This window comes from Blautia sp. Sow4_E7, assembly GCF_052116245.1.
Classification (GTDB): domain Bacteria; phylum Bacillota; class Clostridia; order Lachnospirales; family Lachnospiraceae; genus Blautia_A.
Map to the genome: position 1 here is coordinate 288,356 of NZ_JBQKLL010000001.1, position 51,521 is coordinate 339,876.

Here is a 51,521-nt window from a genome sequence, read left to right on the forward strand (position 1 = left end):
TCCCATTTTCTATTACAAGATCTCCATGAAATGGCTTTTCCTTTTTTCCATTTACGATCCAGCCATCTTTGATTATGTAGTCCATCCTGAATTACCTTTCCTCAACTTTCCTGATAAACTGACGAATACGATCATTCTTCGGATGCTCGAAAAACTCTTCCGGAGGCGCATCCTCCACGATCACGCCATCTTCCATAAACAAAATCCGGTCCGCTACTTCTCTGGCAAAATTCATCTCATGGGTGACGATCACCATGGAAACGCCCTCAGCCGCTACTTTACGGATAACGCTTAAGACCTCTCCAACCAGCTCCGGATCCAGTGCACTGGTAGGCTCATCGAAAAGGATCACCTCCGGGTTCATAGCCATTGCTCTTGCGATTGCAACTCTCTGCTGCTGTCCGCCGGAAAGATTCTTTGCCATGGCCTCTTCCCTGCCTTCCAGTCCAACCATTTTCAGCAGCTCTTTGGCCTTTGCAATAGCCTCCTGCCTGGGGACTTTCTTCACATGGACCGGTGCCTCGATCACATTCTGGAGCACACTCATATGGGTAAAAACATTGAACCTCTGGAAAACCATTCCAATATGCTGCCGCAGCTCATAAAGGGCCTGGCCGGAATTCACCGGTTTTCCCATATAATCAATCTCACCGCTGTCGTAGGTTTCCAGCTGGTTGATGCACCGGAGGATTGTGGATTTACCAGAACCGCTGGGGCCAAGGATCGCAATCTTTTCCCCTTTATGTATGTCAAAACTGATTCCCTTCAGTACCTGGAGATCACCAAAGCTTTTGCTGATATTTTTTACACTTAAAATAACATCTTCTGCCATTTATGCCATCCTCCTTTCCAAAATTCCTGCAATCTGTGTAAATACAGTTGTCAGGATCAGATATAATACCGCAACCGCTATGTACGGCTCAAAATAATGGAAAGAATTATAAGCAATCAGGGTTCCCTCTCTTGTCAGCTCTGTCAACGTGATGGCGGACAGGATCGAGGTATTTTTGATGGTGGCAATAAACTGGTTTACAAGAGGCAGAATACAGATCTTGGTTGCCTGTGGTGCCACGATCCGGAGCATTTCCAGATGCCAGGGCATTCCAAGTGCTTTGGCAGCTTCTCTCTGGCCCGGGTCAATAGCATGGATACCGGAACGGACGATTTCTGCAATGTATGCGCCTGTATTCAGGGACATGGAAAGCACACCAGCTGTCATAGCGCTAAGAGTAACGCCCAGGTTTGGCAAACCGAAGTAAATCAGAAATGCCTGCACCATCAGCGGAGTTCCTCTCCAGATCCAGATGTACAGCTGTGCGATCTTTGCAACCACCTTTATGCGGCTGTCCCTCATCAGGGCAAGCACAACGCCCAGAATCGTACCAAAAATAAGTGTAAGAACCGATATTTCCATCGTCACTGCACATCCATGGAGCAGTGATGACATTTTGTCAAATACAAGTGACCATTTCAATGTTACCATACTATTTCCCCTGTGACCAGTAATTATAGCCGGTTTATCCTTTCTTCCTTACTTTTCCGGTTACTGTTCACCTTGTTCACAGCAACTCGTTTCCTGCATAGAAGTATTTCCCTGTTTTATTCCGCGGTTTCCGTATCTTCTGCAGCAGCAACTTCTTCTCCCTCGCCGGAAGCGTCGATCCATTTTGTCCAGAGTGCATCATAAGTGCCGTCTGCATAATACTCGTCAATACACTCATTGATAAATGCAAGCAGATCGTCTTTTCCCTTCTGTACGGCGATGGCGTTCTCTGCATGGGTAAATGGATCACACACGATCTTGGTTCCTTCGTACTCCTGGGAAAGGATCTTCTGGTTCAGAAGGTCGTTTACAACAACGTCCACACGGCCTGCCAGAAGGTCTGATACACATCCTACTGTATCTTTGTACTGAACAATCTCATAAGAAACATCCGGATTCTCGTCCAGGAAGCTCTGTGCTACATTATAAGAAGTTGCGCCCTCTTTTACGGCAACCTTCAGGCCATCACAGTCAGCCAGGCTCTTAACCGTGTCTGCGTACTCGGAATCCTCTTTTACGGCAAGGATCATGCCACTGTCGCAATAGGATTTGGACATATCCACAACCTCGCATCTTTCATCTGTCTTATACATTGCTGCGATGGAAAAATCATATTCACCATTCTGGATAGAAGGAACAATGGACTGGAATTCCATATCTGTCACTTCCATGTCAACTCCAAGCTTGTCTGCAATGTACTGGGCCAGGTCAATATCAAAACCTACAATGTTGTTATCATCGTCCCTGTATTCAAAAGGTACGTAAGTTCCGGTTGCAACGGTGATCACACCTTTATCCTTGATTGCTTTAATATTTTCACCATTTTCCCAGTCAACTGCTGCAGTATCCTCCGTGTCTGTGCTCTCTGCGTAAACCGGGGTAAAGGCTGTCATGATCATAGAAGCTGCTGTAAGAAGTGCCATTGCTTTTGCTGTTTTTCTCATAATAATTTCTCCTCTCTGACTCTCGCCGATACAGATAGCCTGCTGTTGCGGTTCCCGAAGTGATTCACAACAGCCTGCGCAGTTATGCTATCCGGATTTCCAGCTTTACTAACGCAAAAAGGCCCGCCCTGTGGCAGCCCTTTCTGCATGGCAGAAATGCAATATCGCATTCCTCTCATATGAAGTTTCGGTACGTTATGGCGGCAGGTACAAAAATACTTCACCAATGTAGACTCTGGTCTGCCATTCCATAAACGCAAAAACGGAGCAAACTCTCTAAGTAGTTTGCTCCGTTGCAACTTATGGTGGAATTATAGCAAACAGATTGCTGTCTGTAAATCCATAAATTTAACAATTTTTTTGTATGTCTTTTACAATTTTTGTATATTTCTGTCAGCCTTCGATCACGTCGCTCATGTCATATATTCCAGCTGGTTTGCCAGCAAGGTATTTCGCTGCTTCTACAGCACCTTTGCCAAATACAGCCTTGGAATATGCGGTGTGCTTGAATTCAATCACTTCGTCCTGGCCTGCGAAGATCACCTCATGTTCGCCTACGATGGAACCGCCGCGGACTGCGGAAATACCGATTTCCCTGGCGTCACGTTTCTCTCTTCTCTGGCTGCGGTCATATACGTAATGATACTGGTTGTCCATTGCCTCGTTCAGACTGTCTGCAAGGGCAAGGGCAGTTCCGCTTGGAGCATCCACCTTCAGGTTATGGTGCTTCTCTACGATCTCCATGTCAAAACCAGCAGCTGCCAGAACCTTGGCTGCATCCTGAACCAGCTTCAGAAGGGTGTTGATTCCAAGGGACATGTTGGCGGATTTCAGAACTGCGATCTTCTTCGCACTCTCTTCTACTCTTGCAAGCTGCTCTTCGCTTAAACCTGTGGTGCAAAGAACTACCGGCATGTTTCTCTTCTCGCAGTAATCCATCAGCTTGTCAAAAGCCTTCGGGGAGGAAAAATCGATGACAGCGTCTGCTTCTACCTGGCAGTCATCAATGTTTGTGAATACCGGATAGCTGTTTTTCCCCTGGTCTGCGATGTCAATTCCTGCTACGATCTGGGCATTTGCATCTTTCTCAACGATATCGGAAATAACCTGTCCCATGTGACCGTTACATCCGTGCATGATAATTTTAACCATTTTCATTACTTCCTTTCTTATGTATACAAACTACAAAGAAATCCCGACAGTCAACTGTCAGACGGTATGCTGCCGCACACCAGAGCTGACAGGCGACCTCCGGGATTTCAACATTATTTATGCAAGCTTAATTCCATACTCAACAAGAGCCTTCTTCAGTCTCTCCTCGTTCTCCGGCTCCATCTCGCAAAGAGGCATACGGGTCGGTCCAACCTTCCATCCCATCAGATTCAGGGCTGTCTTAACCGGAATCGGGTTAACCTCGCAGAACAGGGCATTGATAAGGGAAATTGCCTCAAGCTGAAGCTTGGCAGCGCCTGCAAGATCACCTTCCATAAATTTCATAACCATGTCATGTGTGTTCTTCGGTGCAACATTGGATAAAACAGAAATTACACCAAGTCCGCCAAGGGAAAGGACCGGAAGTACCTGGTCATCATTTCCGGAATAAAGCTCAAGAGCACCATCTGCCATGGACATCATCTTCGCGATCTGGGAAAGATCCCCGCTTGCAGCCTTGATTCCCACGATGTTCTTCACATTTTTGGCAAGAGCCACTGCAGTCGCTGGCTGGATGTTGCAGCCTGTACGGCTTGGTACATTATACATAATGATCGGAGTCTCCGGTACGGAGTTGGCAATCTCTGTATAATGACGGATCAGCCCCTTCTGGCTTGCCTTGTTGTAATATGGGGTTACGATCAGGAGTGCGTCAGCGCCATAAGAAGCAGCCTCCTGGGACATCATGATCGCGGTCTCGGTACAGTTAGAGCCAGTACCTGCAATAACCGGAACTCTTCCTGCCACCTTGTCAATTGCAAATTTGATGGTCTGGAGATGCTCTCCATGTGTCAGTGTAGAAGACTCACCTGTAGTTCCGCAGATTACGATCGCATCTGTGCTGTTCGCAATCTGGTACTCCAGAAGCTCTTCCAGTTTCTCATAATTTACCTTTCCGTCTTCATGCATCGGGGTTACGATTGCAACGGCTGCACCTTTGAAAATTGCCATTTTAGTTCCTCCTATTCATCCTTCTGTATCATTCTGCTATCGCCGACAGGCGTTCTTTACATTTCTCTGCTACGGCTCGCTGGCAGCGTTCCATAGAGTGTATTGCTGCGGGCAAAGTGAACCGTAACATTTACTTAGCTGCCGGTAATGTCTGCTCTCTTCCAAGCGTTGTAATGGTAGTCACACTGTCTACGTAGTCCAGAAGACCGGGGTCTACCCTGTTTCCTGTAAGGATCACATGCATGGATTCATCCTTCTGCTTCAAAAGCTCCACAACCATATCCACAGTGGCGATATGCTTATCCAGAAGTCCCAGGATCTCATCCAGCACCAGGAAATCACATTCCTGGGTTGCAATTACCTTACGGGCAAAATTTAAACCATTGAGAATATTGCGCTTCTCCTCTGCCTGTTCTTCCTCGTTCAGCTGGTCGTAACAGGTCTCCATCTTTTCAAAACGGAAGATCTTAATATCCAGCTGATCCAGCTCCTCCAGAAAATCCAGCTCACGCCGTTCATTTCCCTTCAGAAACTGAATGATGATCACACTCTTTCCCTGAGAAGATGCCCGCAGAGCCTGACCAATTGCCAGTGTGGTCTTGCCTCTGCCATTGCCGCAATAAACTTCTGCCATTTCTTTTTCCATACTGATTCCTCTTGTTGTTAAAAATAATGTTACCGTCCTTTATTCTGCCAAAACTATCTACAGGACGATAACCGCAAATTGCGCCATTTTTAATATGCTTATATTACCGCAAAATGTAAAGAAATGCAAGCAGAAGAAACTGGGAGGAAAATGTTACTGTTCACACAGTTACTGTTCACTTCGTGACCAGTAACTTCACACATACTCCAGCTTGCTCACCGACACTTCATATGCGATCCGCTTCTGGGTTTCGTTTTCGCCGATCCGCTTCATATACTCCCGGCTCTGGATCCTGCCCCAGATCAGTACATGTCCGCCCACCTCAAAGGCAGAGGCATAGCGGGCATTTCTTCCCCAGCAGATACACGGTATGTAGTCCGATTTTCCATAAGGTCGGTTCACTGCAAGAAGCAGATCTGCAATTTCTCTTCCCAGCGGCGTTTTGCGGTAAACAGGCGGTTTGCAAATAAATCCGTCCAGAAAGATCTGGTTCACCGGTGCCAGGGAATCCTCTTCTTCCAGGAATTTCAGTTCCCGTGCAAAAGCGGAAAGCACCAGGCGGTTATGTTTTTCTTCATGACGGTTATAGGAACGGAACTGTCCGTGGATTTCCACATACTGTCCTACATAATCCTGGGTAACATCCACCAGTCTTTCCGACACCATCACAGGGATCCGGTCCTCAGAGTCACTGAGACGCTTTACCAGAAGCTCCATGGTGTAGAAGCCCTCTCCGTAAACCTGGTGGCTGAATGTGAAACCGGTTACGATTTTTCCTGTGATGGAAACCTGATTGTTTTCAATAATTTTATCTGCCATGATGTAGTTCTCCTTCCTTATTTTCACTTTTTCTGCAGACTTATGGGGTATCCTGGTCCATACCCGGATCCCTGCCGCCGCCCGCTTATGAACAGCAGCCATTACTTGTCTTACTTGTTGGTCTATAATATCTATGAGAAAATTACCCTGTTTAGAACCAGAAATTTAAAAAAAATTTTTTCAACACCTTGTAATCTGCGAAAATTGTGGTAAACTGGGAATTTGGTTACTGTTCATTTCATTCACAGCAACCACTTCGCGATGCACAGAAATCATGCAAGCATGATTTCGCGCTGCAATTCTCGGGTTTTCTGTGAACTTTGTTCACAAAAAACACCTCGCGGAACACATCCACGAACAGTATTTAGCTATAGACATTGTACAATACTCACATTATAATTAAGGAAAGAAAGCGGCAGAGAGTTGCTGTCGCGATAAAGAAAGGATTTCGATTTTTATGAAGACGAAACGCGAAGATGTACGTAACGTAGCCATCATTGCCCACGTTGACCATGGTAAAACCACTCTGGTAGACCAGCTTCTGAAACAGAGCGGTGTTTTCCGTGCCAATCAGGAGGTTCAGGAGCGTGTCATGGACTCCAACGATATCGAGAGAGAGCGTGGTATCACAATCCTCTCCAAGAACACAGCAGTTCATTACAAAGACACCAAAATCAACATTATCGATACCCCAGGACATGCTGACTTCGGCGGCGAGGTTGAGCGTGTACTGAAAATGGTAGACGGCGTTATCCTTCTGGTTGACGCTTTCGAAGGCGCTATGCCTCAGACCAAATTCGTTCTGAAAAAAGCTCTCGAGCTGGATCTGCACGTAATCGTCTGCATTAACAAGATAGACCGTCCAGAGGCAAGACCAGACGAGGTTGTGGACGAGGTTCTGGAGCTTCTTATGGATCTTGGTGCTTCCGACGAGCAGCTTGACTGCCCGTTCCTTTATGCTTCTGCAAAAACAGGACATGCTGTTCTGGATCTGAAGGATACACCAGAGAACATGGAGCCGCTGTTTGAGGCGATCCTGAAATACATCCCGGCTCCGGAAGGTGACCCGGATGCAGATACACAGGTACTGATCAGTACCATTGATTACAATGAGTATGTTGGACGTATTGGTGTTGGTAAGGTTGAAAGCGGTACTATTGCAGTAAACCAGGAGCTTACTCTTCTGAACCACCACGATCCGGACAAGAAACAGAAGGTTAAGATCAGCAAGCTTTATGAGTTTGACGGTTTGAACAAAGTTGAGGTAAAAGAAGCAACTATTGGATCAATTGTTGCAATTTCCGGTATTGCAGAGATCCATATTGGAGATACCCTTTGCGGTGGAGATAACCCGGAAGCAATTCCATTCCAAAAGATTTCTGAGCCGACGATTGCCATGAACTTCCTGGTAAATGACAGCCCGCTTGCTGGTCAGGAAGGTAAATATATCACTTCCCGTCATCTCCGTGACAGACTTTACAGAGAGCTGAACACAGATGTCAGCCTTCGTGTAGAGGATACTGAGACCACAGAGTGCTTTAAGGTTTCCGGACGTGGTGAGCTTCATCTTTCCGTTCTTATTGAGAATATGAGACGTGAGGGTTATGAGTTTGCAGTCAGCAAGCCAGAGGTTCTTTACAAAATTGACGAGCGTGGCAAGAAGTTAGAGCCAATGGAGATCGCTTATATTGATGTTCCGGAGGAATTTTCCGGTACTGTGATCCAGATGCTCAGCGAGCGTAAGGGTGAGCTTCAGGGCATGAGCACAGCCAGTGATGGTTCTGTTCGTCTTGAGTTCCATATTCCATCCCGTGGACTGATCGGTTTCCGTGGAAACTTCCTGACTTCCACTAAGGGTACTGGTATTATCAATACTATTTTTGATGGATATTCTCCATACAAGGGAGATTTCCAGTATCGTAAGCAGGGTTCCCTGATCGCTTTCGAGGGCGGCGAGGCTGTTACCTATGGTCTGTTTGCAGCTCAGGAGCGTGGTACTTTGTTTATTGGACCTGGTGCAAAGGTTTACAGTGGTATGGTTATCGGACAGAATGGTAAGGCAGAGGATATCGAGCTGAATGTCTGCAAGACAAAACATCTTACTAACACCCGTTCCTCTTCTGCTGATGAGGCACTGAAGCTGACTCCGCCTAGAGTCCTCAGCCTGGAGCAGGCCATCGAGTTTATCGATACCGATGAGCTTCTGGAGGTTACTCCTAGCAGCCTTCGTATCCGTAAGAAGATTCTGGATTCACGTGATCGTAAGAGAGCTTCTATTAAGAAGAATGCGTAAGACGTTATAGAAAAAAATGGAGCAGATAGATCTTTGGAAAATAAGATTTATCTGCTCTTTTTATTAAACATCTTTAAAGCTCTTTCTTCAGTTTATAAAAGTCTTTTACTGCCTTCCAGCCGATTTTTACAATTTTCTTCACGTTGATGGAATTAGTTCCACCCTGTCGGGGTTTGAAGGTGATGTCGATGAATTTTACTCTTTCTTTGTAGTGAACAAAATAAGTGGTGAACATAATGTTCGGGATGTTGAAATCTTCTGGGAGCTTGTTGATGTATTTGGCTACCAGGTCTCTCTTCATCAGGCGGTATGGCGCATTGGCGTCGGATACTTTTACTCCGAAGATCATTCGCAGGAGAAGGCATACTACGTTCTCTACGAACTTTCGAGACTTGCCGTCGCCGCGGACGGAGCGGGTGCCGATTATGGCGTCGTAGCGGCCGCGCTGGTTCCAGAAGGGTTCGAATTCGTCGGGGTTGGTCTGTCCGTCGGAGTCGGTCTGGAAAATGTAGTCTGCTTTCTGCTGGATGGCGTAGCGGTAGCCGTAAAGGACGGTGGGGCCATGTCCACCGTTTGGCTTATCAAGAGGCACAAGAAGTGGTCTTGTAGCTGCACATTTCTGAAGGAGTTCGTAGGTGTTATCCTTGCTGCCGTCGTTGATGATCACCAGACGGGATTTTCCCTCGTCATTGTGACGCTCCACTACAGGATACCACTGGTCAATGGTTCTCTCGATATTTTCAGCTTCGTTGTAGGCTGGAATTACGATATATAAACTGGACATAACTTCCTCCATTTACTGAAATTATTTCAGCCCAAATTCCTCCGCCAGCTTCTTAAACTGCGGCAGGGAATTCACAATGGTCTCATAAGAGACACAATAAGCCAGTCTCACATATCCCGGGCAGGCGAAGGAACTGCCTGGTACCATGAGGATGTTGTATTTCTTGCCAGCTTCGCAGAAGGCGTTCTCATCTGCTACTGGGGATTTCACGAATAAGTAGAAGGCTCCCTGTGGCTTGATGCATTCGAAACCAAGTTCTTTCAGCCCATTGTAAAGAGCCAGTCGGTTCTTGTCGTAAGCTGCCACATCTACTTCGGCGTCTACGCATTTGGCGATGACCTTCTGGATCAGGGATGGAGCGTTGACACAGCCGATGGTGCGGTTGGCAATGGCTGCGGCTGCGATCAGTTCTTCGCTTCCGTCTGCTTCGTCTGGAATTACCAGATATCCGATACGCTCTCCTGGAAGGGAAAGGGATTTGCTGTAGGAGTAGCCTACGATCGTGTTGGCATAGTATTTGGTCAGATACGGTACCTGGACGCCGTCGTAAGCCAGTTCTCTGTATGGCTCATCGGAAATCAGGTAGATCACTGTGCCGAACTCCTTCTGCTTGGCTTCCAGAATTGCGGCAAGTTTCTTGATTGTTTCTTCTGAATATACAACTCCTGTTGGGTTATGTGGTGTGTTCACAATGACAGCACGTGTCTTTGGAGTAATTTTCTGCTCAAATTCCTCCAGGTTCGGCTGGAAGGTGGTGGTATCTGGTGAGATTTCCACAAGCTTGCCGTCATAATTGCGTACATATGCACCGTACTCCAGGAAATACGGTGCAAAAACAATTACTTCCTCCCCTGGATTCAGAATTGTCTTAAATGCTACGTTCAGTCCGCTTGCGGCACCGACTGTCATGATCAGGTTTTTCGCTGCAAAAGAAGTGCCAAATCTGCGGTTCAGGGACTCTGCAATTGTCTGGCGCACATCTTCAAAGCCTGCATTGCTCATGTAGCCATGAAGTACGGTAGGCTCTTCCTCGTTTACCAGGTCGATGATTGCCTGGCGCACGCAGTCCGGTGCCGGGACGCTTGGATTGCCAAGGCTGAAATCAAATACATTCTCCGGTCCGTAAATGGCACGAAGGCGATTGCCTTCCTCGAACATCATACGGATTGCAGAATTGTTTTTTACGTAAGGTTTCATTTTTTCCGCTATCATTTTATGTCACTCCTCTTTGCTTAATTTCATATCTTTTTCAACAACTTCATCTGATACTTCTGTACACTGACAAGGCCAGTAAAAATCATTATGCGCTTTCTTAACGCTTCGTCTTTTTCTTCCCAAAGATGATCCATCCCACAAAGCCCAGTACCAGCAGACTCACAATCATCCACACCGCCAGCACAGCCGGTCCTTTCGGGCTGAACATATCATAATACCCTTTCAGATAAATCACAACTACAACCGCCGGAATCACGTATAACATATATTTCTGCACATTTGTAGGGAATTTCAGGCCCTCTCCGGTGTCAGCTTCTTTAATAAAGTTCTTCCATCCCCAGCCATACTTTGATACGCAGAACATTACAAATACTACGGATCCCAGTGGAAGAATGTTATTGGACACAATGAAGTCCTCCAGATCCATAATGTTGGTTCCTGCACCCAGCGGCTGAATGCCAGACAGCACATTGAATCCCAGAACTGCAGGCAGGGAAAGAAGGATCATCGCCACCATATTTACTGCAACAGCTTTTCCACGGCTCCAGCCTTTTCGGTCCATGGAATAAGACAAAATATTCTCAAACACCGCAATTACAGTAGACAGGGAAGCAAAGGACATAAACAGGAAAAACAGTGCGCCCCATAATCTTCCGCCTGCCATCTGGTTAAATACATTTGGCAAAGTAATAAATACAAGTCCCGGGCCAGCGCCTGGCTCTACACCAAATGCAAAGCATGCCGGAATAATGATCAGTCCCGCCATCAGTGCCACAAAGGTATCCAGCACTGTAATGTGAATGGATTCTCCCAGAAGGGATCTGTCTTTTCCAAGGTAGCTTCCAAAAATCGTCATGGAACCGGCACCAATACTCAGTGTAAAGAATGCCTGAGACAAAGCGCCGAAGATCACATTTCCGATTCCGATTTCTTTCATAGAGGTGAAATCCGGTACCAGATAAAACTTCACGCCCTCCATTGCACCGTCAAGTGTAAGGGAATGGATAGCCAAAACTACAATAAGTGACAGGAGGCACAGCATCATTACTTTTGTAATTTTCTCCAGGCCACGCTGCACGCCTAAGGAGCACACACCAAAGGATAAAACAACTACAATAACCATCCATAAGGTCATTGTACCAGCTGATCCCTGAAGTCCTGTAAAATAGTCTGCTATCTGTGTGGAGTCTTTCCCGGCCAGCTTGCCTGCTGCCATGGCGTAACAATAATAGAGCATCCATCCAGCTACCATGGTATAAAACATCATCAGCACATAGTTGGAAACCATGCTCATGTAGCTGAAATTGTGAAAGTTCGCCCTCTCTGGCTCCAGATCGTGAAATGCCCTTGCCGTACTTTTACGGCTTGCACGTCCTACTGCAAATTCACATACCAGAACCGGCAGTCCCAACAGTACCAAAAATACCAGATAAATCAGAATAAATGCCGCTCCGCCGTATTTTCCCGCCATATACGGAAACTTCCACACGTTTCCAAGTCCAATGGCGCATCCAGCAGAAACCAGGATAAATCCCAGCCGCGATCCAAATGTTTCTCTTTCTTTCAAATCGTCCCCCTTATTTGCTTTTTCATTTTATAGTGCCTGGCTGTTGTAATTTCAGTTACTGTTTGTGACCTGCACAGTAACCCTCTTCGTCATATTCACATTTTCTCCTCCAGGCTTCGTTTTTGTTGGAAAGTAATAAAAGGACCGGTTCACTCCAGCCCTTTTTTCACATTTTTCCCGATACCTTATTGTAACGCCCCCACACTTTTATGTCAACGCTTTTATGTGATGGGAGTTTGACGTTTTAAAGCGGTACGTTTCATTTTTTCTTGCAAAATGAAACCAGCAGACGGGAAATTTTCAACTTCAAAAAGGACAGTCTCCCCTTTCATACTTTTCAGGTATAACTGTCCTTTTCCATCATTTCTTAACTTTTCACACTAAGTCTCACCAGCGCCCTCTGCAGCTTGGCTTCCACGATCTTATATTCTTTATCGGAAAGGCCGCCCTGGGCCAGTTTTTCCTGGGCGCGGTCTTTGGCTCTGCCGGCGCGGTCGGCGTCAATGTCTTCCTGCCATTCCCAGGTGGTTGCAAGAAGGCTGCAATTGCCGTCCATCACGGTGAGCATACCGCCGATACATGCTGCACTGCGGCTGGTGCCATCCTCCAGTATCACATGGGCCTCGCCCATTCCAAGAGCGGTACAGAAATTGCAGTGTCCTGCCAGGATTGCCAGATCACCGGTAATGCTGCGGCACACAATGCGCTGCACCTCTCCCTCAAAAAGCAGGCCGTCGGGGGTACCGATTCTAAGGGGAAATGTCCTCATAGGCAGCCTCCTTTACTGATTCTGGTTATTTTTTGCTTTCTCAAATACGTCATCAATGGTTCCTGCAAACAGGAAGCAGCTCTCTGGAATGCTGTCGCACTCGCCATCCAGGATCATCTTGAATCCACGGAGAGTCTCTTTCAGCGGAACATATTGTCCCGGCATACCTGTAAACTGCTCTGCAACAGAGAAGCTCTGTGACAGGAATCGCTGCACCTTACGTGCACGGCTGACTGTCAGCTTGTCCTCCTCAGACAGCTCATCCATACCCATGATAGCGATAATATCCTGCAGTTCTTTATAACGCTGCAGAACTCTCTGTACTGCACGTGCGATCTCATAATGCTCCTGTCCAACTACCTCCGGGGAAAGGATACGGCTGGTGGAATCAAGGGGATCCACTGCCGGATAAATACCCTGGCTGGCGATTTCACGAGAAAGTACGGTGGTCGCATCCAGATGGGTAAATGTGGTAGCCGGAGCCGGGTCTGTAAGGTCATCGGCAGGTACATAAACAGCCTGTACAGATGTGATGGAACCCTTTCTGGTAGAAGTGATACGCTCCTGAAGGGCACCCATCTCAGTCGCCAGTGTAGGCTGATAACCTACCGCAGAAGGCATACGTCCAAGAAGCGCGGAAACCTCTGAACCAGCCTGTGTAAAACGGAAAATATTGTCAATGAAAAGAAGCACATCCTGATTCTTTACATCACGGAAATACTCTGCCATGGTCAGCCCGGAAAGACCAACCCGCATACGTGCTCCCGGCGGCTCGTTCATCTGGCCATAAACCAGAGCCGTCTTGTCGATAACGCCGCTCTCCTTCATCTCATTATAAAGGTCATTTCCCTCACGGGTACGCTCTCCAACACCTGTAAATACTGAAAGTCCACCATGTGCTGTAGCAACGTTGTGGATCAGCTCCATGATAAGAACTGTTTTACCAACACCAGCACCTCCGAACAGACCGATCTTACCACCCTTTGCATAAGGGCAGATCAGGTCTACGACCTTGATACCAGTCTCCAGAATCTCGGTAGCTGGCATCTGCTCCTCATAGGATGGTGCCGGACGGTGGATCGCCCAGTGCTCCTTGGTCTCTGGTGCCGGAAGATTGTCTACCGGATCACCCAGAAGGTTAAATACTCGTCCCAGGCACTCTTCCCCAACCGGAACCTTGATTGGTTCACCGGTATCTACAGCCTTGGTGCCCCTTACCAGACCATCGGTGGAATTCATGGCGATACAGCGTACCGTATTATCCCCGATCTGCTGGGCAACCTCTGCTGTGAGCTTGGTGCCTTCATGATCAATTTCGATGGCATTGAGAAGTGCCGGCAGCTCATCATGGCCAAACCGGATATCCAGTACCGGTCCGATTACCTGCACCACCTCGCCAATGTGTTTTTCGCTCATTTAGCAGTCTCCTTATAGATTGAAGGATTCTATCCTTCATAATCATCATTATTTCTGTGACTGACGCTCTGAAAAATCTGTACAGTGATACTTCGTTATATTTTTCACTATACCACACTTTTTCACCTGTCAGCCAGCGGAAGAATATTGTATACTTGCAACTTATCAAGCGATATTTTGCACCTATCTTATACTCCTTCCGCACCTCCAACAATCTCTGTGATCTCCTGCGTGATGCTTGCCTGACGTGCCCGGTTGTAATGCAGATTCAGCTTCTCGATCATTTCCTCAGCATTATTGGTCGCAGCCTCCATGGCGGTACGTCTTGCTGCCAGCTCGCTGGCCACACTCTCGCACACAGCACCATAGATCAGTCCTGCCAGATACTCCGGAACAATGGCTTCAAATACCTCAGATGCATCTGGCTCATACAGGATCAGATTCCGGATGCTCTTTGTATCCTGCTCCTTGGTCAGGTCATTTAAAGGCAGCACCGGGATTGCCGATGGCTGCTGGGAAAGCATGGAAACAAATCTGGTATAACACAGATCAATGTGTCCGAACTCCCCTTTCTTAAATTCCCCGCAGAGCAGATTCGCCATCTCAAAGCAGTCTGCCACGGAAACATCAGCAATCTCGCCGAAGCTCTCCGTAACACAGGCAAATCCATTTCGCTTCGAATACTCCACAGCCTTTTTCCCAATGGGAAGGACAACAAAATCCTGTCCAGATGAGGCTGCTTCCAGACATTTAAACAGGTTGGTGTTATATCCGCCAGCCAGACCACGGTCGCCAGCGATCAGCACGTAGCAGCGCTTTTCATTCTGGGATTCTCTTGCATAGACAGAGGAAAAATCTGTATTTCCCTGTGCAATATCCGCCAGAGTCTGATGCATGGTCTCAAAATACGGCCTGCAGACTTCAGCCCTTTCTTTTGCTTTACGCAGTTTGGAGGATGCTACAAGTTCCATTGCCTTGGTAATCTGCATGGTGCTCTGCACACTTTTGATACGCAGCTTTACCGCTTTCATGTTTGCAGCCATAAAAAGTCCTCCTTGTCACAATTTATTTCTCAGGTCTTGTATTCACAAAATTCTCAGTATACTGTTCCAGCGCGCTCTTAAGCTTGCCTTCTGTCTCCGCAGATAACGCGCCTGTGGAGCGGATCTCCTGCATAGCAGCAGCGCCCTGTGCATCGCTGTCCAGCCAGGTATAAAGACCAGCCTCATAGCTTCTTACATCCTCTGTGGCAACCTTGGAAAGGATTCCCTTGGTTACCGCATAAAGGATCGCTACCTGCTTCTCAACTGGAACCGGTGCATTCTGGTTCTGTTTCAGAACCTCCACAATACGGGCACCCTGCTCCAGTCTGGCCTTGGTATCTGCATCCAGATCAGATCCAAACTGGGCAAAGCTCTGCAGCTCACGATACTGGGAATAAATCAGCTTCAAAGTACCGGCAACCTTCTTCATTGCCTTGATCTGTGCATTTCCACCAACTCGGGATACGGAAATACCAGGGTTTACAGCCGGCATAACGCCGGAATGGAACAGCTCTGTCTCCAGGAAGATCTGTCCGTCTGTAATGGAAATAACGTTAGTCGGAATATATGCGGAAACGTCTCCTGCCTGTGTTTCGATGATCGGAAGGGCAGTCAGGGAACCACCGCCGTGTGCTTCGTCCAGTCTGGCCGCACGCTCCAGAAGTCTGGAATGGAGATAGAAAACATCTCCAGGATATGCCTCACGTCCCGGTGGACGACGGATCAGCAGGGAAAGCGCACGGTAAGCAACTGCATGCTTACTTAAATCATCGTAAATGATCAGCACATCTTTTCCCTTATACATAAAGTATTCACCCATTGCACATCCGGAATATGGTGCAATGTACTGCAGCGGGCTGGCTTCAGAAGCAGTAGCCGCTACAACAATGGTGTAATCCATAGCGCCGTTTCTGGTAAGTGTCTCAACCAGGGAAGATACTGTAGAACGCTTCTGTCCGATTGCTACGTAGATACAGATCACGTCCTTGCCCTTCTGGTTGATAATGGTGTCTGCTGCCAGAGTGGTCTTACCAGTCTGACGGTCACCGATGATCAGCTCACGCTGGCCCCTTCCAATAGGAACCATGGAATCAATTGCCTTAATACCGGTCTGCAGAGGCTGGTTAACGCCCTGTCTCTCGCAGATACCTGGTGCCGGGCTCTCAATTGCCCTGTATTCACTTGTCACTACAGGTCCAGCACCGTCAATAGGCTGTCCCAGGGCATTTACAACACGCCCGATCATAGCCTCTCCAACCGGAACGGATACCACCTTTCCGGTGCGCTTTACGGTCTGACCTTCGCCAATGCCGGAATCATCACCAAATAATACGATAGAGACACTGTTCTCTTCCAGGTTCTGTGCCATTCCGAAGCTTCCGTCCTCAAATTCAAGAAGCTCGCCTGCCATACAGTTGATAAGACCGCTGGCTCTGGCAATACCATCACCAACCATGAGAACGGTACCGGTCTCATTCTGTTTGATGGCGTTATCGTAATATTTGATCTGACTGCGGATGACTTTTGAAATTTCTTCAGGTTTAAGCTGCATTTTCTCTATCCATCCTTATACTATAAGCTCGTTTAATTTCCTGGAAAGGCCATCCAGACGACTCTTTACCGTACCGTCCAGCTGTCTGCCCTCCAATTCCACTTTAAGACCTGCAAGCACTGTAGGATCTGTCTTCTGGGTCAGGGTAACGGTCTTGCCGCTAATCTTCTCCAGCTTGTCCTTAAGCGCTGCCATCTGCTCCTCTGTCAGTGCAACCGCGCTGGTCACCACTGCAGTAGCAATATTATGGTCCACATTGTACCGCCGTGTAAATTCCTCGCAGCACCCGGAATACTCTCCCAGGATTCCGCACTCACACAGCAGCTTCAGAAAATTTACCAGATACCGTTCTGCTTCTGTTCCAAATGCAATATCAAGAAGCTTTGTCCTCTCTTCTTTGGGAATAGAGGGTTCTGACAACAATTTCACATAATCGGGATTTTCCCGGAAAAGCTGCCGGATGGTCTGCATCTGCTCCAACACAGTGTCGGTAAGCTGTTCTTCGGCAGCAAGGTCATACATGCTGCCGCCATATAATCTGGCAATCTGCGTCATGATGCCTCACCTACATTCGAAATAAACTCGTCGATCAGTTTCGCGTGATCCTCTTCCTTGATCTCACGCTCGATCACCTTGCCGGCAATCTCCATTGCCATGCCGCCGATCTCATTTTTCACTTCATTGACAGCTTTGCGTTTCTCCTGTGCAATGTCGCTCTCAGCCTTCTCTTTCATAGCGCGGGCTTCAGAGGCTGCACTCTTTAGGATCTCCTCACTCTGGAGGGAAGCTGTCTTCTGTGCCTCTGTAACAATATCGCTGGCCTTCGCCTTGGCCTGCTGCATATTCTGTTCATACTCTGTCTTCATGGCAAGCGCCTCTTCCTTGGCCTTTGTGGCATCCTGGATCTCGGCATCTGCCATTGCTCTTCTCTTCTGGAGCATTTCATTGACAGGCTTGAACAGAAATCTTTTTATCAGATACATCTGGAGAAAAAGGTTGCAGATCTGTGCGACAAACGTCCACGGCACAATTCCTACAAGTTCCTGTACCTGCATGTTCTAACCTCCTGTTGTACTTGTCCTTAATTATCCAAGGAATTTCATGAAGGTACCAGGTGCAACGAAGATCAGAAGCAGACCGGTTACGAAACCGTAAATACCGGTGGTCTCTGCGATAGCACAACCAAGAAGCATGGTAGATGTTACATCACCTTTGCACTCCGGCTGACGTCCGATTGCTTCCAGAGCTTTCGCAACTGCGTTACCTTCTCCAATACCAGGTCCAATACCTGCGATCAGTGCAAGACCAGCACCAATTGCACAACCAGCCAGTGCGATACCTTTTGCCAATACTGTAAAATCCATAATCAAATCCTCCTGTTATTTATGATTTCTCTTTTTTAAAAACGTGCTTACTCTTCTGCAGCATTCGCTATATACATGACAGTCAGCATACAGAAAATAAATGCCTGCATGATTCCGGAGAACCAGTCAAAATAAACTGACAGGATTGCCGGAATACCAACATCCAGGAACGGGATCTTCGATAATACATCACCTACAATACCTGGAATCAGTCCGAACAGCTTGGAGCTTGCCAGCGCCAGTGCTGCATAGATCAGACCGTTGATAACTACACCGGAAAGGATATTTCCAAAATGACGGCATGCCATACTGATCGGTGTCGCGATCTCGGAAAGAATGTTAAACGGTGTCATAATGGGGATTGGAGTTGTAAATCCCTTCATATATCCGCCGAGACCATTTGTCTTGATCTTCTGCGCCGTGATCATGGTAAATACCACAATTGCCCATGCAGCTTCTGTAGAAAGGTCTGCTGTAGGGCTTCGAAGTCCCACAAGGCTGATCAGGTTGGATACCACACTGGTAGCAAAAAGTGCTGCCACAAAAGGAATCATATACCTGAATTTCTCGCCCATATTGCCAATCACGAACTTATTGGCTGTCTCCACCAGAAGCTCGGCCACTGCCTGTCTCTTGGATATCTTTTCCACCTTCAGATCATGTGTCAGCCAGATACATAAGCCTGTGATCAAAAGCATGACCAGCCAGCTTACCACCAGCGTCTCCGTGATCTGGAATTTCCCCAGGATCGGTACTTCAAAGGGAAACGTATAGAATATCCTGCCACCGGTTATTTCTATGTCCATGTACTCTCACCTCCTGTCATTTTAAATTTTACATATGGTTATGCAGCTTTCTTTCCGCCAATGATTCCCACGGTCTTGATCACAATGTTTGGGAAAAGCAATGGAAGAAGTCCTGCTACAAACTGAAAACAGGGAACTGCAATTGCCAGAATGCCCCAGAGGATCTGAAATGTCATTCGCTGGGTATAACTGGTCTTCATCTTCGCCGCAGCCTGTTTGTCATCCTCCATGGATACCACCTTCTGAACAGTCAGTCCCATAAGGAAAAAATTCAGTACTGCCACCACCCCGCCTATAAATCCGGCAAGGATCACTGTATAATCAAATGGAATCTGCTCCGGTGCTGCCAGATGCCCAATTCCAAATACAGCCCACATTAAAATCACGCATATAAATGTACCAATGGCAACCTTTTTCGTCTCTTTCTTCACGGCTGGCTGCACATCTGCAAACATTCTGCCCATAGAAAACTCCCTTCTGTTACTCTAATGATGTCGGTTAAATGAAACTTTATTCTTCTTTTTCTCTTTTTTCTGATGGCCGGTTACGGAGAGGTATAGCTTATAGGCTACTGTAAAGGAACCTCCCAGTCCGAAAATAAAGCCAGGAATAAAAATCCATGCTCCTATTCCCAGATTCGTACTCATCCACCAGCAGATCAGCAGGCATAAAAGCAGAGGAGTAATAAAAGATAAGCTAAATTGACTAAGCAAAGTCATATTCTTGATGATATCTCCCCATTTTTTCATAAAAGCCTCCTGTCTCAAGTCTCATTTTATAGACAGATTTTAACACAATCCTGGGTGGATAGCAACTTTTTTGTGCAAATTATTTAAAAATCAACTTCTATTTTATAGCATTTCGTCAATTTTTTCACACTTCAAAAAGTAATTACATGCTAACAAATTCCTGTTATTTTGTCGTTATACAATTGTTAAACATTGACTAAAATTCAGACACCCCCTGCCAATTTGTCTAAAATATGTCAAAAACTATGAAAAAAACTGCCTTGTATCAGCATTCCCATTCTCTGGTAAATCATGCTATACAAAGCAGTTTCTCTTTCGTAAATTAAGTATTGATTTCTTTCGTAACGAGTTACTGTTCACTCCATGACCAGCAACCGTAACGATTCTAGTTTCTGTACTGTTCCCTGATTTTCCCTTGTCAAAATCAGTTCGCATACAAATATGCACTATAAGCCGGATCGTCAATCACAGATCCATCGATCCATGCCGGATCGATCCGTACATTTCTGGTAATCTCCACACTCTTCTTCGGTGCTGTGGTCATAAGTGCTGTCCAGATTGTCTGATAGCCCATGGCATAAGGCTGCTGGGAAACCACACCTACCTCTTTATTATTGCGGATGGCATCCTGCTGCTTCGCCGTAGCATCAACTCCAACCATCACAACCGGATCCTTTGTCTCATCTTTCTCCATGTCTAAATACATGTCTGAAATATCTGCATTGGTACAGAATACGCCGTCTAACTGTGGATTCTTATCCAGAACCTCCTGCATGGCAGCGGTCATATCATCCACCTGATCCTGGTAGATCACATCCACAACCTCAATATCCGGATAATTGGCAATGTAATTGGTAAAGCCCGCTACACGCTCCTGAATGCTCTGTGTCTTCTCCTGGGCAGAAAATACAGCAACCTTTCCCATTTTTCCAATGGAGACTGCCAGTCTGTACGCTGCAATCTCGCCTACACGGGTATTATCGGTGCCTCGGAAGGCCCGGATCATCTTGCTGTCGCTGACGCCGGAGTCAAATGCCACAACCGGGATTCCATTCTCCTTGGCTGCCTCCAGCTGTGCCTGAAGGGAATCCATATCGCTTGCAGAAATGCAAAGGACATCCGGATTCTCTGCAATTACCGCATCCAGAGTATTTACCTGGCTCTCCACATCCTTCTCATCACTGGCTCCTTCGAAGGTCATGGTCACCTGGTCATCCTTCTGGAAACCATAAGCCTCATTTACATCTGCAATGGCCTGCTCCATGCCCTTCTTAACCAGGTTCCAGAATTCACCGCTTGTGCTCTTGCTGACAACTGCCACACGGGCTCCTGCCTGGATTTCTACTGTTGTATCAATCTCTGGAATCACAGGATCCGTCTCTTCCTGAACTTCCTCTGTGGATTCTGTAGTCTGCCCATCGGTTACCAGCGGGGCAATTACTTTCTGTACCTCTTCCTTCTTACACCCGGTCAAAGTGCATAATGCAGCCAGAAGAACAGCAGGTATCACTACTGCTTTTTTCATTTTATTCACTCCTCATCTGAATGTTGAATATTATCTACTTCACAGTCTTTTTTCTCAGTTTAATCTTGCTTTTACATTATACACATTTTCCGTTCCACGTCCATAGTTTTTAGATTTTTTTCACATTTGAAATTCTGCAAATTCCGTACCTTCTGGTTTAGTTTCAAATTTCATCTTCTTCCCGGTGAGTGGATGGGAAAAAGTAAGGCTTGCTGCACACAGTGCCAGGTTTCCAGCTCCTATCGTCACATTTCCGCCGGCTCCATATTTCCGGTCGCCTGCCAGGGGCATTCCGGCATGTGCCATCTGCACCCGTATCTGATGGTGGCGGCCTGTGTCCAGATGGATCCGAAGCAGCCATTTTTTCTTTCCCGAAATTTTATCCTTAGCTTCCCCAAGAACCTCGTAGGAAAGTCTGGCTTTCTTCGCACCCGGGGTTCCCGCATTTACAACTGCGGAGGTGTTAGTTCTGCCATCCTTTTTCAGGTAATCTTCCAGAACAACGGATTTACTTCCGTCTTCATTGTTACCGTTCTCCATTTCACATGCCCTTATATCCGGCTGCCCATATGTCACTGCCAGATAAATTTTCTCCATCTTTCCAGCTGTGATCTGCGCACTTAGCGCCTTCGCTGCCTTGGGTGTCTTTCCAAATACCAGAACACCCTCCACCGGCTGGTCCAGCCTGTGGATCACTGCCAGATACGGCATCTTTCTCCCATCCCCAGCCCTCATTGCAAGATAATTTTTCAGGCTGCTCTCCAGATCCATGGCACCGATCCTGGCATTCTGCACGGCTATTCCCGCCGGTTTGCGGCAAACGATAATCTCTTTATCTTCAAAAAGGATGTAATCCTCTATTTTTCCACTGAACATTCTTTTTATCCTTCCATTGATTCACTTATAGGCATTTCTTTGCCTAATTATAGCGGAACCCTCCCCGTTTTACAAGCATTTCCCTCTGTCAGCGCTATCTTCCGCGATGCAGATCATATGTCACTTTTCTTTCCAACACGCAGAAAAGGACGGTCATCATTTTACTTCGATTTCAAATGATGACCGTCCTAAAATTCTTCAGTATTCAATGGTCTTTTCCTCGTTTTTCAAATTGATTTACAATTTAATATTTACGTGGTCTTTATTCAGTTGTTCTATATTTAGTTGTTCTTTTATTTAAAATATCTTGACTTATTTCCTGCTCATAAACGATATGATGTTTATCATTCGGTTTATTTAGAAGTTTGATAGATTGAAATTATAATTTCACGGGTTATAATTTCGTTTGCAGAAATACCGGATACACTTCTTAAGCTCTGAATCATTATCATAAACAATTTCAAACTTAAATAGGTTAAATCCAAAACCACTTACTGGTTCATATGCTCTCTCATATGTATTATACGAAAAAAGTTTGAGCGGAAGTTCCAGATATATTTCTGACTGGAATATCAAATGTGATATTCTTCTAATGCAAAGCTTCGATTCATATTCTAAAGGTTCAATATGGATCTCAAAATATCGTTCTTATCTGTGATAAGGGTTATATTCTCTGGAGAAATGTTTCTTTACACAAGTTCCAGATCTTTGTATTAGTGGTGGACAGATATTCAATATAAGTGATCGCTTCTATTTACCTTTGATACGTTTCTAAGTATCAGCTGAATCAAGTGATACTAAATTCTCTATTTACACGGTTCTCGTATCAGGTCTTCTTGCAGGAAATGCAATCCCTGTCTCTCTTATATTGATTAGAAAGATTTTATGTTCCCATTGGAATCACGAAGCTCCTTTCTTTATGAAGTTGTTTTTTCTTTTTTCTCTTGTTTTCTTTTGATGAGCTTATATTACCATCTCGCCTTTGATTTGTCAATACTTTTTCGTGTATTTTTTCATTTATTTCTGTTTTATTTTATTATTCCATATTGTATTTCTGTGTATTTTATCAATTATTATAATTATTCAGAATATTTTGGAGAATAGAAAAAAAACAGGCCACTCTCTACAAAGAAAGAATGACCTGCCTCATAACAGTTCTATTTTCTATTGTAATTAATCAGACAGCCTTTCAGAATAATCTCTCTCTCATCATCTGTCAGCTCCCCAAGTGTAACTGTGAACGGTACCAGTCCGCTCTCTTTTACTACATAGCCTGTAATATTCTCTGTTTTTTCCTCAACAGCCTTGCGGATTTCCGGGAAAAACAGGTAGTCACCGTTTGCAAATGGAAGGTCTCCAGCCGGGATCAGGAATGGAAGCATTCCCCAGTTGATCAGGTTGGAGCGGTAACGCTTGGTAGCATATTCGTTGGCAATGTTTGCCCAGCCGCCCAGTACCTTCTGGCAGGAAGCTGCCTGCTCACGGGCGGAACCATCTCCTGGCTTCACAGCGAAAATGGTACTTCCTACTCCAAGGTTTCCTTTGCCAACCTCCGGATAATCCTTATGAACGATTTCCATAACCGGCTTCAGCTCCGGAACTGCCTCAACCGGACATTCGCCGTTTTCGATGGCATGCTCTGCCTTCTGGATCTCTTTCGCACGTCCTACATAAGCCGGATCCTTTCTGGAAAGGGTAAATTCAGCCAGTCCAAGAGGATTGGAACGGTAGGAAGAAGTCTCACCAGACGGGATCAGCTCATCTGTGGTGGTTACCGGATCGTGGATCTCGGATACAACCTTCAGTACCAGATTCTCTGCAAGTGCAGGCATCTTCGGCCAGTCCTTAATGTTCGGTCCAAACTGGATCTCCACAGACGGATCTGCCACACCCTTGCTGTCAAATACACGGTTGTCATAAATTGTCTTGTCAAAGAAGTATTTCTGGCCTCTGTACTCACCTGTAAAGTTCTCTGCTGAGGTAAGGAAGCCTTTGTTCGCAGCTGTAGCTGCGATAGAACGGGCATCCATAAGTGCAACGGAAGAAATCTGGCCGTTCTGGATCTTGGAGCCTTCACGGTTCGGGAAGTTTCTGGTAGTATGGCGGATACTGAAGGCATTGTTTGCCGGAGTATCACCAGCACCGAAGCATGGTCCGCAGAACGCAGTTTTCACAACTGCACCTGTCTCAAGAAGATCTGCCAGAACACCGTTCTTAGCCAGTTCCATATAAATCGGCGTACTTGCCGGATATACACTTAAGGTAAAAGCATCTGCACCAATGCTGCTGCCGCGGAGAATATCAGCAGCTGCACAGATATTTTCAAATCCGCCGCCAGCACAGCCTGCGATGATTCCCTGATCCACATAAAGCCTGCCATCTACCACCTTATTGCGAAGGGTATATGGAATTTTACCGTCCAGACTTACCTGTGCTCTTTTTTCAACATCGGCAAGAATATCATCCAGATTTGCATTTACTTCATCAATGGTATAGGTATTACTTGGATGGAACGGCATGGCGATCATTGGCTTGATCTCACCAAGGTCGATCTCCACACAGCCATCATAGTAAGCTACGTCGCCTGGCTTCAGTTCTTTGTAGCTTCCGGCTCTTCCATGGATCTCATAGAACTCCCGGATCTTCTCATCTGTCTGCCAGATAGAGGAAAGGCAGGTGGTCTCAGTGGTCATAACGTCAATACCGATACGGAAATCAGCACTTAAGTTTGCCACACCAGGTCCTACAAACTCCATTACTTTATTCTTCACATAGCCATTTGCAAATACTTTTCCAATAATTGCAAGAGCAACGTCCTGAGGTCCTACGCCTGGGCGAGGAGTGCCATTCAGATAAATGGCAACAACACCTGGCATATTAATGTCATAGGTCTGGGAAAGAAGCTGTTTCACAAGCTCCGGTCCTCCCTCACCCATAGCCATGGTTCCAAGTGCACCATAACGGGTATGGCTGTCTGAACCAAGGATCATCTTGCCGCATTCTGCCAGCATTTCACGGGCAAACTGATGGATAACGGCCTGATGAGGCGGAACATAGACACCACCATATTTCTTCGCACAGGTAAGGCCAAACATGTGGTCATCCTCATTGATGGTTCCGCCTACTGCGCAAAGGGAGTTATGGCAGTTCGTCAGAACATAAGGTACCGGAAAGCGCTCCAGCCCTGATGCGCGGGCAGTCTGAATAATTCCAACAAAGGTAATATCATGAGATGTCAATTTATCAAATTTAATCTGAAGCTTGTCCATATTACCGGAAGTATTATGAGCTTTCAAAATAGAATAGGCAATGGTATTTCCCGCTGCTTCTTCCTTTGAAACAGGGAGCTGCGCTTCCTCTGCCGGAATAATCGTCTTTCCGTTCTGCAGATACACGCCGGTATCATATAATTTCATAATAAAAATCCTCCTCATTTGGATGTAATTAGTTGGTGACAAATATTACCGTTAATTATAGTAGATTTCCGCGCAAGAATCAAGCTAAAACACTTTAGCGTGCTAAAAAGTATTTTTGCTGTATTTTATAAAAAAATAGTCTGAAATTTCGCCCCACTTTCCTGTTGCAACTTTTCCCAAACAGTGTTAAGGTAAAAGTCACGAATTTCCAAAATGATGGGGAGGTGTTCGAAAATGTTTCGTCTTTGGGGCCGGATCTGGAAAAATAACCACATGTTAAAAGATACCGTGATCTGTGATGACCGCCAGGAAACCCGAACCCATAAGGTTTTCCACTGTCTGGAGCAGATCTGCTACGAACTGGATCTTGGAAATCCCATCTGGCTTGATACCACAGTCCGGGATTTCAAGAAGCACAGCAAGGCACGGTTTTATCAGGATAATTTTATAGAAGAGATCGATTTCGATTATTTGGAAATACAGGTGATCGAGGAAGATTGAGTATAATATGGGTAGCTTTAAGTTATCAGCTTATTTTTATGGAGGCGATTTATATGAAAAAGAAAAAAACACTTATCCTGCTCTTCACGACTGCCGTACTTACACTGACACCCACATCTGCATTTGCAGCTGAAACGGCAGTCTCACAGCCCACACAAGTGGTTACCACCGCACCTGCAGCCCCTACTCCCGCACCTAAGAAACAGGGCTGGGAAACAATAAAAGGCGGCAAAAAAAGATATTACAAAGATGGCAAGCGTCTTACCGGTTTCCAGAAAATTGGGAAAAACTATTTTTATTTCAATGCCAATGGAACCATGCTAAAGAACAAAACCGTAAAACGTGGGACCAAAAACTTCACCTACTTTATCGATAAAAAAGGACACGTGATCGGTAAGAAAAAGGGTTCCACTTACTACAATGCCAATGGAAAGAAGATGTCCCAGACACAGATTGCAGACCTTCGTTCCAAGCAGATTGTTGCCGAGATCACCAATTCCCGCATGTCCAAATCCCAGAAGCTTCGTACCTGTTTTAACTGGGTAATGAAGAAATACTATTACACCTGGCGGCGCTTTGACCAGGGCGGCAAGAACTGGCCGGCAGTCAATGCCAACGACCATTTTCTCCGCGGAAGAGGCGACTGTATCGCAGATGCCTCTGCATTTGCTTACTTAGCCAAGGCAATCGGCTATAAGAAGGTTTATGTTTGTGCAGACGCCAAGCAAAGCAACAACAACGCCCATGCATGGGCAGAGATCAACGGCTACGTTTATGATCCTCTTTTTGCAGAAGCCAAAAGCTATAGCAGATATTACGGTCTTCCAAGAAGATCTTATGAGCTCTCAGCAGTTCTCAGATATAAATTGTCTTAGTTCTCATGATTGCGGCATCTGCCAGAGGGTTCATGCAGACATGTGCTTTGACTCGATTGCCGCATATGCCCAAAAGCTCCCGGGATCCTTTACAGGATTCCGAGAGCTTTTTTTGCAAGCTGATCCGCCATGTCGTTGTATTTATCATTGGAATGGCCTTTTACTTTTACGAAATGGATCTTTACTTTCTGGGATGCCTTCTGGTAAAACTCCTGGTAGGCTTTCGTTCCGGTTTTGTTGGCTTTCCAGGCACCGGTACACCATTTGGCAATTCCTTCATAGTCATGGTAAATGACAATTTCCGGAATATTGTGATCCATGGCATATTGCATGGCAGCTTCTGAGCCCTTGATCTCTCCAGCCACATTATGCATCAGAGCCAGATCCGGATCTGTCATTTTCTGGCAAAAGGTATGCTCTTCTCCATCCTGCAGGATCACCATTCCATAGGAAAACTCGCCAGTACCGGAGTGGTAACTGCCGTCTACATAGGCAACGACTTTTCCTTCTGCCAGCAAGCTTTCATGAGTCACATTTCCTGCAATGTAATTTCCTGGTACTGCTGCGTTTTGCAGTTCAGACTCGTTATTCGTCCTCCCCGGCGCTGCACCCGGTACTTCCTGCGGGGGCTCTTCCCCCACACCGGCAAAAGCTCTCGCCTCTTCCATAGTAGGAAAGCTTTTAAATTCTGCACCGGAAAATCCGGTAGTCTGTTTCTGGCATTCTGCCCAGGTTAAAAATACTCCTGTTTTTCTGCCTTTTCGTACTGCATAATATTTTTTTGCCATGTATCCTCCATAATCAATTCAAAATGAGCCAAAACACGCTCTGCCAGTTTTACATCAATCTTCTTTAATATACCCGGTTTACAGAATCACCATTCTGAAACCTCTGGATATTTTTCACAACCTCATCTACCACACGGAATCTGGTCTCTTTTGCAGCCCAGGCGATATGCGGTGTAATGATCAGTTTATTGCTGTCCTGGATCTTAAGCAGCGGATTCTCCGGATCCATGGGCTCTTTGCAAAGAACATCAAGGCCTGCACCGGCAATGGAGCCTTCGGTAAGAGCAGTATACAGATCCTGCTCATTTACAATGGCGCCTCGGGCAAGATTCAGGAAAATAGCGGATTTCTTCATCTTGCGGAATTTTTCCAGTGTCATCAGATTCTCTGTGTACGGATTCAGCGGCGCATGTACAGAAAGGATGTCAGAACGGGAAAGAAGCTCATCCAGGCTTACCTGCTCATATTCTGTATGATATTTCTTCCCGGAAGCGGAATAGCAGATAATATGGCAGCCAAATGCCTGCGCGATCTGCGCCACCCTGTTTCCGATCGCACCAAGGCCAATGATTCCCCATGTTTTCCCATCCAGCTCAAAGAAATTCTGGCCGAAGTGGGAGAAGCAGGTTCCTCTTGCATATTCTCCGGATTTTACATAATTGTCGTAATAATTCATTTTTTCCAGAATATAGAAAAGAAGGGCAAAGGTATGCTGTGCCACACCGTTTGTGGAATAACCGGCAACGTTGTAGGCTGCGATTCCCCTCTTTTTCAGATAATCTCCATCCAGGTTGTTAATGCCTGTGGCGGTCAGGCATACCAGCTTCAGATTCTGAGCCTTTCCTATGGTAGCCTCACAGATGGGAACCTTGTTGGCTACGATCACGTCTGCATCTTTTGTCCGCTCTTCCATCTCCTCTGTAGTTGTGGTGGGATAAATAACCACCTCTCCCAGTGCCTCAAATGGCGTAAATATCATATCCTGTCCCAGGCTGTCTGCCTCCAGAATCACAATTTTCATAATGCACTCCTCGCTTTCTCATAGTAAAAGGGCGCAGGAAAAATCCTGTGCCCTGATTTTACTACTTTTATGTGCGGATATCAAACCATAAATTCCCGGATGATCTCCCGCATGATCTTCTCTTCCTCCGGTGTGAGCATTTTGCTGAAATGGCTTCCGGAAGCGGCCGTCTGCCGGATGCTGCTGGTGATCTTGTCCACGATCTCCTCCTGCAAAACAGGGTCCGCCTTTTTCGCTGCCGGAATTTCTTCTGACCAGGCCCGGATCTGTTCCACATAATCCACCAGAGTGTTCATCACCAATTCTTCCTTATAGGAGAAATCCAGTCCCTGGCGCAAAAGCAGCAGAACAACGGGAACCGCCGCCCCCACATACAGGTAAGTCAGAGGCAGTCCCTCTTCCATCCTCAAAACAGTGGAAAAATAAATGGCACAGCCAAGAAGGGCGGTGGAAAAAAGTGCCGGATACCACACCAGCCGGTTCATCCTGTGAAGAAGCCTGTCCCGCGTTTTCCACAGGTTCAGCCACTTTTCCTTCAGGTTCACTTTCATGCCGCTGCCTGATCCTGTGTTTTTTCTGGTGCCAGTCATCTTGCTTCCGGTACTTTTCAGCATTCTTCTGTAGGTGAGGTGTGTTGCCAGCATTCCCATTGCTCCCAAGGCCCCAAGAGCCGCCATACTGTAGAGCAATATATGCAGGTTCATGATTTTCTCCAGCATAATGTCCTCCCATACTTTCATTTATGATGCCCGCCTATGGACGGAGCATCCTGTTGAAAACATTATACCTCTCACATCGTTTCTGTGAAACATAAATCGTTCGTCAAATTCTGGGGGGATTCCACTTATTCTGTGGTTTCTCTGCATATTCCTATTTATGGGTTGAAAGTTCGTCTAAATGGGACGCATTCGGACAATGGGTATTACATTCTTTACATTTCCTGCAATGCAGCGACTACTTTCTCGAACTGCATAAAATGTGATGCTTTTACCAGGATGGTGTCGCCGGTCTCTACGTAGGTGGACAGGTGGGACAGAAGGCTGTCGCGGTCTGGTTCTTCGATAACGGTAAGATCCGGATTCTTTCTGGCCATCTTGGCAATGTTTGCGGAAAGAGGACCTGTGCAGATACAAACATCAATTCCACACTGGGCTGCATGCTCTCCAACCTCAGCGTGAAGCTTGACTTCATTCTCCCCAAGCTCTCCCATATCTCCCAGAATCGCCACTCTTCTGCCAGCACCGTCTTTCAGCACATCCAGAGAAGCTTTCATGGACATTGGGTTGGCATTGTAGCAGTCATCCACGATCAGGAAACGGTCGGTCTCGATCATATGGAATCTTCCGCTGATAGCCTCTAACGTCTCAATTCCGCGACGGATCTGCTCCAGGGTCAGTCCATAAACGCGGCCAACTGCAGTAGCAGCCAGTGCATTGTACACCATATGACGTCCCGGCATTGGAATATCCACAGTAAAGGACTCCCCGCCAACATGGATGCGGCAGGTCATTCCTTTCAGTCCTCTGCTTACGATCTCATCTGCATAAATATCCTTGTCATCTTCCATGCCAAAGAATACCGGCTTGATTCCCTCATACTCTTTTACTGTGCAAAGCTTGTCATCATCACCATTTAATACAATGTGACCGTCTTTTTTCAGATATTTGAAAATCTCGGTCTTCGCTTTCAGCACACCGTCTCTGTCTCCCAGATTCTCCAGGTGGCAGGTACCGATATTGGTGATCACGCAGGTGTCTGGTCTTGCGATCTTTGCCAGACGTGTCATCTCGCCAAAATCGCTGATTCCCATTTCCAGAACTGCAATCTCATCCTCGTCACGAAGGCGGAAAACAGTGAGGGGAAGTCCCAGCTCATTGTTAAAGTTTCCCTGGGTTTTCAGGGTACGGTATTTCTCTTTCAGGACAGAAGCAATTACCTCTTTTGTGCTTGTTTTTCCAACACTTCCGGTAATTCCGACAACTGGAATCTGAAGCTGCTGCAGATAAAATTCTGCGATATCCTTCACTGCCTGAAGGGAAGATTCCACTTTGATGTATGGAAAGTCCGCATTCTCCAATGTACGCTCAGATAAGGTGGCAAGGGCACCGGCTTCCATCACCTGTGGAATAAATCTGTGGGCATCTACACGCTCCCCTACGATAGGTACAAATAAGGTTCCGGCTTCTGCCTTGCGGCTGTCAGTTGTAATAGAGGAAACTTCCTGATCCAGTTTGTCGGCTGGTCCGAAATAGATGCCGCCGCAGGCTTTGGTCAGGTTTTCCAGGGTAAGATTTTTCATATAATTTGATCCTTATGCTATTTTTTACTATTTATTTTCTACTTCTCTTAATGCAATATATTCCCATACCAGACACACACTCCAAATAAAGTCCTGTCTGATATGGGAAATAATAATTTTGCGATACCAATAGGGCACCTCATGCTTTTTCGTTATATCTTTATTCGTACTTCTTTAAAGAAATACGGATCAGTTCCTCACAAAGTGTCGGATAATCCATGCCAAGCACCTTAGCCTCCTGAGGGATCAGGCTGGTCGGAGTCATTCCCGGAAGGGTGTTTGCCTCCAGACAGTACATATCTCCGTTCTCTTTCATCATGAAATCCAGACGGCTGTAACCGGTAAGTCCAAGTGCCTTCGCTGCCTTTACTGCGTTTTCCTGCATTTTTGCAGTCAGCTCAGGGGAAATCTCAGCCGGGCAGGTCTCTACAGTAGAACCAGCCTGGTATTTATTCTTGTAGTCATAGAAGCCCTGGATTGGTGCGATCTCAATGATCGGGTAAGCCTTGTCATCTACCACTGCCACAGAGAACTCACGTCCCTTAATATATTCTTCAACTACAATATCAGCTCCGTACTGGCTTGCGTCTGCAAGCGCATCCTCGTACTCCTTCTGATCCTTTACAATATAAACACCAACGCTGGAGCCGCCGCAGCTGGTCTTTACAACAACTGGGAACTGAAGATCATGTTTGGCAATGTCTTTCTCCAGATTGTCTCTTGTCATGGTAAATCCGCCTGGTGTTGGAACATGGTTCATCAGGAACACTTCCTTTGTGATGCGCTTATCCATAGCCATGGCACTGCTGAGATAGCCAGTTCCTGTATAACGGATTCCCATCAGGTCAAAGGCCGCCTGTACCTTGCCATCCTCACCATTTGCACCGTGAAGGCCAAGGAATACAATGTCGCATTTTTCACAAAGTTCCAGAACATTTGGGCCAAAAAAGCTTCTTCTGGTTTTCTCCATCTCTTTGATCTGCGGATTAAAGCTGCTCATATATGCTGCTGCCTTTTCCACATCATACTCATCTGGGAAAGGATTTTCCCAGTCAACGTTCTCTACACCACAGAAAATATCTACAAGAATTGCCTCATGGCCCTTCTGACGAAGTGCTCCGCAGATTCCGGTACCAGATACGATGGAAATCTCTCTCTCTGTACTGGTTCCACCAGCCAAAACTACTATCTTCATGATTTTATATCTCCTTTGTTTTATTCATATACGAAACGGTTCAGTTCCTTCACAGTTACACCCTTCGCGATGCACAGAAATCATGCATTCGCATAATTTTGCACCGTGGTTCCCGGGTTTTCTGTGAATTTTGTTCACAAAAAACACCTCGCGGAATATTACCTGCTGAATAGTTACTCATAAACAACCACCGGCATGCCAACCTCAATATTCGCATAAATCTCGGAAGCCTTGTCATATGGGACATTCACACATCCATGGGAGCCCTCCCACAGATAAAGGTTTCCTCCAAACTCAGAACGCCAGGAAGCATCATGGATTCCCACATTTCCAGCAAAAGGCATCCAGTAGGTCACATTTGCCTCGTAGTCCTCTCCGGTAAGTACTGCCGGGGATTCCTTGGCATCCAGTGCGTAACAGCCTGTAGGAGTACCGCAGCCTTCAATATCAGGGTTTCCGCTTACGATCGGGGTATCCACGATCGGAGTTCCCTTCTGGTAAAAAACCAGGCGCTGGTTTGTCAGATCAATTTCTACATAGGTGGAGCCAATATCATTGGTTCCACGGCTGTAACCGGAATAAAGATAAACAGGCTCACGTACCTGGGTTACACCGCTTTCAATGGCGCTGATCAGGGCTTTTACTTCCTCATCCTGGTCGATCACCCAGCCGTAATCGCCGCCTTTTACTTCCACTTCCCGGTTATCGTAAGTCAGAAATGTACGTGTCTGTCCCATGGTATCATATTTCATGCCAAGATCCGCCACATATTGTCTCACCAGAGTTTCATCCAGGATCACATTTCCGTCCTCATCATAGCCGAACCAGTTCCTAATCACGCTCCGGTCCACAGTCTCCGTGCGGTCCGCAAAATCATAGGTTATGATCACCTTAGCCAGCTGGTTCATTTTATCACAGTTGGATTTCAGCTGCTCATCAGAGCTGTACACAGATGGTTTCCGGTAACAGCTTTCGTCCTCCAGATTTACAGAAGTTTTCCCACGGAGCATTGCTGCGGCAATCACTTCTTCTGTCTTGGTGCGGTCCAGGGCATTTCCAACCACCTCGGGAACGATTTCGAAGGAATCTCCGGTATCCTGAATCTGGGCGTCCACAGGCTGGACCACGTTCTCTGCCTGCATACAGTTCAGATTGTCCACAGCCTGCTGCAGCTGCTCCACATTATAGCTGAGAGATTCTGAAATATCGTAATTTTTATCCTGGTTAAAGGCCAGAAACCAGGTAAAACGGTCCTGATCCCTGATCAGCTGCTTCACAATGCCAGTAGACACATAGGAAAGCCCCACATCCTGGGCGGAAATGGCTTCCTGGCCGTTTTTCATGGTCTCCACAGCAAGAACATAAGCACTCACACGCTGGTTCAAAAGCTTCTCGGTATCTTCTGAAGTCATGTAGGAACAATTAAAGCCATTCACCATAGAGCCTGGAAGAAAATGACTGGAAAAGTAGTACACGCCATATCCATAAGCGCCTGCTGTAAAAAGCAGCAGCAAAACCACAAGTAAAATAACAATCGTTCTTCCTGCGCCTGCTTTTTCCTTATTTTTTGCCATAAATTCCTCCCTGATTATGCTGAATTCTTATTGCCTTTACACGACCACATCTTCTATTTACCTTATGCGGGAAATAAACTCCATAGCCGGTATTTATTTCTGCCTTCCAAATGCAGACGGGTAAAGACAATAAAAAGCAGATGCTTACTGTTCACAGATAACAGTAGATTACTCTGCCTCTTTTTATATGCCAGACCAGGTACTTTTCCTGATCTGGCATGGTTACATTCTATGCGCGAATTTCCGGTTTCAGAGCCTGTTAGAAAATTATGGCCCACCTTTTACGGAAAGGCTGCCGTTCACAGCAGCACGCTTTTAGCCGAGAAGTTTTTCTACACTGACAAGCTTCACACAAAGTACGAATACCTGTGCTGCTTTGCCAAGATCCTCAAGTGTAGGGAAGGATGGAGCAATACGGATGTTGGAGTCTTTCGGATCCTTGCCGTATGGATAAGTAGCACCTGCGCCAGTAAGGACAACGCCAGCCTCTTTTGCTCTGGCTACAATTGCCTTTGCGCAGCCATCCATGGAATCAAAAGAGATGAAGTATCCGCCGTGCGGCTTTGTCCACTCACCGATTCCAAGTCCGGAAAGCTCTTTGTCAAGGGTATCCAGCACCAGCTCAAATTTCGGGCGGAGGATATCTGCATGCTTTCTCATGTGGGCGTGAAGTCCGTCAAGATCCTTGAAGAATCTTACGTGACGGAGCTGGTTCAGCTTATCATGACCGATGGTCTGAACCTGCATATATCTGCGGAAATCATCCAGGTTTGCCTTGGAAGCTGCTACAGCTGCGATACCGGAGCCAGGGAAGCTTACCTTGGAAGTGGATGTGAATTTGTAAACAAGATCAGGGTTGCCAGCCTTCGCACACTCCCCAAGAATCTCAACCAGGAAATCCTGATTATCATCATAGAGATGATGGATGCTGTAGGCATTATCCCAGTAAATACGGAAGTCCGGTGCTGCCGGTTTCAGTCTTGCGAAACGCTCTACAGTTTCTTTCGAGTAGGTGTAGCCCTGTGGGTTGGAGTATTTCGGAACACACCAGATTCCCTTGATGGCTGCATCCTCACTTACCAGCTTCTCTACCATATCCATATCCGGTCCCTGTGGAGTCATCGGAACATTGATCATCTCGATTCCGAAAAATTCGGTGATCTTGAAGTGGCGGTCATAACCTGGTACAGGACAGAGGAATTTCACCTTGTCAAGCTTGCACCATGGAGTATTTCCCATTACACCCTGAGTCATGGAACGTGCAATACTGTCGAACATAACGTTCAGGCTTGAGTTTCCATATATGATAATGTGTTCCGGATCTACCTCAGACATTTCTCCAAGAAGACGCTTGGCTTCCGGAATACCATCGATCACACCGTAGTTACGGCAATCTACTCCGGTCTCGCATTTCAGATCTGAATCGCCCCTCAGAACGTCCATCATTTCCATAGAAAGCGCCAGCTGCGCATTGCTTGGCTTTCCTCTTGACATATCAAGGGCAAGTCCCTGTGCCTTGATCTCCTCGAATTCTTTATCCAGCTCTTTTTTCAGCGCCAGAAGCTCTTCATGATTCATTTCGGTATATTTTTTCATAAATTCCTCCTTTGGCAGTTGCCTGTTTGGTGTATCCTCCTCGTATATCTTTTCCATTTTAGTATGCTAAATTGTCGGTTGTCAAGTGTTTGGCTCTATTTTATGTAAAAACCCCTTTAAACCGCTTCCCATCTTCCAGAAGCACCGCATGGCAGTACCAGCCCGTTTGCCTTCACCGGAAGGCCGATCTCCTGGGAATCTACATGTCCCTTATACTTCTGCATTTCCGTTGCAAGCATATAAGTAAGCACAGCCGGGGCAAGTCCGGTAGTGTAGGAATTGATCAGGAAAAACAGGGGATCGTCACTGAGGATCTTTGTGCAAAGCTTCACAAGTGGATGAATGGCATCCTCAATCTTCCAGATCTCGCCTTTCGGGCCTCTTCCATAGGAAGGAGGATCCATGATAATTGCGTCATAGTGATTACCCCGGCGGATTTCACGCTCTACAAACTTCACACAGTCATCTACCAGCCAGCGGATTGGTGCATCAGCAAGACCACTTGCTGCCGCATTCTCCTTCGCCCAGGTCACCATTCCCTTAGAAGCATCCACATGTGTAACAGCTGCCCCCGCAGCTGCTGCCGCAAGAGTTGCACCGCCTGTATATGCAAACAGGTTCAGCACCTTGACCGGTCTGCCTGCCTTGCGGATCTTATCCCCAAACCAGTCCCAGTTTACAGCCTGCTCCGGAAAAAGTCCGGTATGCTTGAAACTAAACGGTTTCAGATGGAAAGTAAGATCCTTATAATGGAGATCCCACTGCTGTGGAAGATCGAAAAATTCCCATTCCCCGCCGCCCTTGGAGCTGCGGTGGTAATGGGCATTCATCTTGCGCCATCCCGGCTCAGTCTTCGGTGTATCCCAGATTACCTGCGGATCCGGACGGACAAGGAGATATTTTCCCCATCTCTCCAGCTTCTCGCCGCAGGAAGTATCAATTACTTCGTATTCTTTCCAGTCATTTGCTATCCACATTTTATTTTTACCTCATTTTCTATTGTTTCGCACAAGAATCGCCACAAACGCAATGTAACTGACTTTCATTTCGCCTAATATCAAATAACAGATTTATGATAGCAGAAAACTGTACCCACGTCAATTTTGTTAATCTTCTTCCCTGAAAAAGTGCCTAAAAATCCGTCTTACTTTTTTCGGATTTTTCCCATTGAACCGCATATTTTTTCGCACTATAATCACATTAAAAAGGAGCGTGATCCAAATGTCAGAAAAGACTACCGATAATAAACTGCCTTACACCTGTACCTCCGCCTATGACCGCGACGCCTGCAGGAACTGCGTCTGTTCCACCTGCTATGAGCAGGAATTCTGCGACCGGTGCAGCAGCTGTGAGAAGCAGTCCAAGCGCAAGGAGCGCTGCAATGCTTACGAAGGCGCATATAATTATTAACGCCTTATCTTCAAAAATCTATGGCAGACAAAAAGCCTGGGTATAGAGACCGTCACAAGCGGCACTCTATACCCAGACTTTATTTTGCAATTATTTTCAAGGCAGCTTCCTGTGCCAGGCCATTAGCAGCCAGCCTTCTCAGCCTTCTCCTTCTGTCTCTCATCCCACAGCTGATCCGCTCTTTCTTTCCAGCAGGCTGCATATTTATCACATTTGCCGCAAAGATGATCTGCGCTCTCCGGGGACTGCAGGTCTGTAGACTTCGCGCCAGTCTCCTCAACCAGGCGTCGCAGGATCTCCGGATTCTCCAGCATCGGACATGGACGGAGCATGTTCTCATTAAATGGCTGGTTGTCGTGATAAGCCTGGAAAATCGGGCTCTTCAGTGCATCCAGAAGAGAAGTATCCTTGATGTTGCAGTTTGAATAATGGATAAATACACAAGGCTCCACATCACCATTTGCATTAATATGCAGATAATGTCTTCCTCCTGCAATACATCCGTGAACAAATTCGGCATCGTTCTGGAAGTCCAGTGTAAAGATTGCTTTTGTACTTCTGAATTTACGGATTGCACGATACATTTCTTCCCGCTGGTCCGGTGTCAGAAGAAGCTCCGGTGAAGCGTCATTTCCAACTGGCATATAATGGAAGAACCATGCAAATAATGCACCACAGTCAATCAGCTTGTCGAAATATTCCTCGCTGCTTACACTGTCTACGTTCATACCTGTATAGCAGGTAGAAACACCAAATGGAAGTCCTCTGTCCTTCAACAGCTTCATTGCGTGCATAACCTTCTGATAGATTCCCTCACCACGACGTCCGTCATTGGCTTCCTCGGAGCCCTCCAGGCTGAATGCAGGAACGAAGTTCTTTACTCTTAAGATTTCATCACAGAATTCCTCATCAAAAAGTGTTCCGTTTGAGAAGGAAAGGAACTCACAGTCCGGATGCATCTCACAAAGTTTGATCAGATCTTTCTTACGGACTGTAGGCTCACCGCCTGTATAAATGTACATATAAACGCCAAGCTCTTTCCCCTGTCTGATAATGGAATCAATGGTATCCAGATCCAGGTTCAGCTTGTGGCCATACTCTGCTGCCCAGCATCCTGTGCAGTGCAGGTTACAGGCACTGGTAGGATCCAGAAGGACCGCCCACGGAACGTTACAGTTGTTCTGTGCGGCCACCTCTTCCTGTCTTGCGCTTCCCTTTAAGCTGGCATTTACAATAAAGTTCTGGAAAAATACCTTTCGAACACCTGGATCCAGCTGATACAGGTTCATGATCAGCTTATACCAGTTGCTGCTTGTATCCTGGATTGCATTACGAATGGCATCCCTCTGGCCTTTATACCAGTCCTGCGGAGTAAATTTGTCAACCAGCTCCATCAGCTTTGGAATATTTGTCTCCGGATCCTTTTCCAGATATTCTAATGCTTTTGTTACTGCACCTTCCATAGCTGCCTGTTTTGCCTTGTCAATCAGTTTCATAATGCTCCTCCTTTGTTTAAGCTATGATACCAATCCCATGGACATGTATTTTTTTCCGTGGAATCTATTTTTTTATATAGTAACGTGGCTGTCTGCCCCGCTGCTGCCGTTATAGTAACCTGTTGAAATTTCTGATTACCTTTTTACATTGTACTTACAGCTTATCTGCATCATTAATGTCCAACCTCTGTGAATTTCTCCTCATAAACCACATTGCCGTCATTCCGAAGCTTTACCGTGTAAATAACCACACATAACTTCAAAATTCCTTCCAGCAAAAATGCAATTCCTGTGAAAATCACCGTCAGCCTTGCACCGCCTGCCGGATCTATGAGAAGCAGCATTCCAAACACGCCTGTCACTACAGCAACGATCAAAATTGCCCACCACAGATTCAGCCCGAATTTTTTTGCTTCCACCGACATCTGGATTCGAAGCAGGGCATCTGCCAGGATCAGCAGTCCGAAGACTACAAAGACCAGTTTAAAAATAGCTTCTCTTCTCACCAGGATCAGCACTCCCATGGCAATCATCAGAATTCCAAATCCTAAATCGAACTGAAAAGCCAGGCAGTAGAAATCCCTGGAAAAATAACCGATGATCTTAATGATCCCGTCTGCAATGAATAAAGCTCCAGCCAGCACGCAGATAGTTTTCATGGCACCTTCCGGATTTGCCATAAGAAAAATTCCCAGTGCACAGAAGATAACCGCCATTACAATATATCCACTTCGCGCAATTTTCAAAGTACCTGACGTCTTCATACAGATCCTCCTTTCTTCTGCCTCTTTTCATGCCCCTTATTATAATGAGAAAAATTCCCAAAAGGAACAGGCAAAAAAGGGACTGTGTCTGAAATTCAGACACAATCCCTTTTTTGTCTAAACGGATATGTCGCCTGCGGCAACCGGATCCGGGTAGAATTTATATGATTTTCTGATGCGCTGGCTTTGTTCCTGCTGCCTTTTCCAATGTTTTCTCGAAGGTATTTCCATAGAGGCTTCGAAGCTTCCCTGCATATTCGGTCAGGTCATAGGACATCCGGTGATCCATCCAGTCCAGAATCACTCCGGTCATCACACATTTATAAAAATGCATCAACGCCTTCATATCCTCTTTTTCCATAATTTCTTCTTCAAAATTATGGATGATATACTGCTTCACAATGTACTGGCACATCTTATCCAGCGCACTGGTAAAAGTCTCCCTCTGCACAGAACAATAAATATGCAGCATAGCTTTCTTCTTCTCTCCGATCAGATTTACCAGTACTTCAAGACATTCCAGAACAGAATCCACTTCCACCGGACGCTCAAAGACCTGATCCACTTCCCGAAGAAGTGCACATTCCACAACATCGGAAATATCCCGGAAATGATAATAAAAGGTATTCCGGTTCACGCCGCAGCGTTCTACAATATCTTTCACTGTAATTTTCGCTAAGGGCTTCTCATTCAGCAATTCAAACAAAGTCCTGATAATAATTTCTTTGGTAAAGCCAGACATTTTCTCACCTGTCATTTTTGAAATAAAGTCGGAAAAAAGCCCGATGGCTGCTGTTTCCGATCGTTAAGTTATTATCACAGATTATGCCACAAACTTTCTGAAATTGCAAGCGCCCGTTATTTTGCCAGACCTTACCAGGTCAGGCGCTGTTATAAATCACATGGAAGCTTATTTTCCCTGATAAGCCATCAGCTTCTGGAACTGGTTCATCTCCTCGGTCACATCCCGGACAGCGCCGTAGAACATCTGGTGTCCATCCTGCTCTCTCAGGAAAAAGGCCTTGATATTGATCCACATATACTGACCGTTCTTCCGCCTGCGGCGCACAGTGCCCTCTGCACCTTCCGCCAGCCGCTGGAAAGCTCTCTGGAAAATATTCTGCATCTTGCGCCGGTCATCGGGATAAATATCTTGAAGCACCTGTACATTCTCAGCCAGGTCTACCGGATCCTGTCCGATCAGAAGACAATATTTGTCATTTACCTGCACCAGTTCTACATTGTCTTTGTACACGTCATAGATAGCGATCGGTCCCAGAATATTGTTCAGAATGCTGTCACTTGCCAGCTCCGACTGGAAAAGATCCTTGAAGCGCACATGCTCGATCTTCCGCGCCTGAATGCCGCGGTAGTCTACATTGTTCTCATCCAGAAGGATCCTCTTGATTTCTTCCACAGGTAAAGGCTTGTAGAAGAAATAGCCCTGTCCATAAATACAGCCCATATTCAGCAGATAATTGATCTGATCCTCCGTCTCTACACCCTCTGCGATCATGCGGAGTCCCATGATATTGGCCATTCTGGTAACAGCCTCCAGGATACCCATTCCTTTTCCCATGGTGTTCTCGTCCATTTTCAGGAACTTCATATCGATCTTCAGAACGTCTACATTAACATCCTTCAGCATATTTAAAGAAGAATAACCGCTTCCAAAGTCATCCATCAGAACGGTAAAGCCAGCATTCCGCAGTTCCTCTGCCACTCCGGTGATCACCTTGTATTCCTCCACATAAGCACTCTCTGTGATCTCCAGCTCTACATATTCCGGCGGAAGCCCATATTTCTTCACCAGATGTTTGAAGTGCTCTACCACGTCGATTGCATAAATATCCACACTTGATACATTGACCGAAATGGGGATCACCCGGTGTCCGGCTTTGATCCAGCCCTGCAGGGTCTGGCATACCTGCTCCCATACCTTTTTGTCCAGTTCCGTGACCAGACCATTGCTCTCCATAACCGGAATGAAATATCCAGGTGCCACGATTCCCTTGTCTGGGTGATTCCAGCGCACCAGTGATTCCAGTCCCACAATCTTGCCAGTGTTCAGATTTACCTTTGGCTGAAGATAATAGATAAACTCATTCCTCTCCAGACCTTCCTGAACCTGGGTAAGGAGTACATGATTGTTCTCCAGCCTGGTCTTCATATCTGCACTGTAATAGGCTGAACGTATTGCATAATTTCCCTTCACAGTCTCCTGGGCAAGGATCGCACGGTCGTACATCAGGGAAATACTCACATCCAGATCATCGATCACATAAAATCCAAAAGCGGGAAGAAATCCGGTATGTCCGCCATATGCACGTACGAAGCCTGTGATTCTGCGCTTCAGACTCTCCAGGATTTCTTCGGAATTTGGAAGTACAATGGTGAAATCATCACCTCCCATATATCCTGCAATCCCCCCAACTTCCTGGCGCATTTTCTGAAGGTGGGCACCGATTTCTCCAAGAAGCCTGTCTCCTGCTTCCTGTCCGTACCACTCATTGAAAAGCTTAAAATGCTCAATATCAATGGCAGCCACACAATATTCTCCTGGCTGTATATCATTTACACTGAGAAAAGCTTCGGTCTGCCGGAAAAACGGCTCTCTGGAAAATAGTCCTGTAAGCTTATTCCGCTCGACTTTACAGGAGTTCTTTCGCTCCACTACTTCCTTCTTCATATTTACAAAACGGCAAAGCTCATCCAGATTCTTCTCTGTCACCTCTCTGGTGAGAATAACGTGGCAGCCTGTGGCTCCTGGCCACTCAATCTCGCCTGCATTGATCTTCATCCACTTCTGTTCGTCTTCATTATAGAACATGTCCATCTTGCGGTTCTTATGTGCCAGCGGACAATTGCGGCATGGATTCTCTTTTCTCCGGAATTTCTCATAACAGACATCCCCGAGCTTCAGATCAGGAAATCTCTTCTTAAGATTCTTACCGATATACTGAAGCCTGTATTCTCTGTCTACTACGTATGTATTTGTCTCAGTATTCTTTTTCATACACAACTCGCTTCCGTTTTTATATACATAAATTCCCACTTTTTCTATATTATAAGGCATTCTTTTCCATTACGCAACAAAACTGGCTTCGAAAGTTTTTCTGATTTCCTGCTTTTTTTTTGACATTATTGTTATATTTGGAGAAGCCTTCTTTTACACTCATATTTATGGTGTAACTGTTCCATGCACTTACAGTTATACGCTTCGCAATACATCAAGGCTCTCCCGAACGCATTAGTCGCAGTTGGCGATCAGTTCGCTGGAGCGTTGCTCTGGCGAGTGACTAATACACATTGTCCGAATGCGTCCCTCCTCGACAAACTTTTCAACACACAAAATACGCCTGCATAGCGGCTTACTCATTCGCTACGCAGGCGCAATCTTAACTATTAGTATTCCAGCTTCGGCATACTCTTAAATTTCTCAAACTCCGCATCGGTACATTTCACATAATGCGTACCGCTAATATGGTGATAAGTACCATCCCCATAATTCATTCCAGAGGTCTTATAATCATAGGTCTCAGCCACACGGTTCTTCTCCACTGCCGGGTTCGGGGACGGGATGGCGGAAAGAAGGCTTCGTGTGTATGGGTGCATTGGATTCTCGAAAATCTCCTCTGTGGTACCAGTCTCCAGAAGATGTCCCAGATGCAGAACCCCAATACGGTCAGAAATATACTTAACCATGGAAAGGTCATGAGCGATAAACAGATACGCAGTACCGGTCTCCTGCTGGATATCCTTCATCAGATTGACAACCTGCGCCTGAATGGACACATCAAGAGCAGAAATACACTCATCTGCAATGATCAGCTTCGGGTTCATGATCAGCGCACGTGCAATACCAACACGCTGTCTCTGTCCACCAGAAAACTGGTGCGGATATCTGGCCGCATGTTCCGGAGCCAGACCAACCTTTGCCAGAATCGCTTTGATCTTCTCCTCACGCTCTTCCTTATTCTTATACATATGATGAATATCAAGGCCCTCGCCAAGAATATCCCTTACCTTTTTACGCGGATTCAAAGATGCCATAGGATCCTGGAAAATCATCTGCATCTGTGTTCTCAGAGCCTTATTGGTCTCCTTATTCATCTTTCCGCTGATATCCATACCGTTAAACTTGATAGTTCCAGCGGTAGGATCGTAAAGTCTGATAACACTACGTCCGATAGTAGATTTTCCGGAACCGGACTCTCCAACCAGTCCATAGGTTTCCCCAGGGTAAATTTTGAAGGAAACATCTTCTACTGCATGTACGGTAAAGCTGCTGCTTACCTTAAAATACTGCTTTAATCCATCCACAGTAAGGATCGGCTCAGCATCATAATTTACTGCCATGTTCCTCGGCCTCCTTCTTCATTCTTTCGATTCGGTTCTTTAACTCCACTGGCATTTCCACCTTAGGAGCTCTTGGATCAAGAAGCCAGGTAGCTGCGAAATGATCCTTTGTGATCTGGAACATCGGTGGCTCCAGCTTGTCATCAATCTCCAGCGCATAACGGTTACGCGGTGCAAAAGCATCGCCAGGCTTCTCGTGAAGCAGGTTTGGCGGAGATCCCGGGATGGTATACAGTCTCTCGTCGTCTGTATTTAAATCAGGCATGGAGGAAAGAAGTCCCCAGGTATATGGATGGCGTGGATCGTAGAAAATTTCATCAGTTGTTCCTCTTTCCACGATTTTTCCAGCATACATAACATTTACGAAATCTGCCACCTTGGCAACAACGCCCAGGTCATGAGTAATATAGATAACAGAAATTCCACGTTCCTTCTGAACCTTCTTGATCAGCTCAATGATCTTCGCCTGGATCGTTACATCAAGAGCGGTGGTCGGCTCATCACAGATCAGAAGATCCGGGTTGCAGGCCAGGGCAATGGCGATAACCACACGCTGACGCATACCACCGGAAAGCTGGTGTGGATAGTTCTTCATACGCTTCTCAGCGTCCTCGATACCAACCTCTTTCAAAAGCTCAACAGCGCGGTTCCATGCCTCCTGCTTCGGAGTCTTGAAATGCCAGCGCATACCCTCCATGATCTGTTTTCCAATGGTCATGGTCGGGTCAAGGCTTGTCATAGGATCCTGGAAAACCATGGCGATTCTTTTTCCATTAATGTGTCTGCGGATCCATTTTTTATCTTTTGTCAGGATATCAACTGTCTCTGGAGTTCCGTCTGCATGATGATAGCTGAACTCAATTGTTCCTTTTTCCACCTTTGCGTTGGAAGCCAGGATACCCATTGCAGCTTTCATGGTAACGGATTTACCGGAACCGGATTCACCTACGATTGCAACCGTCTCCCCTTTATAAAGGTCAATGTTGATGCCTCGGATAGCGTGTACCGTTCCTGCAGTTGTGGAAAAGGTGATATCCAGGTCTTTGATATTAAGAATTCTTTCATCTGACATTGAAAATCACCTCACATTTCTTTTAATTTCGGATCAAGTGCCTCACGAAGACCGTCAGCAACCAGGTTGAAGCTGAGCATCAGAAGTGCCATCACAATGATCGGCGGGATGATCTGATACGGATGAGTGGTAAAAAAGTTAAATCCGTCAGAGATCAAAGATCCCAGGGAACACTGCGGTACCGGAATTCCAAGTCCTACGAAGCTTAAGAATGCCTCTGTGAAAATCGCGGTAGGAATGGAGAACATAACCTGTGTAATGATCGGTCCGATAATGTTCGGAAGTACTTCTTTAAAGATAATGAAGAAACTGCCTGCACCAAGTGTTCTGGATGCAAGAACGAACTCCTGCTCTTTTAATTTCAGCATCTCAGCACGGGCGATACGGCTCATACCGATCCACTCCGTCAGCATTAGGGCGATAACGATAGTCAAAATACCAGGTTTGAAAACCAGGAGCATCAGGGTTACGATAACAAGTCTGGGGATACCGTTGGCAACCTCCAGGATACGCTGCATGACCATATCCACTCTGCCGCCGAAGTAACCGGAGATCAGACCATAGCTCATACCGATCAGCATATCGATAATAGCTGCTGCAATGGCAATGATCAGGGAAACACGGGCTCCGGACCAGGTTCTTGTCCAGATATCACGGCCCAGGTTATCGCTTCCAAACCAATAATAAACATCTGTGAGACCTTTTTCCTCGTAGTTATTGATGGTCTTGGTACCTTTGGAAGTGTTGAAGTTCTCATCACCATTAAAAATACCAAATTTCTCAAGAGCTTTTACACGAGGTGCACAGTTCTTTTCATTTAAGTTCTGACCGGAATATGTATAGTCATTCATGCCAGGACCGATTGCTGCCATGATGGTGATAAGGATGATCAGAACCAGACCAACAATGGCACTTGTTTTTTTCACGAAGCGGAGCAGGACATCTTTCCAGAAGCTCTGTGCCGCAAAGTTGGAATCAATGCCGATCTCTTCAGCATTGTTTTTCAGGCGGAAATCAGATTCCACTGGAACGTATGCTGCCTGAACAGTTTCTGCTGCGGTGCTTTTTTCCATGATGTCAGTCTCCTTTCTTTGCAAGTCGGATTCTCGGGTCGATCACACCATAGAGAATATCTACAACCAGCATGATTACAATATACATTGCGGAATAAATAAAGCTTAAGGCAATAACCACGTTGTAGTCGTTTGACTGGATGGCATTTACCAGAAGGCTTCCAACTCCGGGAATTGCGAAGATTTTTTCTACTACCAGAGAACCGGTCATCAGGTCAACGATCAGCGGAGCCAGAACGGTGATGATGGGGATCAGGGCATTTCGAAGTGCATGGCGGAAGATCAGTGCAGATCCGGAAATACCTTTGCTCTCTGCCAGAAGCATGTAGTCACTTCCCAGAACCTCCAGCATCTCGCTTCGGGTAAAACGTGCGATGGATGCCATGGTGAACATGGAAAGAGCTATACTTGGGAGCACGCTGGACATGCCCGCGTTGTTTGCTTTATACAGCATTGGGAACCACTGGAGACGGAAACCAAGGCTATAGCTAAGGCCAAGGGCAAATACGTAGGATGGCACCGACACACCGATTACCGATATGATGGTGGCCAGGGAATCCCATATGGTGTTATGCTTCAAGGCCGCCAATAGTCCCAATAGCAACCCGACTATGGCTCCAATGGTGACGGCAAGTCCTCCGATTCCGATAGAGATTGGAAGTCTTGTCTGGATCATCTGGGAAATAGGGGTGTTCTTGGAAATGTTGTAGCTGACACCAAGATCGCCTTTTAACATATTCTTGGCGTAGTTTGCAAACTGGACAACTACCGGTTGGTCCAGACCGTATTTTACGTACAGCGCTGCACGCTGGTCATCATTTAACTTCTCATCATTGAACGGGGAACCTGGCATGAGCTGCATGAGGACAAACAGCACCAGCAGGATTACCAGTAGGGTGAAGAAGGAAGTTAAAACTCGTTTGAGCGTATATTTTTTCACGACAGTTCCTCCTTGGGTTTTGTTCGTTGCAATCCACAGAATAAACAGCAATTCTTTCATTACGATTCATTTCCGAATCAGTAACTTTCTTTTTCTCTGCTGCAAAGTAATTCGCAGCTCTATCATTGTTTGTTCTGCGGATGGCAACGGCAATATGTAACGATTCCGTTCTTTTGGAATGGGATTTGCCGAATCGTTACGGCAATATTACTTCAAAAGCCGCACCGGGTAAAACCCTGGTGCGGCTGAAGTTATTCAATTACAACTTATTCAGATTTTACTGCATTTTTGTATACACGGTTCAGTGCGCATGGATGGAAGTCTACGCCAGTTACTGCGCTGGACATCATCTCTGCGTTTGCCTGTGTGTAAAGTGGGAAGATTACAGCGTCATCCATAACAAGTTTCTCTGCGTCATACATTCTAGCCCAACGTCCTTCAGCATCTGTGCAAAGGTCACCAGTTGTGCACTCTGCGATGATGGAGTCATAATCTGCATTGCTCCACAGACCATAGTTGTTGGAGTTGTCTGTAATCCACATTCCAAGATATGTCATCGGGTCTGCATAGTCTGGTCCCCAACGGGTAAGAGCTACCTCGTAGGTTCCGTTCTGCATATCCTCAACACGCTGTTTCTTAGGCTCTACTGTAAGGTTTACAGTTAATCCTGGAAGAGCTGTCTCCCACTGCTCTTTCAGAACCTGTGCAACTTTCTGAGGTGCATCATCAGCGTCAACGATCATATCAAGCTCGATCTCTGTCTCGCCAAGTTCCTCAAGACCTTTTGCCCAGTAATCAGCAGCTTTCTCTGTGTCATATGCGCAAACATCGGAGAATTTCTCCTGATCTGCGGAGAAGTCAGATCCGTCAGGACCTGCTGCAAACTGCATAGGAACTGCTGTATAAGTCGGAAGGGAACCATCTTTCAGAACGTCTGTTGTGATGGATTCACGATCGATTGCCATTGTCATTGCCATACGGATATTTAAATTTGCAAGCTCTGGAACAGCTGAGATGTTAGGGCTTACATACCAAAGATATCCAGCACCGATTGTCATGAACTCAGGATCATCTTCAACCTGGTCAACCTGCTCACCGTTTACAAGTGTAAGGTCAAGGTCGCCTGTCTGATAACTCATAAGAGCCTGCTGGGAATCCTGAATTACCTGATAGTTAAGTCCCGGAAGGGAAATATTGTCTGCATCGTAGTAGTCAGCGTTCTTTGTAAGGTGGATCTCTGTTGCAGCTGGCTCATAGGTATCAAGTACGAATGCACCGTTGGAAAGTGTGGTGTCTGGGCTTGTACCAAATGTATCTGCGCATGTCTCAAAGAATGCTTCGTTTACCGGATAGAAAGTTGGGAAGTACATCAGTGACAGGAAGTAGGATACTGGAACATTCAGTTTAACCTCCAGTGTCTTGTCGTCAACTGCTGTAACACCAAGCTCGGATTTGTCTTTCTCACCAGCGATGATTTCTGCTGCGTTCTCAACCTGGCCAATGTCGCTTAACATGTAAGCGTACTCGGAAGCTACATCCGGGTCAACTGCTCTCTGCCATCCGAATACGAAATCGGAAGCGGTTACAGGATCACCGTTGCTCCACTGTGCGTCACGAAGATGGAAAGTATAGGTAAGTCCATCATCTGATAAATCATAGCTCTCTGCAATGGCCGGAACTGCCTGTCCGTCTGAGTCCATCTGCATAAGACCGTCGGTATAGTCTGCGATTACCTCAAAGGATGTTCCATCAGTAGCCTGCTGTGGGTCAAGGGACTGTACCGGAGTTTCCAGCATAACATTCAGGTCAGATGTGCTCTCTTCTACTGCTGCAAAAGCAACTGTGCCAGTGCTCATGAGACCAACTGTCATTGCGGAAGCTGTCAAAAGGGAAATTACTGCTTTTGACTTTTTCATAATCTTTTCCTCCTCTTCTCGAAAATAGATTCAAGACTGTTTTTAATTGTACGTCTTGTATCTGCTTTTCGTATAATAACACATCAACGTTGTAAAGTAAAGAACTTTTTTGTCTAAATTGTGAACTTTTTCTTTGTAATGGGGGCAGGTGTGTTTACATAGCGGACATTTTGGGGAATAATATATACTAAAAAAAGAGAAACCAATATGATACAATACTATTGTTACCGCCTCTGAATCTGGTAACAGAAAGGAGGTGAATTATATGGAGGTTTTCACATCTCTTATTGTTGCTGTCATGGGTGGTGTAATTTGCCATTACATCATCAAATGGCTGGATGGTGACAACTAGTCGGTAATGAGCCTATGGAACTAAGCCCTTCCATAAAAATTGGGAATAGAAAACCCCAGTGCTGCAACACTGGGGTTTTCGTTTGTAGTTGAACTACATGGATTTTTCACATCTCTTTGCCTATTGGCATTATAGCATATGTTTTTTTTCTTTTCAATATGCATTTTATAATTAGATTACATAATCATCTGCACTTGCAGCCTGCCAGTCAAGGAGATCTCCTAATGTGATGTTATCTACCACTTCGTTGATGGCATCGTCAATCTTTTTCCAGAGGATACGTGTGACACAGGCGTCACCCTTCTCGCAACCGCCTCCGTCTGGGGCTACACAGTCTACCGGGGAGAGGCAGCCTTCTGTCAGTCTGAGGATCATGCCAACTGTGTACTCTTCTGGTCTGCGCTGCAGGGAGTAACCGCCCTGAGGTCCGCGGACGCTCTTCACATATCCAGCCTTATTTAATACGGAAATGATCTGCTCCAGGTATTTCTCTGAAATCTCCTGTCTGCGCGCTACATCCTTTAATCTGATCGGCTCTCCATTATCGTTGGTAGCCAGGTCAAGCATTAACTTTATTGCATATCTACCCTTAGTGGATATTCTCATTTCAATTCCTCCTGCTCTGGGATCCTGCCTGCGGCAGCTGCAGTAATTTACATCAGAATGCTGAAAGAACCAACCTCACCTGCTTTATGTCTGGCAAAATCCATCTCTAAAAGATTATACCTTTTAATTCCTATTATTTCAATAGGAAATTACCTTTTTCTTATATCAGGAATGTAGTTTTTCTGTTCATAATTTTTTATTAATTTTTAAAAGAAGGTTCACCCCTAAACTATGATAGCAGCCAAAAGGTATGTTTTTCTCAATATTTACAAATATTTATAACGATATTTTTTAAACTTATATTTGAAACGAACTGCTTTTTGCAGTGTAAGATTAACGAAAGCCTCTCCTACCTCTAAATGTAGAATATCCCAATCTTCTACCGCATTCCCCTCCCGTTGAAGTGTAATAGGTTTTCCATCATAATAATAAGACAGATTCTGATAATTAGCTCCGAAACGTTCTGAAATGAACTGTCTTGATTCCAAATCCCAGGTTTGAAAACAGAAACTATTCATAAATCCAGCGGCAATTACCTTTCCCTTCTCTTCTCCATAAGCATCATAAAGCTGTGTTATGCTCTGAAGTCCTGCAATCACTTTGACACCTAGGCTACGACCAAAATTTAATGCATCTTGTAAATGTATAAGATTTGGAAGAAGACTTGCTTCATCAATAATAAAATAAATATTTCCTCTGTTTTCTTTTCTACCTCCAAGAGCTTCTTTCAAAGCAAGATCAAACAAAATTCGATAAATTGGAGCCAACGTAATTCCAACGCTCAAATCGTATTCTACAAAAACAGATTTTCCCTGTTTTTTTCTTACCAGATCACGCATGCTTATGCTTCCATTTCCATAATCCTGGGCGAACGAGCCGGAAAACATATCATTAACCATAGAATTGATTTCTGCAATAACCCCCAGCCCCTGGCTGCCTAACATATTGCCGTCTTTGGTAACACCCAGATATGTAGTTGCACTTCTAAAGTCCTCATATTTGTACAGCATTTTGTGATAATCTACGGCAGTTGCTTTTTGAATATAGTTGACAAAGTCTGCTGTAGTCAGTTCCTGTTTAATCACATTGCTATTTTTCTCACGAATCTTATGTATAAATACCTTTGAAACAATATCTGCAGCCGCACGCACAAAGAAAGGCTGGCTGGAGGACTCTCTTCCTACAAATAACTGTTTCGATATTTCTTTTGCAACTGATGAACTTGTTTTTTCATCAAATCTGCCAGAAGCATCCTTTAATTCATCAAATATATTCCAGGACTTGGATAACCCTCTATATTCTTCCGCATGTGCCAGCAATACATGTTTACTATTATTTTTGTCAAAAAAATGCCTTTTATAATCACCTTTAGAGTCAAATATGATCATAATATCTTCATCTGTCATTGACTCCTGAAGTGATTCAATAATAAAATTGAAAACATTTGTTTTTCCAGAACCAATTCCTCCAAGCAATAATAAATGTTTTGACAAAATATCGTCAGATAAACCAAATGTTCTTTCATTGTCTGAAGGGAAAAAAACTTTATAGTCATTATCGCTTAAATATTTTGGAATTGTTCCAAAATTAATATCTTCTCCATATAGCAAATGTTTTTCTACGCTAAAGTTATTCTTATAATTTTCTTCCTCATTTACATAAGAACGCCTGCTCCCAAACATAGCTTCTCCTTCTTGCGCATTTTCAGCTTTCGCTTATCTTTTCCTTATTTGGACGTTATTTTTATTCTTCCATAGAGATCCCAGCATCCATTTCAGCTTCAAATCCCCCTTCTATCTCCTCTGATTCTTCTATCCCCTCTGCTTCTTCTATTTCCTCTGTTTCTTCTATTTCCTCTGTTTCCGCTTGTCCCTCTTCACGCTCCATTTCTTCATTCTCGCTTAATGAATTTGTATCAAATTCCCTATAGGTACATCCGCTTCCTAATCTCATATCAACATAGTCTTCTGCTCCGCACAATTCATTTGCCGCTTCTCTTTGCTCAGCTGTTAAGCCAACCTCCTGCAAAGGATCGATTTCCGGGGCATACTGTATCGCTTCTGCCTCCCATTTTTCCTGCAGGGTGTTATAGCTACCGTTTTTTATCCGAAAGCTACCGGGCTTGCCAGTCCATGAACAGACGGTTATAATGACCATAAATCTATAGAAAGAAAAAGAGCATTCCCTTTATGAT

The 51,521-nt window shown here is 45.7% G+C and carries 48 protein-coding genes (1 of these 48 cut by a window edge); 4 read left to right on the plus strand and 44 right to left on the minus strand.

Features of this window, described 5'->3' with window-relative positions:
• The 8 genes from ACTQ50_RS01345 to ACTQ50_RS01380 form a co-directional block, all read right to left on the minus strand.
• Positions 1-85, minus strand: the 5' end (the start) of a protein-coding gene (locus ACTQ50_RS01345; protein ID WP_441482631.1) for an N-acyl-D-amino-acid deacylase family protein. It extends 1,619 nt beyond the left edge of the window; the window shows 85 of its 1,704 coding nt (coding positions 1-85); the start codon lies at positions 83-85; its stop codon lies off the left edge, out of view.
• Positions 86-91: 6 nt separating this feature from the next.
• On the minus strand, positions 92-832 hold the full coding sequence (locus ACTQ50_RS01350; RefSeq protein ID WP_441482632.1) for an amino acid ABC transporter ATP-binding protein: 741 nt from the start codon (positions 830-832) through the stop codon (positions 92-94).
• Positions 833-1,483 (minus strand): amino acid ABC transporter permease, encoded by a 651-nt coding sequence (locus ACTQ50_RS01355; protein WP_441482633.1) that lies wholly within the window; start codon positions 1,481-1,483, stop codon positions 833-835.
• A 116-nt stretch (positions 1,484-1,599) separates the two neighbouring features.
• A complete protein-coding gene (locus ACTQ50_RS01360; RefSeq protein WP_441482634.1) occupies positions 1,600-2,487 on the minus strand; it encodes an ABC transporter substrate-binding protein in 888 nt (295 codons plus the stop codon).
• 393 nt (positions 2,488-2,880) lie between these two features.
• Positions 2,881-3,639 (minus strand): 4-hydroxy-tetrahydrodipicolinate reductase, encoded by a 759-nt coding sequence (gene dapB, locus ACTQ50_RS01365; RefSeq protein WP_441482635.1) that lies wholly within the window; start codon positions 3,637-3,639, stop codon positions 2,881-2,883.
• Between the two features lie 117 nt (positions 3,640-3,756).
• The gene (dapA, locus tag ACTQ50_RS01370) at positions 3,757-4,650 is read right to left on the minus strand and encodes a 4-hydroxy-tetrahydrodipicolinate synthase (RefSeq protein ID WP_441482636.1); all 894 of its coding nucleotides are present in this window, start codon (positions 4,648-4,650) and stop codon (positions 3,757-3,759) included.
• 130 nt (positions 4,651-4,780) lie between these two features.
• Positions 4,781-5,296, minus strand: a complete 516-nt coding sequence (locus ACTQ50_RS01375; protein ID WP_441482637.1) for a cob(I)yrinic acid a,c-diamide adenosyltransferase — start codon at positions 5,294-5,296, stop codon at positions 4,781-4,783.
• A gap of 195 nt (positions 5,297-5,491) precedes the next feature.
• Positions 5,492-6,115, minus strand: coding sequence for a single-stranded DNA-binding protein (locus ACTQ50_RS01380; RefSeq protein ID WP_294666591.1), 624 nt, complete (start codon positions 6,113-6,115; stop codon positions 5,492-5,494).
• Between the two features lie 457 nt (positions 6,116-6,572).
• Here ACTQ50_RS01380 and typA point away from each other — a divergent pair, with 457 nt between their 5' ends.
• The gene (typA, locus tag ACTQ50_RS01385) at positions 6,573-8,408 is read left to right on the plus strand and encodes a translational GTPase TypA (protein WP_118582152.1); all 1,836 of its coding nucleotides are present in this window, start codon (positions 6,573-6,575) and stop codon (positions 8,406-8,408) included.
• A gap of 73 nt (positions 8,409-8,481) precedes the next feature.
• Here the strand turns inward: typA and ACTQ50_RS01390 are convergent, their stop codons facing one another.
• The 16 genes from ACTQ50_RS01390 to ACTQ50_RS01465 all read right to left on the minus strand — a co-directional run bounded on the left by ACTQ50_RS01390 (position 8,482) and on the right by ACTQ50_RS01465 (position 25,490).
• Positions 8,482-9,192 (minus strand): glycosyltransferase family 2 protein, encoded by a 711-nt coding sequence (locus tag ACTQ50_RS01390; protein ID WP_441482638.1) that lies wholly within the window; start codon positions 9,190-9,192, stop codon positions 8,482-8,484.
• A 21-nt stretch (positions 9,193-9,213) separates the two neighbouring features.
• Positions 9,214-10,404 (minus strand): pyridoxal phosphate-dependent aminotransferase, encoded by a 1,191-nt coding sequence (locus ACTQ50_RS01395; RefSeq protein ID WP_441482639.1) that lies wholly within the window; start codon positions 10,402-10,404, stop codon positions 9,214-9,216.
• A gap of 100 nt (positions 10,405-10,504) precedes the next feature.
• Positions 10,505-11,974: a sodium-dependent transporter gene (locus ACTQ50_RS01400; RefSeq protein ID WP_441482640.1), complete on the minus strand. Its 1,470-nt coding sequence runs from the start codon at positions 11,972-11,974 to the stop codon at positions 10,505-10,507.
• A 367-nt stretch (positions 11,975-12,341) separates the two neighbouring features.
• Complete coding sequence (atpC, locus tag ACTQ50_RS01405; RefSeq protein WP_441482641.1) at positions 12,342-12,743, minus strand: ATP synthase F1 subunit epsilon; 402 nt, start codon at positions 12,741-12,743, stop codon at positions 12,342-12,344.
• A gap of 12 nt (positions 12,744-12,755) precedes the next feature.
• Positions 12,756-14,159, minus strand: coding sequence for a F0F1 ATP synthase subunit beta (gene atpD, locus ACTQ50_RS01410; protein WP_148461013.1), 1,404 nt, complete (start codon positions 14,157-14,159; stop codon positions 12,756-12,758).
• 188 nt (positions 14,160-14,347) lie between these two features.
• On the minus strand, positions 14,348-15,202 hold the full coding sequence (gene atpG / locus ACTQ50_RS01415) for an ATP synthase F1 subunit gamma (protein WP_441482642.1): 855 nt from the start codon (positions 15,200-15,202) through the stop codon (positions 14,348-14,350).
• Between the two features lie 22 nt (positions 15,203-15,224).
• Positions 15,225-16,754 carry a F0F1 ATP synthase subunit alpha gene (gene atpA / locus ACTQ50_RS01420; protein ID WP_441482643.1) on the minus strand — a complete coding sequence of 510 codons (1,530 nt, stop codon included), beginning with the start codon at positions 16,752-16,754 and terminating at the stop codon, positions 15,225-15,227.
• Between the two features lie 15 nt (positions 16,755-16,769).
• A complete protein-coding gene (gene atpH, locus ACTQ50_RS01425; protein ID WP_441482644.1) occupies positions 16,770-17,309 on the minus strand; it encodes an ATP synthase F1 subunit delta in 540 nt (179 codons plus the stop codon).
• A complete protein-coding gene (atpF, locus tag ACTQ50_RS01430) occupies positions 17,306-17,809 on the minus strand; it encodes a F0F1 ATP synthase subunit B (RefSeq protein WP_441482645.1) in 504 nt (167 codons plus the stop codon). Before atpF ends, atpH begins: the two co-directional genes overlap by 4 nt.
• Before the next feature lie 30 nt (positions 17,810-17,839).
• Positions 17,840-18,118, minus strand: a complete 279-nt coding sequence (gene atpE / locus ACTQ50_RS01435; RefSeq protein ID WP_179962564.1) for an ATP synthase F0 subunit C — start codon at positions 18,116-18,118, stop codon at positions 17,840-17,842.
• A 47-nt stretch (positions 18,119-18,165) separates the two neighbouring features.
• Positions 18,166-18,924, minus strand: coding sequence for a F0F1 ATP synthase subunit A (locus ACTQ50_RS01440; RefSeq protein WP_441482646.1), 759 nt, complete (start codon positions 18,922-18,924; stop codon positions 18,166-18,168).
• 38 nt (positions 18,925-18,962) lie between these two features.
• Positions 18,963-19,388: an ATP synthase subunit I gene (locus tag ACTQ50_RS01445; protein WP_441482647.1), complete on the minus strand. Its 426-nt coding sequence runs from the start codon at positions 19,386-19,388 to the stop codon at positions 18,963-18,965.
• Positions 19,389-19,409: 21 nt separating this feature from the next.
• Positions 19,410-19,673: an AtpZ/AtpI family protein gene (locus ACTQ50_RS01450; protein WP_441482648.1), complete on the minus strand. Its 264-nt coding sequence runs from the start codon at positions 19,671-19,673 to the stop codon at positions 19,410-19,412.
• A 424-nt stretch (positions 19,674-20,097) separates the two neighbouring features.
• Positions 20,098-21,198: a substrate-binding domain-containing protein gene (locus ACTQ50_RS01455; RefSeq protein ID WP_441482649.1), complete on the minus strand. Its 1,101-nt coding sequence runs from the start codon at positions 21,196-21,198 to the stop codon at positions 20,098-20,100.
• Between the two features lie 120 nt (positions 21,199-21,318).
• Positions 21,319-22,074, minus strand: a complete 756-nt coding sequence (locus ACTQ50_RS01460) for an RluA family pseudouridine synthase (RefSeq protein WP_441482650.1) — start codon at positions 22,072-22,074, stop codon at positions 21,319-21,321.
• A 1,157-nt stretch (positions 22,075-23,231) separates the two neighbouring features.
• Positions 23,232-25,490: a hydratase gene (locus ACTQ50_RS01465; protein WP_441482651.1), complete on the minus strand. Its 2,259-nt coding sequence runs from the start codon at positions 25,488-25,490 to the stop codon at positions 23,232-23,234.
• Positions 25,491-25,724: 234 nt separating this feature from the next.
• On the opposite strand from ACTQ50_RS01465, the gene ACTQ50_RS01470 reads away from it, so the two are divergent.
• Together ACTQ50_RS01470 and ACTQ50_RS01475 are read left to right on the plus strand one after the other, a co-directional pair.
• Complete coding sequence (locus ACTQ50_RS01470; RefSeq protein WP_295306552.1) at positions 25,725-25,991, plus strand: hypothetical protein; 267 nt, start codon at positions 25,725-25,727, stop codon at positions 25,989-25,991.
• Between the two features lie 53 nt (positions 25,992-26,044).
• Positions 26,045-26,866 (plus strand): transglutaminase domain-containing protein, encoded by an 822-nt coding sequence (locus ACTQ50_RS01475; RefSeq protein ID WP_441482652.1) that lies wholly within the window; start codon positions 26,045-26,047, stop codon positions 26,864-26,866.
• An 89-nt stretch (positions 26,867-26,955) separates the two neighbouring features.
• Here ACTQ50_RS01475 and ACTQ50_RS01480 read toward each other — a convergent pair whose 3' ends face one another.
• The 8 genes from ACTQ50_RS01480 to ACTQ50_RS01515 form a co-directional block, all read right to left on the minus strand.
• On the minus strand, positions 26,956-27,654 hold the full coding sequence (locus ACTQ50_RS01480; RefSeq protein WP_441482653.1) for a ribonuclease H1 domain-containing protein: 699 nt from the start codon (positions 27,652-27,654) through the stop codon (positions 26,956-26,958).
• A 64-nt stretch (positions 27,655-27,718) separates the two neighbouring features.
• Positions 27,719-28,675, minus strand: a complete 957-nt coding sequence (locus ACTQ50_RS01485; RefSeq protein ID WP_441482654.1) for a D-2-hydroxyacid dehydrogenase — start codon at positions 28,673-28,675, stop codon at positions 27,719-27,721.
• 80 nt (positions 28,676-28,755) lie between these two features.
• Complete coding sequence (locus ACTQ50_RS01490) at positions 28,756-29,415, minus strand: hypothetical protein (RefSeq protein ID WP_441482655.1); 660 nt, start codon at positions 29,413-29,415, stop codon at positions 28,756-28,758.
• Between the two features lie 191 nt (positions 29,416-29,606).
• Positions 29,607-30,974, minus strand: a complete 1,368-nt coding sequence (locus ACTQ50_RS01495; RefSeq protein WP_441482656.1) for a UDP-N-acetylmuramoyl-tripeptide--D-alanyl-D-alanine ligase — start codon at positions 30,972-30,974, stop codon at positions 29,607-29,609.
• Between the two features lie 160 nt (positions 30,975-31,134).
• Positions 31,135-32,169 (minus strand): D-alanine--D-alanine ligase family protein, encoded by a 1,035-nt coding sequence (locus ACTQ50_RS01500; protein WP_441482657.1) that lies wholly within the window; start codon positions 32,167-32,169, stop codon positions 31,135-31,137.
• Positions 32,170-32,342: 173 nt separating this feature from the next.
• On the minus strand, positions 32,343-33,743 hold the full coding sequence (locus ACTQ50_RS01505; RefSeq protein WP_441482658.1) for a peptidoglycan binding domain-containing protein: 1,401 nt from the start codon (positions 33,741-33,743) through the stop codon (positions 32,343-32,345).
• Positions 33,744-34,058: 315 nt separating this feature from the next.
• A complete protein-coding gene (locus ACTQ50_RS01510) occupies positions 34,059-35,339 on the minus strand; it encodes an aminotransferase (protein ID WP_226820746.1) in 1,281 nt (426 codons plus the stop codon).
• Between the two features lie 116 nt (positions 35,340-35,455).
• Positions 35,456-36,316 carry a class I SAM-dependent methyltransferase gene (locus tag ACTQ50_RS01515; protein WP_295306585.1) on the minus strand — a complete coding sequence of 287 codons (861 nt, stop codon included), beginning with the start codon at positions 36,314-36,316 and terminating at the stop codon, positions 35,456-35,458.
• A gap of 244 nt (positions 36,317-36,560) precedes the next feature.
• Between ACTQ50_RS01515 and ACTQ50_RS01520 the strand changes: the two genes are divergently transcribed.
• Positions 36,561-36,749 (plus strand): hypothetical protein, encoded by a 189-nt coding sequence (locus ACTQ50_RS01520; protein WP_441482659.1) that lies wholly within the window; start codon positions 36,561-36,563, stop codon positions 36,747-36,749.
• A 122-nt stretch (positions 36,750-36,871) separates the two neighbouring features.
• On the opposite strand, the gene ACTQ50_RS01525 is transcribed toward ACTQ50_RS01520, so the two are convergent.
• The 12 genes from ACTQ50_RS01525 to ACTQ50_RS01580 all read right to left on the minus strand — a co-directional run bounded on the left by ACTQ50_RS01525 (position 36,872) and on the right by ACTQ50_RS01580 (position 51,355).
• A complete protein-coding gene (locus tag ACTQ50_RS01525; protein ID WP_441482660.1) occupies positions 36,872-38,245 on the minus strand; it encodes a radical SAM protein in 1,374 nt (457 codons plus the stop codon).
• Positions 38,246-38,418: 173 nt separating this feature from the next.
• On the minus strand, positions 38,419-39,009 hold the full coding sequence (locus ACTQ50_RS01530) for an HdeD family acid-resistance protein (protein ID WP_441482661.1): 591 nt from the start codon (positions 39,007-39,009) through the stop codon (positions 38,419-38,421).
• 160 nt (positions 39,010-39,169) lie between these two features.
• Entirely contained in the window at positions 39,170-39,751 is a 582-nt protein-coding gene (locus ACTQ50_RS01535) for a TetR/AcrR family transcriptional regulator (protein ID WP_441482662.1), read from the minus strand.
• 168 nt (positions 39,752-39,919) lie between these two features.
• Entirely contained in the window at positions 39,920-42,025 is a 2,106-nt protein-coding gene (locus tag ACTQ50_RS01540; protein ID WP_441482663.1) for an EAL domain-containing protein, read from the minus strand.
• 389 nt (positions 42,026-42,414) lie between these two features.
• The gene (locus ACTQ50_RS01545) at positions 42,415-43,368 is read right to left on the minus strand and encodes an ABC transporter ATP-binding protein (protein WP_441482664.1); all 954 of its coding nucleotides are present in this window, start codon (positions 43,366-43,368) and stop codon (positions 42,415-42,417) included.
• The gene (locus ACTQ50_RS01550; protein WP_441482665.1) at positions 43,352-44,440 is read right to left on the minus strand and encodes an ABC transporter ATP-binding protein; all 1,089 of its coding nucleotides are present in this window, start codon (positions 44,438-44,440) and stop codon (positions 43,352-43,354) included. The genes ACTQ50_RS01545 and ACTQ50_RS01550 overlap by 17 nt, the downstream gene beginning before the upstream one ends.
• 11 nt (positions 44,441-44,451) lie before the next feature.
• Positions 44,452-45,513, minus strand: coding sequence for an ABC transporter permease (locus ACTQ50_RS01555; protein ID WP_441482666.1), 1,062 nt, complete (start codon positions 45,511-45,513; stop codon positions 44,452-44,454).
• A 4-nt stretch (positions 45,514-45,517) separates the two neighbouring features.
• Entirely contained in the window at positions 45,518-46,453 is a 936-nt protein-coding gene (locus tag ACTQ50_RS01560) for an ABC transporter permease (RefSeq protein ID WP_441482667.1), read from the minus strand.
• A gap of 266 nt (positions 46,454-46,719) precedes the next feature.
• Positions 46,720-48,369 (minus strand): peptide ABC transporter substrate-binding protein, encoded by a 1,650-nt coding sequence (locus ACTQ50_RS01565; protein WP_441482668.1) that lies wholly within the window; start codon positions 48,367-48,369, stop codon positions 46,720-46,722.
• Positions 48,370-48,892: 523 nt separating this feature from the next.
• A complete protein-coding gene (locus ACTQ50_RS01570) occupies positions 48,893-49,327 on the minus strand; it encodes an RrF2 family transcriptional regulator (protein WP_148460989.1) in 435 nt (144 codons plus the stop codon).
• Positions 49,328-49,593: 266 nt separating this feature from the next.
• Positions 49,594-51,009, minus strand: coding sequence for a type IV secretory system conjugative DNA transfer family protein (locus ACTQ50_RS01575; protein WP_441482669.1), 1,416 nt, complete (start codon positions 51,007-51,009; stop codon positions 49,594-49,596).
• A gap of 61 nt (positions 51,010-51,070) precedes the next feature.
• Positions 51,071-51,355 (minus strand): hypothetical protein, encoded by a 285-nt coding sequence (locus tag ACTQ50_RS01580; RefSeq protein WP_441482670.1) that lies wholly within the window; start codon positions 51,353-51,355, stop codon positions 51,071-51,073.
• Positions 51,356-51,521: the final 166 nt, after the last annotated feature.

What these genes read in the sequence shown, in the direction of transcription:
- ACTQ50_RS01350 (WP_441482632.1), bottom strand. Translation starts at nt 832, where the DNA reads ATGGCAGAAGATGTTATTTTAAGTGTAAAAAATATCAGCAAAAGCTTT.
- ACTQ50_RS01355 (WP_441482633.1), bottom strand. Translation starts at nt 1,483, where the DNA reads ATGGTAACATTGAAATGGTCACTTGTATTTGACAAAATGTCATCACTG.
- ACTQ50_RS01360 (WP_441482634.1), bottom strand. Translation starts at nt 2,487, where the DNA reads ATGAGAAAAACAGCAAAAGCAATGGCACTTCTTACAGCAGCTTCTATG.
- dapB (WP_441482635.1), bottom strand. Translation starts at nt 3,639, where the DNA reads ATGGTTAAAATTATCATGCACGGATGTAACGGTCACATGGGACAGGTT.
- dapA (WP_441482636.1), bottom strand. Translation starts at nt 4,650, where the DNA reads ATGGCAATTTTCAAAGGTGCAGCCGTTGCAATCGTAACCCCGATGCAT.
- ACTQ50_RS01375 (WP_441482637.1), bottom strand. Translation starts at nt 5,296, where the DNA reads ATGGAAAAAGAAATGGCAGAAGTTTATTGCGGCAATGGCAGAGGCAAG.
- ACTQ50_RS01380 (WP_294666591.1), bottom strand. Translation starts at nt 6,115, where the DNA reads ATGGCAGATAAAATTATTGAAAACAATCAGGTTTCCATCACAGGAAAA.
- typA (WP_118582152.1), top strand. Translation starts at nt 6,573, where the DNA reads ATGAAGACGAAACGCGAAGATGTACGTAACGTAGCCATCATTGCCCAC.
- ACTQ50_RS01390 (WP_441482638.1), bottom strand. Translation starts at nt 9,192, where the DNA reads ATGTCCAGTTTATATATCGTAATTCCAGCCTACAACGAAGCTGAAAAT.
- ACTQ50_RS01395 (WP_441482639.1), bottom strand. Translation starts at nt 10,404, where the DNA reads ATGATAGCGGAAAAAATGAAACCTTACGTAAAAAACAATTCTGCAATC.
- atpC (WP_441482641.1), bottom strand. Translation starts at nt 12,743, where the DNA reads ATGAGGACATTTCCCCTTAGAATCGGTACCCCCGACGGCCTGCTTTTT.
- atpD (WP_148461013.1), bottom strand. Translation starts at nt 14,159, where the DNA reads ATGAGCGAAAAACACATTGGCGAGGTGGTGCAGGTAATCGGACCGGTA.
- atpG (WP_441482642.1), bottom strand. Translation starts at nt 15,202, where the DNA reads ATGGCTGCAAACATGAAAGCGGTAAAGCTGCGTATCAAAAGTGTGCAG.
- atpA (WP_441482643.1), bottom strand. Translation starts at nt 16,754, where the DNA reads ATGCAGCTTAAACCTGAAGAAATTTCAAAAGTCATCCGCAGTCAGATC.
- atpH (WP_441482644.1), bottom strand. Translation starts at nt 17,309, where the DNA reads ATGACGCAGATTGCCAGATTATATGGCGGCAGCATGTATGACCTTGCT.
- atpF (WP_441482645.1), bottom strand. Translation starts at nt 17,809, where the DNA reads ATGCAGGTACAGGAACTTGTAGGAATTGTGCCGTGGACGTTTGTCGCA.
- atpE (WP_179962564.1), bottom strand. Translation starts at nt 18,118, where the DNA reads ATGGATTTTACAGTATTGGCAAAAGGTATCGCACTGGCTGGTTGTGCA.
- ACTQ50_RS01440 (WP_441482646.1), bottom strand. Translation starts at nt 18,924, where the DNA reads ATGGACATAGAAATAACCGGTGGCAGGATATTCTATACGTTTCCCTTT.
- ACTQ50_RS01445 (WP_441482647.1), bottom strand. Translation starts at nt 19,388, where the DNA reads ATGGGCAGAATGTTTGCAGATGTGCAGCCAGCCGTGAAGAAAGAGACG.
- ACTQ50_RS01450 (WP_441482648.1), bottom strand. Translation starts at nt 19,673, where the DNA reads ATGAAAAAATGGGGAGATATCATCAAGAATATGACTTTGCTTAGTCAA.
- ACTQ50_RS01455 (WP_441482649.1), bottom strand. Translation starts at nt 21,198, where the DNA reads ATGAAAAAAGCAGTAGTGATACCTGCTGTTCTTCTGGCTGCATTATGC.
- ACTQ50_RS01460 (WP_441482650.1), bottom strand. Translation starts at nt 22,074, where the DNA reads ATGTTCAGTGGAAAAATAGAGGATTACATCCTTTTTGAAGATAAAGAG.
- ACTQ50_RS01465 (WP_441482651.1), bottom strand. Translation starts at nt 25,490, where the DNA reads ATGAAATTATATGATACCGGCGTGTATCTGCAGAACGGAAAGACGATT.
- ACTQ50_RS01470 (WP_295306552.1), top strand. Translation starts at nt 25,725, where the DNA reads ATGTTTCGTCTTTGGGGCCGGATCTGGAAAAATAACCACATGTTAAAA.
- ACTQ50_RS01475 (WP_441482652.1), top strand. Translation starts at nt 26,045, where the DNA reads ATGAAAAAGAAAAAAACACTTATCCTGCTCTTCACGACTGCCGTACTT.
- ACTQ50_RS01480 (WP_441482653.1), bottom strand. Translation starts at nt 27,654, where the DNA reads ATGGCAAAAAAATATTATGCAGTACGAAAAGGCAGAAAAACAGGAGTA.
- ACTQ50_RS01485 (WP_441482654.1), bottom strand. Translation starts at nt 28,675, where the DNA reads ATGAAAATTGTGATTCTGGAGGCAGACAGCCTGGGACAGGATATGATA.
- ACTQ50_RS01490 (WP_441482655.1), bottom strand. Translation starts at nt 29,415, where the DNA reads ATGAAAGTATGGGAGGACATTATGCTGGAGAAAATCATGAACCTGCAT.
- ACTQ50_RS01495 (WP_441482656.1), bottom strand. Translation starts at nt 30,974, where the DNA reads ATGAAAAATCTTACCCTGGAAAACCTGACCAAAGCCTGCGGCGGCATC.
- ACTQ50_RS01500 (WP_441482657.1), bottom strand. Translation starts at nt 32,169, where the DNA reads ATGAAGATAGTAGTTTTGGCTGGTGGAACCAGTACAGAGAGAGAGATT.
- ACTQ50_RS01505 (WP_441482658.1), bottom strand. Translation starts at nt 33,743, where the DNA reads ATGGCAAAAAATAAGGAAAAAGCAGGCGCAGGAAGAACGATTGTTATT.
- ACTQ50_RS01510 (WP_226820746.1), bottom strand. Translation starts at nt 35,339, where the DNA reads ATGAAAAAATATACCGAAATGAATCATGAAGAGCTTCTGGCGCTGAAA.
- ACTQ50_RS01515 (WP_295306585.1), bottom strand. Translation starts at nt 36,316, where the DNA reads ATGTGGATAGCAAATGACTGGAAAGAATACGAAGTAATTGATACTTCC.
- ACTQ50_RS01520 (WP_441482659.1), top strand. Translation starts at nt 36,561, where the DNA reads ATGTCAGAAAAGACTACCGATAATAAACTGCCTTACACCTGTACCTCC.
- ACTQ50_RS01525 (WP_441482660.1), bottom strand. Translation starts at nt 38,245, where the DNA reads ATGAAACTGATTGACAAGGCAAAACAGGCAGCTATGGAAGGTGCAGTA.
- ACTQ50_RS01530 (WP_441482661.1), bottom strand. Translation starts at nt 39,009, where the DNA reads ATGAAGACGTCAGGTACTTTGAAAATTGCGCGAAGTGGATATATTGTA.
- ACTQ50_RS01535 (WP_441482662.1), bottom strand. Translation starts at nt 39,751, where the DNA reads ATGTCTGGCTTTACCAAAGAAATTATTATCAGGACTTTGTTTGAATTG.
- ACTQ50_RS01540 (WP_441482663.1), bottom strand. Translation starts at nt 42,025, where the DNA reads ATGAAAAAGAATACTGAGACAAATACATACGTAGTAGACAGAGAATAC.
- ACTQ50_RS01545 (WP_441482664.1), bottom strand. Translation starts at nt 43,368, where the DNA reads ATGGCAGTAAATTATGATGCTGAGCCGATCCTTACTGTGGATGGATTA.
- ACTQ50_RS01550 (WP_441482665.1), bottom strand. Translation starts at nt 44,440, where the DNA reads ATGTCAGATGAAAGAATTCTTAATATCAAAGACCTGGATATCACCTTT.
- ACTQ50_RS01555 (WP_441482666.1), bottom strand. Translation starts at nt 45,513, where the DNA reads ATGGAAAAAAGCACCGCAGCAGAAACTGTTCAGGCAGCATACGTTCCA.
- ACTQ50_RS01565 (WP_441482668.1), bottom strand. Translation starts at nt 48,369, where the DNA reads ATGAAAAAGTCAAAAGCAGTAATTTCCCTTTTGACAGCTTCCGCAATG.
- ACTQ50_RS01570 (WP_148460989.1), bottom strand. Translation starts at nt 49,327, where the DNA reads ATGAGAATATCCACTAAGGGTAGATATGCAATAAAGTTAATGCTTGAC.
- ACTQ50_RS01575 (WP_441482669.1), bottom strand. Translation starts at nt 51,009, where the DNA reads ATGTTTGGGAGCAGGCGTTCTTATGTAAATGAGGAAGAAAATTATAAG.